We start from the raw sequence: 55076 nt of genomic DNA on the forward strand, positions 1-55076 counted from the left end.
CCGTCAGAACTACACCGAGCTGCAAATCAGCTCCGTGAACGTCTGATTGCGTCGAATCACCAACTTTTAGCCCCCAAGGAGTAGATCCATGGCACAGAAAAAAGGCGGCGGTTCCACGCGGAACGGCCGTGACTCCCAACCAAAAATGCTGGGTGTGAAGGCTTTCGGCGGTCAAGTGATCTCCGCTGGCTCGATCATCGTTCGTCAACGCGGCACCCGTTTCCACGCTGGTGCTAACGTCGGCACCGGTCGCGACCACACCCTGTTCGCACTGGTCGACGGTACCGTGTCTTTCGCGACCAAGGGCGCCCTGAATCGCAAGACCGTGATCGTCACCCCCGTCTGATCGATCTGATCAGGTAACCTGTTTCGGCAGGTTGCTGCGACAAAGCCCCGGCCTGCCGGGGCTTTTGTGTTTCGGCGTGGCGCATGTTGCGCTCGCCCATGTTTTCTTTCAGCCAGAGGCAGGATAATCCCTGTTTCTCTGGTCACGCTAGGACACCCTCCCATGAAATTCGTCGATGAAGCCACCATTGATGTGGCCGCCGGCAACGGTGGCAGCGGATGCATCAGCTTCCGTCGCGAGAAGTTCATCCCCTTTGGTGGCCCCAATGGGGGCGACGGCGGGCGCGGGGGGCACGTCTTCGTTGTGGCCGATCGCAACATCAACACCCTGATCGATTATCGCTATGCACGCCGCCATGAGGCGCGCAACGGCGAGCAGGGGCGCGGCTCGGACCAATTCGGCGCAGCCGGTGAAGACATCGTGCTGCGCATGCCGGTGGGCACCATCATTCGCAACGCCGAAACGGGCGAGGTGATGATGGAGTTGCTGGAGCACGGCGAGCAACGCATGCTGGCCAAGGGCGGCGACGGCGGCTTCGGCAACCTGCACTACAAAACCGCCACCAACCGCGCGCCTCGCAAGAAGACGCCAGGCTGGCCCGGCGAAGCCTTCAAGCTCAAGCTTGAGCTGCGCGTGCTGGCCGATGTGGGCCTGCTGGGCATGCCCAATGCCGGCAAGTCGACTCTGATTGCCGCCATCTCCAACGCGCGTCCCAAGATTGCCGATTACCCTTTCACCACCTTGCACCCGAACCTGGGTGTTGTGCGGGTCGGCCCTGAAAAGAGCTTCGTCGTGGCCGACATCCCCGGCCTGATCGAAGGCGCTTCCGAGGGCGCGGGTCTGGGTCACCTGTTTCTGCGCCATTTGCAGCGTACACGTGTGCTGTTGCATGTGGTCGATCTGGCGCCGTTTGACGAAGGCGTGGACCCGGTCGCGCAGGCCAAGGCCATCGTCAATGAACTCAAGATCTACGACCAGGCCTTGTATGAGAAGCCCCGTTGGCTGGTGCTCAACAAGCTCGACATGATCCCCGCTGACCAGCGCGTGGCCAAGGTGGTCAACTTCGTCAAGCGCTATGGCTGGAAGGGGCCCGTTTTCCAGATCTCGGCCTTGACCCGTGAAGGTTGTGAGCACCTGGTGCAGGCCATCTATCAGCACGTGGCCTCCATGCAGGAGCACCACACCGAAACCGATGTGCGTTTCGATGCCGAGGGGGAACTGGTGGCGCAAGCCGAGCCGGTGGCTCAGATTGACTTGTCTGCTGAAGTGGCGCCAGCTGTGAGCTCTGCGAAGACGGCAGCCCAAAAGGCCCCTGCCAAGAAAGCTGCGGCAAAGAAAGTCGCGGCCAAGAAGGCGGTAGCCAAGAAAGCGGTTGAGAAGACGGCTGGGAAAACGGCAGTGGAGGCACCCGCTCAGAGCGCTTCCAAAGCCCCCGCCAAAAAGGCTGCTGCCAAGAAAGCCGCAGCCAAGAAGGTGGCGGCTAAAAAAGCGGCTGCCCCCAAGCGCAGCAAGGACGAGCCCTTCGTGCCTGATGCCGACGATCCCCGTTTCCGTTGAACCCCACTCAGGCTGATCTGTCCATGAACGATGTGTTGAAGAACGCCCGCCGCATTGTCGTCAAGGTGGGCTCCAGCCTGGTGACCAACGAAGGGCGCGGCGTTGATGCCGAGGCCATTGGCAACTGGTGTCGCCAGATGGCGGCTCTGGCGCACGATGGCCGAGAGGTCATCATGGTGTCCAGCGGCGCCATTGCCGAAGGCATGAAGCGTCTGGGTTGGGCCAAGCGGCCCAAAGAGTTGCATGAGCTGCAAGCCGCCGCCGCCGTGGGCCAGATGGGCCTGGCTCAGATGTACGAAACCAAGCTGCGCGAGCATGGCATGGGCAGCGCTCAGGTCTTGCTCACGCACGCCGACCTGGCCGACCGCGAGCGTTACCTCAATGCCCGCTCGACGTTGTTGACCTTGCTGTCACACAAGGTGGTGCCGGTCATCAATGAAAACGACACCGTGGTCACCGACGAAATCAAGTTTGGTGACAACGACACCCTGGGGGCCTTGGTTGCCAACCTGGTCGAAGCCGATGCCCTCGTCATCCTGACCGACCAGAAGGGTTTGTACAGCGCCGATCCGCGCAAAGATCCCTCGGCGCGCTTCATCGACGTTTGCACGGCGGGCGACCCTGCCCTGGAGCAGATGGCGGGTGGTGCGGGTTCCCGGGTGGGCACGGGCGGCATGATCACCAAAGTGGTTGCCGCCAAGCGTGCCGCTGGCAGTGGGGCGTCCACCGTCATCGCCTGGGGTCGCGAGCCCGATGTGCTGGTGCGCCTGACTCAGGGGGAAGCCATTGGCTCCTTGTTTGTCGCGGCCACCGCCAAGCTCACCGCGCGCAAGCAATGGATGGCCGATCATCTGCAACTGCGTGGTGCCGTGGTCATTGACGACGGCGCCGTCATCAAGTTGCGCGATGAAGGCAAAAGCCTGTTGCCCATCGGCATGATCGATGTGGTGGGCGACTTCCATCGGGGCGATGTGATCGCCGTGCGCAATGCACAAGGGCAGGACGTGGCCCGAGGTCTGGCGAATTACGCCAGCAGCGAAGCACGCCTGATTGTGCGCAAAGCCAGTGCCGACATCGAAGCAGCCTTGGGCTTCAGCAACGAGCCCGAGATGATTCACCGAGACAACCTTGTCCTGGCCTGATGGGCCTCAGTTGGCCTGGCGTGGATTGCGCCGGGTTGCACTTGACGGGGTCAAGGGCTGGTCATCTTGGCAATACAAGCTGCCCAAGGTCTGTACGACCTCGGCCCTGAGCGCCTGTAGCCGCGTGATTTGCGCGTCGATCTGAGCCACTTTTTCGTTCAGTCGCGCTTCGATGTCTGCGCGTCGCAGTGTGCCCTCGTCCAACTGAGGCAGCAGTGCGGCCACATCGTGCAGAGCAAACCCCAGGGATTGGGCGCTCTTGATGAAGCGCACGCGCATGACGGCCTGCTCGTTGTAATGCCGGTAGCGCGACGCCGTGCGACCCGCTGGCTCGATCAACCCAAGCCTTTCGTAATAACGCAAGGTGTCGGGCGTGACGCCTGTGGCTGCAGCCAGTTCCCCAATTTTCATGATGCTTGACTCTGGAGTTAACTCCAGACTTTAGTCTGCTGGCCTGCTTATTTCAAGGAGCTCAGGCCATGTCTTTATATTCCAATCGATCCGGTCGCGTTTTGTTGACGGGGGGCACCGGCCAAGTGGGCAAGGGGGTCCTGCTCGAGTTGGTGCGTCAGCGCCGCCCGGTGACGGTCATGTTGCGGCGGCCAGAAGTGCAACTGTCTTCTTTGTTGACTTGGTTGTCAGGGCAGGGTGAAACCCAGCCCGATGTGCAGGCGGTCGCGGGTGACCTGTTGGAGCCTCATCTTGGCTGGGGCGAAGGTGAACCCGATCGGCTTCCAGCGTGGCGCGACGACATCGTGGCGGTGGTGCACTGCGCTGCCGTGTGGGGGTGGGGCCTGGACCCGGATCTGGCAGAGCAAGCCAACGTCCAGGCTCCGTTGAACCTGTGGCGCCAGTCAGCCCAATGGCCGCGCATGCGCCGATTTGTGATGGTCGTGGGCTACATGAGTCAACATCGGCCTCACATGGCGGAGTTGGGCTTGGATCTGGATCTCAGGCCTGCGGCGCAGCACGTGGATTGGGATCGAGTGCGGCAGCGCAGCGGCGTCTATGAGGCGAGCAAATTGCGTGCGTACTGGCTGATGCGTGAAGAGTCCCTGAGGCTGAACCGCCCTTTGACGGTCATTCACCCGGCCACGGTGGTGGGCGACGAGGCGCTGCCCGAGGTGCCCGCCACATCGGCCATCGCCCAATTGCTGACGCAGTTGGCGGCAGGTCAGATGCCCCTGGTGCCGGGCTCGCGCGATCACCGTGTGCCCATGGTCAGTGTGGGTTATGTGGCGAGGTATGTCGCGACCTTGCTCGAAGCCCCAGAGGAAATGGGATGCAGTGAACACCTGCTGCTCGACCCGGCAACCCCCGATCTGTTGAGTGTGACGCGCATGTTGGCCGCCGAACTGCAAGTGCGGGGTCCATGGGGGCGGGTGCCTTTGAATTGGGTGAAGTCCATGGCCACTTGGCCAGCATTGGCTCGCCTCTTGGGCTTGGAGCCCGAGTCCCTTGCTTTCATTGTGAAGGGGGCATTTGACGTCAGTCGTGAGACCGAGTGGGCGCAAGGGCGAGGGCTGTCTCATCCCGACTGGATGCAGTCTCTGCGCCATACAGCAGCGGCCTGGCGCCGTCTTGGCTCACAGGCGTGAGGTCAATCCCTGTGGGAAAAACGACGCAACTTGTTACGGCATCGACGGCTTCTTGAAATATGCTGCAGCGTCGCCGAACGTGCGGTGTCGGCTCAGTGTCTGTGCGGTTCTAGGAGGCCCGATGGCTAATCAAAAGCAGTCTTCCGTCAAGGGAGCAAATCGTCTGATCCAGGCGCTGGCTGTTGCCGGTGTGTTGTCTTTGCCGGTGCTGGCGCAAGCCAAGGCCGTGGTGTGTGTGTGGGACGTGGTCGGCAAGACCGGCGACGTGTACGCGGCTTCGACCGACTACGCGCTGGCCATGCAGAAGCACGGCATTGATTTCGACATCAAGACCTATGTCGACGAGCGCGTCGCGGTCGAAGACTTCCGTGCCGGGCAATGTGATGGCGTGGTCGCTACAGCATTCCGTACCCGTCAGTTCAACGCCGTAGCCGGCTCGATCGACAGCATCGGCTCCACCACCATTGTCAAAGACGGCAAGATCGACATCAAGGCCAGCTACGACGTGGTCAAGAAGGTCATCGAAGTGTTTGCCACCCCTCAGGCTGGCAAGCTGATGGTTGACGGCAACTATGAAGTCGGTGGCATTTTCCCGCTGGGCGCGGCTTACCCCATCGTGCGCGATCGCAAGATCAACTCGGTGGAAGGTCTGTCGGGCAAGAAGATTGCCGCTTTTGACTACGACAAGGCCCAGGGCGTGATGATCCAGCGCATCGGTGCGCAGCCCGTGTCGGTCGATGTGACCAACATCGGTCCCAAGTTCAACAACGGCTTTGTGGACATGGTGACCCTGCCGGCCGTGGCCTACAAGCCCTTCGAACTCTACAAGGGCATTGGCACCACAGGCGCCATCGGCCGCTTCCCCATCATGATCCCGACCGTGCAGGTCATCCTGAACCGCAGCAAGTTCCCAGAGGGCGCGGGCGAGAAGTCGCGTCAGTACTGGTTGAGCCAGTTTGATCGCGCCATGCGCATCATCCAGACCGCCGAGAAGGGCATCCCTGCATCGGCCTGGGACGATCTGCCTGCCGAGGCGATCCCGAAGTATGTGCTGATGCTGCGCGAGGCCCGCGCCGACATCGCCAAGCAAGGTCTGTACAACAAGACCGGCCTGAACATCATCAAGAAGGCCCGTTGTAACATCAACCCGGCTGATGCCGAGTGCTCGACCCGGGTCGAGGTGGAATGAAAAATGGAGCCTACGGGCTCCATTTTTTTAAGGCATCGACCACGGAAGGGGTGGTGGCCTCGCGTGGAATCTTCCCGGCTTATTCGCCAGCGACCACCGAGCCCTGTGTCTCGGGAGTCAGTTCGCCCTCACGACGGGGTTGGCGCATGTTGCCGCGCAAATACCGGTTGGCTTGTCCCTGTGGCTTGGGCAAATAGCGTGACAACTCGGTCAAGGCCAGGTAGTACACCTCACGCTTGAACTCGATCACGCTTTCCAGCGGCACCCAGTACTCATGCCAGCGCCAGGCATCGAATTCGGGGTGGCTGGTGGCCCGCAGGTTCATGTCGCAATCGCGCCCCATCATCTGTAACAGGAACCAGATCTGCTTCTGGCCCTTGTAATGTCCGCGGGCGTCCTTGCGAATGAAGTGCTGGGGCACTTCGTAGCGCAGCCAGTCGCGGGTGCGGGCCACAATGCGGACGTGATCCGGCAGCAGGCCCACTTCTTCGTGCAACTCGCGAAACATCGCCTGCTCGGGCGACTCTCCGTGTTTGATGCCGCCTTGCGGAAACTGCCAGGAGTGGGTGCGAATGCGCTTGCCCCAGAAGACCTGATTCCGATGATTGAGCAGGATGATGCCGACGTTCGGCCGAAAGCCTTCTCGGTCGAGCATAATCAACTCCAAATTTTCAACTGAAATCATTATTGCACCGCCGGCCGTGCCCGCCTAGTGCGTCGGGATCAGGCTCAACCCTAGCGGTGCATTTTTCACATCCATGAAAGCATCCCAGTTTTTCATCTCCACACTGAAAGAAGCCCCCGCTGACGCCGAGATCGTCAGCCACAAGCTGATGATGCGCGCCGGCCTCATCAAAAAGCTGGGCGCGGGCCTGTACAACTACATGCCCATGGGCTTGCGCACCATTCGCAAGGTGGAAAACATCATCCGCGACGAGCTGAACAAGGCCGGTTGCGTGGAGTTGACCATGCCCGTGGTGCAGCCCGCCGAACTGTGGGTGGAAACCGGCCGCTTCGAGAAAATGGGCGAGGAAATGCTGCGATTCAAGGATCGCCATGGCCGCGACTTCGTCATCCAGCCCACGGCTGAAGAAGTCATCACCGACATCGCGCGCCAGGAGTTGCGCAGCTATCGTCAGCTGCCCAAGAATTTCTATCAGATCCAGACCAAGTTCCGCGACGAGCGCCGCCCTCGCTTTGGCGTGATGCGTGGCCGCGAGTTCACCATGAAGGACGCCTACTCCTTCGATCGTGATGTGGACAGCGCCGGCAAGACCTACGACGCCATGTATGCGGCCTACACCCGCATCTTCGAACGTCTGGGCCTGCAGTTCCGCGCCGTGGCCGCCGACACCGGCGCCATTGGGGGTGACCGTTCGCACGAGTTCCAGGTGATCGCCGACACAGGTGAAGACGCCATCGTGTACTGCCCGACCAGCGACTACGCTGCCAACATCGAACTGGCCGAAGCCCTGAGTCTGATTGCGCAGCGTGGTGCGGCCACCGTGGCGCTGGAAAAGGTCGCCACCCCAGGCAAGAGCACCTGCCCCGACGTGGCCGAGTTGCTGGGTCTGCCGCTGGCGCAAACCGTCAAGTCCTTGGTGCTGGCGACCGACGAAACCAATGAGCAGGGCGAAATCGTCAAGACCACCATCTGGCTGCTGCTGGTGCGTGGCGACCACGACCTCAACGAAGTCAAGGCAGGCAAGTTGGAGTTGGCCGATGGCACGGGCCTGAAGGCTGGCTTCCGTTTCGCCACCGAAAGCGAAATCGTGGCGCACTTCGGCACCAAGCCAGGCTATCTGGGCCCGGTGGGCGTGAAGAACGTGAAGGTCATTGCCGACCGCACTGTGGCCAACATGAGCGACTTCGTTTGTGGCGCCAACGAAGCGGGCTTCCACATCAAGGGCGTGAACTGGGGCCGCGACCTGCCTGAGCCCGATCTGGTGGCCGACATCCGCAACGTGGTGGAAGGCGACCCCTCGCCAGACGGCAAGGGCGTGTTGGCCATTCAGCGCGGCATCGAAGTGGGACACGTGTTCTACTTGGGCACCAAGTACTCCAAGTCCATGAACGCCACCTTCCTGGATGTGGACGGCAAGCCCAAGCATTTCGAGATGGGCTGCTACGGCATCGGTGTGACCCGCATTCTGGGTGCGGCCATTGAGCAGAAGCACGACGACCGCGGCATCATCTGGCCTGACAGCATCGCTCCGTTCACCGTGGTGATCTGCCCGGTCGGCTATGACCGTTCCGAGGCTGTCAAGGCTGCAGCCGATCAGTTGCACGCCGACCTGCTGGCCAAGGGTGTGGACGTGATCCTGGATGACCGCGGCGAGCGTCCTGGTGCCATGTTTGCCGATTGGGAGCTGATTGGCGTGCCGCACCGCGTGGTGCTGGGCGACAAGGGGCTGAAGGAAGGCGTGGCCGAGTACCAGGCCCGTACCGATGCCGAGGCGACCAAGGTGCCCGTGGCAGAAGTCATGAACCACCTGGCAAAAGCCCTGCAACTCGCTTGACCGACTTTTTGCCGATCAGGTAAGGTTGACTGGATGATTGCCTCTCGTGTGTCCGTGTTTCGCCTGGCATCGAAATGCCTGCTGGCCCTGTCTTGCTTGACCGGGGCAGGCGTGGCGTGGGCGGGTGCGCAGGTGGAAGAGCCTTTGGCTGATTCGGTTCGCTCGGCCCTGTCGGCTGCGGTGGGCCGGGGCGAGCCGCCCAAGCTGGTGTTTGCGGATGAAACGCAGCGGCTGGAATGCGAGCGCTGGAGCCGAGCCAACGAAGGGCGCTTGCTCAAGCGCAAGCCCGACGAGCTGGTCCGCTTCGAGTTTCTCAACACCGTTTGCTATGAAGCCAAGCGAGCCGGGCTAGAGCCCTCTTTGGTGCTGGGCCTGATTCAGGTCGAAAGCGGCTTTCGCAAGTACGCCATCTCGTCCGTGGGTGCTCGCGGCTACATGCAGATCATGCCGTTCTGGTCCCGCACCATTGGCAATGGCGATCCATCCAGCTTGTTTCACATGCAGACCAACATCCGTTTTGGCTGCGTGATCCTGCGCCACTACCTGGATCGTGAAAAGGGCAACCTTTTCATGGCGCTGGGGCGCTACAACGGCAGTCGCGGTCGGGCGGAGTACCCGAACATGGTCACGGCGGCGTGGCGGCGCTGGAAAGCGCCTGAGCCGGGTTATCAGGTGGCGCAGTACGACGGCAGCGGCCGTCGCTGAACGCGGCCTGACAACAAACACGGCCTCCGCCCGGGCTTACAGCCCTTGCCAGCTTTGTGGCTGGGCCGTATCCACCCCCACCATCATCAGCACCCGTTCGACGGTGTCTTGTACCAGTTCGTCAATGGTTTGCGGGCGGTGGTAGAAAGCAGGTAGCGGCGGGAAGATGACGCCACCCATTTCGGTCACGGCGGTCATGTTGCGCAAGTGGGCCAGATTGAATGGCGTTTCGCGCACCATCAACACCAGGCGGCGTCGCTCTTTCAGGGTGACGTCGGCTGCGCGGGTCAGCAGGTTGTCTCCCATGCCATGGGCCACCGCCGCCAGTGTTTTCATGGAGCACGGCGTGATGACCATGGCGTCGGTCTGAAAGCTGCCACTGGCAATGCAGGCGCCCACATCGTTGGGTGAGTGGGCCTGATCGGCCAGGGCTTCAAGGCCGCTGCGGTCCAGGCCCAGTTCGTGGTGCACATTGAGCACCCCAGCCGGGGTGACCACCAGATGGGTCTGAACCCCCAGCTCGCGGGCACGTTCGAGCAGGCGGACGCCATACACGGCACCGCTGGCACCGGTGATGCCCACAATGAGCCTGCGAGGGCGGCGCTCGGTCATGTCAGAGGGGCTCAGGCGCCCAGGGTGCTTTGCAGTTCGCCCGACTGGTACATCTCCATCATGATGTCGGAGCCGCCAATGAACTCGCCGTTGATGTACAGCTGAGGAATGGTGGGCCAGTTGGCGTATTCCTTGATGCCCTGGCGAATGGCTTCGTTTTCCAGCACGTTGACGGTGACCAGGTCGGTCACGCCACAGGTCTTGAGGATCTGGACGGCGCGGCCCGAGAAGCCACATTGTGGGAACTGTGCGGTGCCCTTCATGAACAACACCACGCGGTTGCTTTTGACGAGGTCGTCGATCTGTTTCTGTACGTCGCTCATAGCGTCACTGACTTGGAAGACTTGAAATAGGAATAGCCCGTTTATATCAGGCTCAGGCTATTCCGGCCTTGCCTGGGGCTAATCTTGTGCACCGAAGTGGGTCAGAACGAGTAGCCGACCGACACTTTCAGCAAGGGACGCAGGCGCAGGTCGCGGATCAATTCGTCGAACCCTTGCTCGCCCATCAGGGTGCGCGAGATGCGGTTGACGTTGTTCTGGTTGACTGAGATCAGGCCCAGGTCGGCGTTGAAGCGCCAAGGGCTGCTGATGGTCGAGGTGTTGATGCGGGTGCTGTAGCCCGCGCCAATGTAAGGGGCCGATTGACTGCCCAGGGTGGACAGCCCGATGCCTTGTCCACTGCCGAGCATGCTCATGCTGTCGACCCGTTGCAGGCTGACGTTCAACCCTTCGCCGCCGCCATCCCACCATGAACGCACGGCATCTCCGCGGATCATGCCGGCTGTGGCGCGGAAACCGCCTTCAATGTAGTAGTCGGTCAGCAGGTGCAGGCTACGGATGTTCAAGCCGTTGGGAACCGGCTGGAACAGCACATAGGTGTCTTTCAGGGGGTTGGTGGGGCGGTCCATCATCACGCCGACCCGGCCTTCCCAGCTGGGCCAGAAGGTCTGCCCGGCGAGGTTCAGCCCCAGGCCGCTGGCACGCAGGCTCAGCCGGGTGAAACTGTATTCGCTGCCCCCGACGCTGCGCAGCACATGGGTGGCGCGCGGCACGATCTGGGCGTGTGCCACCCCGGCCACCAGGCACGCCGCAACCACGGCGGCCACTGCGACGAGCGGGCGACGGGGGGCGAGGCGCGAAGGTGACAGGGTTGAATGCATGACGAACTCCTGATCGATGCTTCGATCGTACGCGTCGGCCGCAGATTTGTGGAGGCGACTTGTGAGCAGTCGTGACAGGTTCGCCCCCGAAATGGGGCCCTTCTTCAGGGGGGAATCAAGCCGAGCGGGGGAGGGTTTGCCCGCCTGTGCATCGCGTGTTGCCGCCCAGGTCGAGACGGGTCTCGATGTGGGCGTAGCCGGCTTGAGCCAGCAGAGCCCCGACCGCCTCCGCCTGGTCATAGCCGTGTTCGAGCAGCAGCCAACCGCTTGGGCGGAGGTGGCTGCGTGCAGCCGCCACGATGTGACGGATGTCGTCCAGGCCGTCCGGGCCGGAGGTCAGCGCACTGATGGGTTCGTGGGTGAGGGCTTGCAGGTGCGGGTCGTGCTCTGCAATGTAGGGCGGGTTGCTGACGATCAGATCAAACGTTTCACCCTGCACAGCTTGTAGCCATGAACCCAGTCGAAAGCGAACGGGCAGGCCCAGCTTTCGGGCGTTGTGTTCGGCCGTTTGCAGTGCGCCGGCACTGGCATCAACGGCGGTGACGCGAGCTTGCGGGCAGCGATGCTGCAGGGCCAGGGCAATGGCGCCACTGCCGGTGCCGAGGTCCAGGACGTCTTGAGCTGGGTTCGTCGCCAGGCGCTCGAGCGCCCATTCCACCAGGATTTCGGTGTCAGGGCGGGGGATCAGGACCTGCGGGTTGACCTGCAGGCTCAGCCCGAAGAATTCCTTGTCACCCAGCAGATAGGCCAGCGGTTCGCCCTGTGCCCTGCGGGTGACCCAGCTTTGAAAGCGCGCCAGGGTGTCGGGCGCGAGCGGGTCGCGGTCATGCGCCAGCAGCCAGGTGCGGTTTTGCCCCAGCAGTTCGCACAGCATCAGCTGGGCGTCCAGTCGGTCCACGCCGGCCTGGCGGGCTGCCAGCAGGGCGTGTTCGATCGTCAGGGCCGCGTCAGACACCGGTCGCGGCCTCCAGCTCGGCCAGTTGTTCCGCGGCCTGCGCCGCAAGCAGGGCGCGCACGACTTCGCTCAGGTCTCCCTCCATGATGGTGGTGAGCTTGTAGAGCGTGAGATTGATGCGGTGGTCGGTCAGACGACCCTGTGGGAAGTTGTAGGTTCGGATGCGGTCGGAGCGGTCGCCAGAACCCACGAGGCTCTTGCGGTGCGCCGCTTCCTTGGCCTGGCGTTCGAGTCGCTCTTTGTCGCGAATGCGTGCGCCCAGCACGGCCAGGGCTTTGGCCTTGTTGCGGTGCTGGCTGCGGTCGTCCTGGCATTCGGCCACGATGCCCGTGGGAATGTGGGTGATGCGAACGGCCGAGTCGGTCTTGTTGATGTGCTGGCCGCCGGCTCCGCTGGCGCGGTAGGTGTCGATGCGCAGGTCGGCCGGGTTGATCTGCACCTCTTCGGCTTCGTCAGGCTCGGGCAGCACCGCGACCGTGCAGGCGCTGGTGTGGATGCGACCTTGGGTTTCGGTGACCGGCACACGTTGTACTCGGTGGCCGCCAGATTCGAACTTCAGCTGGCCATAGACCCCTGCACCCTCAAATCGCAGCACCACTTCCTTGTAGCCGCCCAGGTCGGATTCGCTGGCCGACATGATTTCGCTGCGCCAGCCTTGGGTTTCGGCGTAGCGGGTGTACATGCGGGCCAGGTCGGCTGCAAACAGGGCCGACTCGTCGCCACCGGTGCCGGCGCGAATTTCGATGAAGGCGTTGCGGGCGTCGTCCGGGTCTTTGGGCAGCAAGGCCGTCTGCAACTCGGCTTCGAGTTGGGTGAGATCGGCTTCCGCCTGGGCGATTTCCTCGTCTGCCATGGCTTTGAGGTCGGCGTCGCTGCCGGCATCCTGGGCCATTTCACGGGCGCCGTCGAGGTCGGCCTGGCGTTGGGTGTAGCGGCGGGCCAGGTCGCACACGCCCGACACTTCGGCATGCTCGCGCGACAGATCGCGATAGCGGCGATTGTCGGCGGCCACGGCGGGGTCTGCCAAAGCCGCATCCAGCTCTTGCAGGCGGTGGGCCAGACGTTCGAGCGAGGAGGTCAGCGATGGGGCCAGGCCGCGGCTCACGCGGCGTCCCCTTGGGGGGCAGGCCGGTTGTCAGGGTGGCGCTGTGAGGGCGTGGCGTTCAAGGCGGTGAGGTCGCCGCGCAGGAACAGTCGAGCCAAGGAAGCAGCCACTTGCGGACGCTGATGGGCGTCGGCGCTGTGCAATTCAGCCATGGCGCCGTGCAGCATTTTTTGGGTCAAGCCGCGCGACAGGGCTTCCAGCACGGCTTCAAGGTCGTCGCCCTTGGCCAGCATCTTGCGGGCGCGCGCCAACTCGGCTGCACGCCAGGCATCGGCCTGCGAATGCAGGGCCTGAATGAGGGGCACGGTGGTGCGCTGGTCGAGCCAGTGCACAAAGCCCTGCACCCCTGTTTCGATGATGGCTTCGGCCTGGGCGACGGCCGCCTGCCGCTTTTCGCCAGCGGTTTGCACCAGGGCCGACAGGTCATCGACGGTGTAGAGGTAGACGTCGTCGAGGGAGCCGATTTCGGGCTCGATGTCGCGCGGCACAGCCAGGTCAACCATGAACATGGGGCGGCGCTTGCGGGCCTTGAGGGCGCGTTCGACCGCGCCCAGGCCAATGATGGGCAAGGAACTCGCGGTACAGGACACGACGATGTCGAATTCGTGCAGGCGCTGGGGCAAATCAGCCAGACGCATGGCTTGCGCGCCCAGGTGGTTGGCCAGCTTTTCGCCGCGTTCCAGCGTGCGGTTGGCCACAGCCATTGCGCGTGGGGTGCGGGCAGCGAAGTGGGTGGCGGTGAGCTCGATCATCTCGCCCGCGCCGACGAACAGCACCTTGGTCTTTGACAGATCTTCAAACAGTTGGCCAGCCAGACGCACCGCAGCGGCCGCCATGCTGATGGAGTGCGCGCCGATTTCAGTCGAGGTGCGCACCTCCTTGGCCACCGCGAACGAGCGCTGGAACAGCTGATGCAGGGTGGTGCCCAGGGTGCCGGCGCTGTCGGCTTCCCGAACGGCCTGCTTCATCTGACCCAGGATTTGAGGCTCGCCCAGCACCATGGAATCCAGACCGCTGGCGACTCGGAAGGCGTGGCGAGCAGCTTGGCCACCTTCGAGCACGTAGGTGTGCCGCATCAATTCGTCGGCCGACACGCCACCAATGCCCGACAGCCATTCCACCGCCGAGCGCTGCAAGGCGTGGCCATGCCCACCCAGGCTACCCGCCGCACAGTACAACTCTGTGCGGTTGCAGGTGGACAGCAGGGCCACTTCGGCTTGCATCGAGGTCGCCATCCGGGCGTGCAGCCCTTTGAGGGCGGGCACCAGTTGCTCCACCGCAAAGGCGAAGCGGCCGCGTAGGTCAACGGCGGCGGTGTGGTGGTTCAAGCCCAGGGTCAGCACGGTCATGGGACGGGATTATAAAATCCAGGGTTTGTGCCCGTGTGGGGCACGTGTGCGATTGCAGCGGTTTCTGTAGGCCCTTGGCCCGTGTCGCCGCCATTTTTTGATGTGTCTCAAGGGTTGTGCCGCAGGGACTGAGGGCTTCGGATGGATGTTTGGGGTGGCCTGGTCCACATTGTGAATTTTTTCGGGCCGGCGCTGGGCATGGCTTTGATCGTGCCCACGCTGTCGCGGTTGTTCTGGTGGAAGCCGCTGAAATCAGCGGGCTGGTTGCGGCAGGTGAAGTGGGCCGCTGCGGCCAATGCCGTGGTGTTGATCCTGGGGCTGGTGCTGCTGGGGCGTGATGGAGCCATGTGGACTTACATGGCGCTGGTGCTGGCATCCGCCGGTGTGGTGTGGTGGACCGGGTTGAGGTGACATGGCTTACAGCGTCAAGGAAATGTTCTACACCCTGCAAGGCGAGGGCACACATGCCGGTCGCCCTGCGGTGTTCTGTCGTTTTGCCGGCTGCAACCTCTGGACCGGACGTGAGGCCGATCGGGCCCAGGCCGTGTGTCGTTTTTGCGATACCGATTTTGTGGGCACCGATGGCCTGGGGGGCGGCAAGTTCGCTACAGCCGAAGCCCTGGCGCAAGCGGTGGCTGGGTTCTGGCCTGGGCGCGCCGGGCGGCCTTTTGTGGTGCTGACCGGTGGCGAGCCTTTGCTGCAGGTCGACTCGGCCTTGATCGAGGCCCTGCATGCGCAGGGTTTCGAGGTGGCAGTGGAAACCAACGGCACCCTCGCCGCGCCCGAGGGGCTCGACTGGATCTGCGTCAGCCCGAAGGCTGGCTCGCAACTGGTCCAGACCTCGGGGCATGAGTTGAAGGTGGTCATGCCCCAGGCGGGTTTCGATGAGGCTACTTTGCTGTCGTTCGAGGCGATGTCTTTCGAGCAAATGCGGATTCAGCCCTTGGACAGTGCCTCGCCTGAGGCCCGAACGCAGGCTGCTCAGTGGGCCGTTCAATGGTGCCTGGACCACCCACGCTGGATGCTCAGCGTGCAGACCCACAAATCCCTGGGCATTCGCTAACACCGTGCTGCGAGAACGATTGCATGTTTGAACTGAGCCAGACCTTTTCCTTTGACGCTGCCCACACGCTCAAGCGCTTCGTGTCCCCAGAGGAAGCGGCCAGCAGTCGCCGCATTCACGGGCACACCTACACCGCTGAGGTGATGGTGCGTGGTGAACGCCACCCCGACACCGGCATGGTGGTGGACCTGGCCATCTTGCGCGAAGCCATTGCCGCCGTGCGCAGCCAGCTGGACCATCATTTCCTCGATGAAGTGCCTGGCCTGGGCGCACCCACGCTGGAAAACCTCTGTGTTTTCATTCACAGTCGCATCAGCCAGACCATTCCGCAAGTCAGCGGGGTGGCTGTGTCCCGTGCAGCGGGTGACCGTTGCGTGTACCGCCCCTGATTGGCCGATGCCCTCGGCCCAAGCATGACATGAGTTTGTCTGAACGCAGCCGCCAGGCCGTCTGGCATCCCTGCACCCAGATGAAGGTCCACGAGACCTTTCCGCCTCGTGCCATCGTTGCCGCCAAGGGGCCCTGGCTCGTTGATCACCGGGGGGATCGCATTCTGGATGCGGTCAGCTCCTGGTGGGTGAACCTGTTCGGACACAGCCCGCAACCCATCGTCCAGGCCATCACCGATCAGCTTCACACGCTGGATCACATCATGCTGGCGGGCTTGACCCATCCTCCGGTGGTGGAGTTGTCGGAGCGCTTGGGGCAGCTAACCGGCTTGGGGCATGCCTTTTATGGCAGCGATGGCGCCAGTGCCACCGAGATTGCGTTGAAGATGAGCGCTCACAGTTGGCGCAACCGGGGCCAGTCCGAGAAAAACGAATTCATTGGCTTGCAAGGCGGCTACCACGGGGAAACGGTGGGTGCGCTGTCAGTGACAGACATTCCCCTGTTTCGGCAGGCCTATGCCCCCTTGTTGCGCCTGAGTGCGACCTTGCCATCGCCAGCCATGCACCCCTTGCAAGACAGCATCGATGCATTGGCGCAGTACTTGGCCGAGCACCACGCGCGCACAGCGGCCATCATTCTGGAGCCGCTGGTGCAAGGCGCGGCCGGCATGGCCATGTATGACCCCGCTTACCTGGTGGCGGTGCGCCGCCTGTGTGACCAGTACCAGGTGCACTGGATTGCCGATGAAATCGCGGTGGGCTTTGGTCGCACCGGGTCGATGTTCGCGCACCAACAAGCGGTGGACCCCGTTAGCGGTGAGGTGGCCCGCCCGGATTTCATCTGCTTGAGCAAGGGCATCACAGGAGGGTTGCTGCCCTTGTCGGTGGTGCTGACCACAGATGCCGTCTACGAGTCCTTCTGGGACGATCGCACCGCTCACGGATTCCTGCACTCGCATTCCTACACCGGTAACCCGTTGGCTTGCCGGGCCGCTGTTGCGGTGCTGGATCTGTTTGCCCAGCGCGATGTGCTGGGCGACAACCGCGTGGCCGCGCAACGCCTGACCGAATTGGCGCAGCCGCTGACCCGGCACAGCGCGGTCAGCGCGCACCGCCAGCTGGGCATGATCTGGGCGTGGGACATTGACACGCAAGACCCCACGTTTTCCGCGCGCTACCACCGGGCCGCCATGGAAGAGGGTGTTTTGCTAAGGCCAATCGGACACACCTTGTACTTCATGCCACCTTACGTACTGAACGAGGCCGAGCAAGCCCATCTGGTCGAGGCCAGTCTGAAGGCCTTGAACCGTGTGCTGGCCGAGCCGTCCGGGGCAGATCTCAGCGATGGAGTACCCATGGCATGACCCTTTCTCTGTTTGTGACCGGCACCGATACCGGCGTAGGCAAGACCCAAGCCAGCACCGCTTTGCTGCGTGCCTATGCCCGTCAGCATGCCCGTTGTGTGGGCATGAAGCCGGTTGCGGCCGGTTGCGATTGGGTCGATGGCCAATGGCTGAACGAAGACGTGGCAGCCATGCGCGCGGCTTCGACCTTGAAGGTGCCGCCGGTCTTCGATAACCCCTATGCCTTGCCTGACCCGGTGTCACCGCATCTGGCGGCGCGGCTGGCGGGTGAGCAGATCGATCTGGCTCACATCGAGGCCAGCTTCCACGCGCTGCGCCAGCATGCCGACGTGGTCGTGGTGGAGGGGGCCGGTGGTTTCATCGTGCCCTTGCATGAAGCGCCTGGGGAATGGGCCACCAGTGCCGATCTGGCCTTGCGCTTGCAGATTCCGTTGGTGATGGTGGTGGGTGTGCGCCTGGGGTGCTTGAACCATGCTTTGCTGACCCAGGAAGCCATTCTGTCTCGAGGCCTGACGCTGGCTGGCTGGATCGCGAATGTGGTGGATCCTGACATGCCTCAGCAAGCCGCCAACATCAGCACCCTGCAGGCGCGTCTGCATGCGCCCATGTTGGCCCACTGGGCGTGGGATCCCGCTGCGACGGCTGATCAGCGAGCTGATTGCCTGACCTTACCAATCTGACAGGCGTGGGCCTTTGCCGGCCGCCACCATCTGGTCGAAGGCATGGCGAATGACTGCCTTCGAGCGCTTGCGCGAGCGCTCGCTGGCGGCGGCGTAGTCGTTGAACAAGGTGCCAATCAGGCAAGCCAGGAAGGCTTCGACGGCTCGCTGCGGCGGCTTGATGCCGATGGCTTCGAGTGCACGCTTGACTCGCTGCAAGCCGTTCATCTGGAATTTGTCCATCCAGGGGCGCAGCGACGGTTCTTCGTCGCTGACCACGTAAACGGCCACCATCATGCGTGAAAGGCCCCGGTTGCTGGGCAGTTCGGACAGGGCTGTGCGCAAGGCGGCCAGTGAGCCTGCGCGTTTGTCCTCTGGGCCATCCAGCAAGGCCAGCACCGTTTCGGCGCCCCGCATGACGACCTCCTTGAGCAATTTGACCCGCGTAGGAAAGTAGTAAGTCAAATGGCTGTGGCGCACCCCGGCGATCTCGCAGACCTTGGCCTGCGTCATCGCGTGCAGGCCGTGCAGTTGAATCAGTTGCAGTGCCGCATCGAGAATGCGCTCTCGAACCGGCACCACCACGTCGGCGTCATCGAGGGGAGACATGTCGGGCGAGTCCATTTGGTAAAACTACCAAAATTGTCTCCCGGCATCAATCAGTTGCGAATGACACCCCCCTCGGTCCAGTGGGCGCCAGGTGCCCCCGCGAGTAAGTGGTCGTCCTTGTCGTGCGCCTGGGGGGCTTGTGCTTGCAGGCGCATGGGCAGCACGCCTGACCAGCAGGGCCAATTGGCATCGCCTTCCTTGTCTTTCGGGCCCCAGTTGCGAATCTTCGCAGCCGCTTCGGCCAGGGGGAGGGCCAGTACCGTGGTGGCTTGCAATTCGTTGGCATCGGCTGGGCGAGCCACTTGCGAGCGACCGGGCACGATCCAGTCCACCAGGGCATCGAGCACAGCGGGTTTGGCCTCGTCGGCCACCATTTCAAACTGCCCATGAATGACCACGGAGCGGTAGTTCATCGAATGGGAAAACGCCGACTTGGCCAGCACGAGCCCATCCAGCAGCGTCAGGGTGACACAGCAGGGCACACCTTGCCCCAGGTCTTTCATCATGCGGCTGCCATTCGAGCCATGGATGTAGAGCCGATCGCCGATGCGCCAGCATGCAGTGGGAATGCACAGCACGTTGCCCTGGCTGTGCCAAGCCACGTGGCACACATAGCTGGCGTCGACGATGGCGTGGATGGTGGCGGCATCGTAGTGGCCGCGTTCAGCCGCACGTTTGAGCGTGGACCGGGGTGAAGGCGGGAGGGGCATGGACATCTTCGGACTCCTGATTGTTTTGCATGAACTGAGCCTTTACGATAGGCAAACCGTGGCTCTTCATAAAGAACCAGGAATGACAAAAAAATGGGAGCCACAACATGGTCGATCTTCGTTTTCTGTGTGACCAGGCACGCCTGGGCGAGCGAGCAGGGTTGTCACAGCGGCGTGGGATCTACCTGGCCCTGCGAGAGGCCATTGCAGATGGACGCTTGCCGGCAGGGTCTGTCTTGCCGGCTACCCGATCCCTGGCGTGCGAACTGAGCGTGGCGCGCAACTCCCTCATCTACGCCTATGAGCAACTGGCGGCGGAGGGCTACGTGCAAGCCACTCGGCAAGGCACCGTGGTGCGTGCGTGGGCGCGGGCTTCGTTGGCGCAGGCATCAGCAGGCGGTTCCAAAGCGGGCCAGGAGACCCCTAGCCACGGGCAGACGTCGCGGCGGGCTGGCGCATGGCAACGTTTTCGCTCGCCCGACGACGATCTCAAGCCGTTCATGCCCGGGGTGCCCGCCATGGACGCCCTGCCACTGCAAGCCTGGCGCAAGGCCATGGATCGAGCCGCACGTTGTCTGCGCGGCTCTGACTTGGGGTATCGAGATGCCCGCGGCGAACCCGAGCTGCGTCAGGCCATTGCGACCTATGTGCAGGCCTCACGCGGTGTGCGTTGCCATGCCGACCAGGTGGTGGTGACGCAAGGCACGCAAGACAGCTTGAACCTGTGCGCCCAACTGTTGGCCGATGTGGGCGACCTGGCCTGGATCGAGCACCCCGGCTATGGCGGGGCACGTGTGGCCTTGAGTTTGGCGGGGCTGCAATTGCAACCGATCACGGTCGATGCCGAGGGCATGGCTGTGCCGCCTGCGTGGTGGAACGAGCGCCCCCCTCGGTTGATCTATCTGACCCCATCGCACCAGTACCCCTTGGGCTCGGTGCTAACCTGGCCGCGTCGCATGAGTTTGATTGACGGAGCCTGGCGCTGTGGGGCCTGGATACTGGAAGACGACTACGACAGCGAGTTTCGACACGATGGTCCCCCCTTGGCGGCCATGCAAGGTCTGGTTGATGATGCCCCAGTGGTGTACCTGGGCACCTTCAGCAAATCGCTGTTTCCTGCCCTGCGGCTGGGCTACATGGTCTTGCCCCAGGGGTTGATGGATCGCCTGGCGCCTTCGATCAATGCTTTGGTCAGGGGAGGGCGTCCGCAGAGCCAGTTGGCTTTGGCCGAGTTCATCAATGAAGGGGCATTCACTCGGCATCTGAGGCGCATGCGCCGCTTGTACTGGGAGCGGCAACAGGCCCTGCGCGAGGCGTGGCGGGTGCATTGGCCGTGGCCTTCGGCCTTGCTCGGGGGCGAGTGCGGCATGCACCTCACGGTGGCGGGGTGTCCATTGTCAGACCAAGTGCTGGCGGATGAGGCTTTGAAGCAAGGCTTGAGCCCTCGCCCCCTGAGTGCCTACAGCACAGGTGGGGTCGAGGGCTTTGAGGGGCTGGTGCTTGGGTACGCCAACGTGCCGGCCGAGGACATGGCCCGCTACGTTGCGCACCTTGCCCGGGTCACGTCTGGTTTGCTCCGCGCGTCTTCCACAGAGAAAACAGCACACCACTGGCCAGCAGACCAAAGGTCACGCCCAAGCTGAGGGCTGCGGGCATGTGGCCGAACACACCGGTGGCCATGATCTTGCCGCCAATGAACACCAGAACCAGAGCCAGGGCGTACTTCAGGTATTCGAAGCGATGCACCATGGCGGCCAGGGCGAAGTACAGGGCGCGCAAACCCAGGATGGCGAAGATGTTGCTGGTGTAGACCACAAAGGGGTCTTGCGTGATGGCCAGTACCGCCGGCACGCTGTCGACCGCGAAGATCAGGTCCACAGTTTCCACCATGATCAGCGCCATGAAGAGCGGGGTGGCCCACCAGGCTGATTTATCCGATCGAGTGGGGTGTGGCAGGCGGATCCAGAACTTCTCGCCGTACAGGTCGGTGGTGACCGGCACGAACTTCTTGAAGGTGCGGATGACGCGGTTGTTTTCCAGGTCAGGCGTGTGATCGGACACCCAGATCATCTTGATGCCGCTCCACAGCAGGAAGGCGCCGAAGAGGTACAGGATCCAGCTGAATTCAGAGACCAGTGCCGTGCCCAGGCCGATCATGATGGCCCGTAACACCACCACGCCGATGATGCCCCAGAACAGCACACGGTGCTGATACATGCGCGGAATGGCGAAGTACGTGAAGATCAGCGAGATGACGAACACATTGTCGAGCGACAGACTTTTCTCGACAAAGAAAGCGGTGTAGTAGGCCATGCCGGCCTCTGCGCCCAACTGTTGCCAGACCCAAGCCCCGAAGATCAGCGCCACGCCGATGTAGCCCGCAGACAGCCACATGCTTTCGCGAATACTGATTTCGTGCTGGTCTTTGTGCAGCACGCCGAGATCGAACGCCAGCAGGGTGATGACCACGCCGGCGAAGCTGAGCCACAGCCAGATGGGGTGACCCAGAAAGAGGTTATTCAGTATGTCCATGATGTTGCCTTGTTCCGGGTCACGTGGGTTTGATCTCAGCCGTCGAGGTCAAATGCGAGTTGGTGATCGCGCGTGCGGCGAGCGTCGCGGGAGCGCTCGTTGATCGAGCGCAGACTGACTCGTTCGCGTGTGCGCAGTTGCTGGTGCTTCAACTGGCGGCGAATGGTTTGTACCGCCCGGTGAATGGCGCGGTTCACCACGGCCTTCAGATCAGCCCCGCGGTCGGTGATGACGGCGGTGGTGTCTTCCAGTTCGATGACCAGTTGACAGTCCTTGTCCTGTCCGCCTCGGGGGCCGTTGATGTCCTGCAGATGCAGGGTGGCGCCCACGGTCTGGCGCCCGAAGCGGCCGAATGCCTGCTGAATCCGGGACCGGATCAGGTCACGGTCTTCACGGGACAGCAGCAAGCCTTGAGTCTGGATCAACAAACGCATGACATTCCTTTCGTGGAAGTGGATGACGGCTCCAATTTAGGTGCTTGAACATTTCGCGTAAATCAGATTTAATTTTTAAAACGATTCGGATTTTTCGAAGTGAATTACAAGCATCTGCTTTACTTCTGGGCGGTGGCCAAACACGGTGGCGTGGTCAAGGCGGCCGAGCATCTGCATGTCACACCCCAGACCATCAGCGGCCAGATTCAGTTGCTCGAAGAGCACTTTGGCCGCGAGCTGTTTCACAAAAGTGGGCGTGCGCTGGAGTTGACCGATGCGGGTCAACTGGCCTTCAGCTATGCCGAAGACATCTTCACACTCGGGTCAGAGTTGGATCAGGTCGTGCGGCAACCGCGTGGGGCGGCGCGTCCACTGGAGCTGCGCGTCGGCATTGCCGATGCGGTCCCCAAGATGGTGGCCTGTCGCCTGCTCGAACCGGCTTTGCAGGGTGAGCAGGCCTTCAAGGTGGTGTGCCGGGAATGGAAGCTCGATAGCTTGTTGGCCGAGTTGGCGGTGCATCGCATCGACCTGGTCTTGTCTGACACGCCCTTGCCATCCGGACTGAGCGTGCACGCCTTCAGCCACCGGCTGGGCGGTTCGGCTGTGGGGTTTTACGCTGTACCAGCTTTGGCTGACAGGCTCGAGGGCGAATTCCCGGCCTGCCTGAACGGCGCGCCCATGCTGGTGCCGGGGGCGGATTCAGCCATGGGGGGGCGTCTGGCTCAATGGTTGTCGAAGCACAAGCTGCGGCCCCATGTGGTGGGCGAGTTCGATGACGGCGCGCTCCTCAAAGCCCTCGGCCACCAGGGGCACGGTATCTTCATGGCGCCCATGGTGTTGCACGACGAGGTGTGTCGCCAATACGAGGCCACCCTGTTAGGGCAGGCCAGCGATCTGATTGAAGAGTTTTATGTGATCAGTGTCGAGCGGCGCATCACCCATCCGGGCGTCGCCGCCATCACACAGGCTGCGCGCGAAGGTCTGTTCACGGCCTGGCGGCAGTGAGGCGCCACGGTTGGGTCAGCTGCCCTGATAGCCAAATAGGCGTTTGCGGTCCAGGTGCAGCATCACATTGCTGCGCGGCACGGTCGCCACCACCTTGAATTCGGGCTTGGCCGTGTTGCGGAAATGGGGGTCGGGAAAGACCCAGCCATCGGCCGAAATCAGGCTTTGGACCTGGGGTGTATTGGCCGATTCACCGCGGCGTAGAACAATCGCGGTGTCGCCGTTGGCCAGTTTCACGAATGAGCCGGGCGGGAAGATGCCCATCTCTTTGATGATGGCGGCCGTGTAAGGGTTGTTCGCCCCGCCCGCAGACAGATAGAGCTCGCGCGCCGCTGTATTCGAGGCCAGCGCGGGCCGAGAAGCTCGAGGGCTCAGTTTGGCCAGGTACACGTCGGTGTAGTGAATCATGCAGGCCAGTTGATTGCGCGAGCGATCGTCTTGAGGCAAGGCGCCTCCGTCAGGCGTCACATGGTGGTCGGCCACGGTGCTCAACCAATCCTGATCGGTCACCCCCGCCTGCTCCAGAATCTCTCTGCCTCGGGCCGGGTGCGAGGCAATCTCGGCCTTCTGCTGTGGCGTCAGTGGGGTGGTTTGCTGCGACAGCAGGTTCTGCAAGTCCAGCATGGCAATGTTCATCGTCAGGGCCGCCCGAACGAGAACGGTGCGTTCTGTGTCTGACCAGCCAAAGCGCTCGGCGACCAGGCTCGACACAAACGCCGTTTGCAGCGAGTGGGCTACCGCATAGCTGGTGTGGTCGGCATAGATCATCTCGAAGGTGCCGGCCTCGACGTCCTGTTTCATGGCGCCATGAATGTGGCCAGACATGCGACCAATGTCGTCCGCGAAATGGGGGTTGTCGGCATGGCCGCGCAGGAGCGAGCCGACCTGCTTGAGAATGGCGGCCCACAGCGCAAAGGGGTCGGCTTTGGGGCGGGCGGCCTTGGCGGCCCGCTGATGGGCTTCGAACTCTTCCTGATCCACGTAGACGCCACGATCCAGCAGCGTATCGATCTGATGCTGTTCCTTGATCAGAAACCCTTTGCTCAGCAGCAAGGCACCCGGCTCGTTACGGACGTTCCAGGGCAGGGGTTCGTTGAGGCGAATCTGGTTGGCGCACAGGCGCAATAACTTCATGGCTGCTTTCCACTCTTGGTCTTCCTCATTTCGGCCAGAGTCGCTGGCGTTAAATGCACAAAATGCGAAACGTTAGGACCAAGCGTGAAAAACTGCGCAGGAACGCCCCATCCAGGGGCGCTTAGCTACGTGGATCGGATCAAGCGACCTTGACCTCAGCGCGCAGAGAGTGTGGGTACGCCTGGGTGATGTTCACCGCAATCAGCTGCCCGATCAAGCGCTCGGGGTGAGGGCCTGGGGCAAAGTTCACGATCCGGTTGCACTCGGTGCGGCCCATCAGCTCGTTAGGGTCCTTGCGGCTGGGGCCTTCCACCAGAATGGTCTGGGTTGTGCCCACCATGGCCTGGCTGAAGCGCTGCACATTGGACTCGAGGTAAGCCTGCAGGGTTTGCAGGCGCTTGAGTTTGACTTCGTGCGGCGTGCCATCTTCCAGCGAGGCCGCGGGGGTACCGGGGCGCGAGCTGTAGATGAAGCTGAATGAGGCGTCGAATTCCAGGTCGGTGGCCAGCTTCATGAGCTTGTCGAAGTCGTCGTCGGTTTCGCCTGGGAAGCCCACGATGAAGTCGGTTGACAGGCTGATGTCGGGGCGCACCGCACGCAGGCGGCGAATCACGCTCTTGTACTCCAGCGCCGTATAGCCGCGCTTCATCGCCATCAGAATGCGATCAGAGCCGTGCTGCACGGGCAAGTGCACGTGGTTGACCAGCTTGCGGGTCTTGCCGTAGACGTCGATCAGGCGCTGGCTGAACTCGTTGGGGTGGCTGGTGGTGAAGCGGATGCGCTCGATGCCGGGCATCTCGGCCACGTACTCAAGCAGCAAGGCGAAGTCAGCGATCTCGCTGGTGTCGCCCATCTTGCCTCGGTAGCCGTTGACATTCTGGCCCAGCAAGGTGACTTCTTTCACGCCCTGGTCGGCCAGGTCGGCCACTTCGGTCAGCACGTCATCGAAGGGGCGTGACACCTCTTCGCCGCGGGTGTAAGGCACCACGCAATAGCTGCAGTACTTCGAGCAGCCTTCCATGATGGACACGAACGCCGAAGCGCCTTCCTTGCGGGGCGGGGGCAGGTGGTCGAACTTTTCGATTTCAGGGAAGCTGATGTCCACCTGGGGGCGCTTTTGCTGTTGGCGCATTTCCAGCATGGCCGGCAGGCGGTGCAGGGTTTGCGGGCCAAACACGACGTCCACATAAGGCGCGCGCTCGATGATGGCAGCACCTTCCTGGCTGGCCACACAGCCGCCCACGCCAATCATCACACCCTTTTCTTTCAGGTGCTTGACGCGGCCGAGGTCGGAAAACACCTTTTCCTGTGCCTTCTCGCGAATCGAGCAGGTGTTGAAGAGGATCAGGTCGGCTTCTTCTGGGTTGTCGGTGGGCGTGTAGCCCTTGGCTGCGTTCATGACGTCAGACATCTTGTCCGAGTCGTATTCGTTCATCTGGCAGCCGTAGGTCTTGATGTAGACCTTCTTGGAGGAGGCATTCATGGCGCGTGTACTTCGTGAAATCGTCAGGGCTTGGTCCAGGTCTGGCCGGCAGGGTCGAACACCCATTTGGCGGCCTCATCGGGTGTTTTGGGCCACAGCTTGCCCGCTTCGTCTTCACGCAGCAGCCAGATGTCGATCAGCAGGCCGTAGGTGTCGATGGTGTAGATCACGGGGCTCTTGCGCCCGGCAATGGCACCCGACATGACCAGCAGGTTGTCTCCGCCCCGAATGCGGGCGCCTGGTGCCAAGCGAACCGGCTGCCCGTTCAAGATGGCGTCAGGGGGTGTGGTGATCTGCAATTCGCCACGCAATGCGGTGGCAGGGAACTGCCGTTGCAGTTGGAGTTGGGCTTGTGCCAGCACAGGCACGGCCAGGGCCAGAGCGGCCAGGGCCTTGAGACAGCGGTGCATGGTGTAGATCCAGAGGCTGTGAAGGAAGGCCCGGATTTTAAAGGACTTGTGGGTAAGATGCACCTTGATGGAGGCCAAAAATAGCCTGCAAAGATAAGGGAGTGCGTCACGTGGGATTGATCGATTTCATCAAGAAACAGTTTGTCGATGTCATTGAGTGGGTGGAGTCCACCGATGGCGTGCTGGCATGGCGGTATCCGTTTGACGACCGTGAAATCCAGAATGGCGCCACCTTGGTCGTGCGTGAGTCGCAAATGGCCTTGTTTGTGAACGAGGGCAAGGTCGCTGATGTGTTTGGGCCGGGTACGCACAAACTGACGACACAGACGTTGCCCTTGCTGACCAACCTGAAAAATTGGGACAAGCTGTTTGACTCGCCCTTCAAGAGCGATGTCTACTTTTTCAGCACAAGGCAACAGCTGGATCTGCGCTGGGGAACCTCGCAGCCCATCACCTTGCGCGACAAGGACTTTGGTGCCGTGCGTTTGCGCGCCTTTGGCAACTATGCCGTGCGCCTGGTCGATCCGCGCAAGTTCCACCTGGAAGTCTCCGGCACTCGGTCAAGCTACACCGTGGCCGACCTGGATGGGCAGCTGCGTGGCGTGCTGTTGCAGCATCTCAGCGATGCCGTGGCTCAAAGCGGCATTCCTTTCCTCGACCTCGCGGCCAATCAGGTGGCCTTTGCCAAGGCCTTGTCTGAGGCTGTGGCACCGTATTTCGAAGCCTTGGGCGTGGCGCTGGAGGGCATGACCGTTCAGAACGTGTCCTTGCCGGAAGAGCTGCAGAAGGTGCTGGACCAGAAAATCGGCATGGGCATGGTGGGTCAGAACATGGGCCAATTCGTGCAGTACCAGGCCGCGCAGGCCTTGCCAACGATTGCGGCGGCATCAGGACAGGGCAGTGGTGTGGCTGGTGATGCCGCTGGGCTGGGTGCAGGCTTGGCTTTGGGGCAAGTCATGGCCCAATCGATTCAACAGGGGCTGCAGGGGGCACAGGCTGCAACCGGTGGTACAGGCGTGCGGCCCGATGAGGTCATGGCCACCATCGAGAAGTTGGCTGATCTGAAGGCCAAGGGCATCCTGACCGACGAGGAGTTTTCAGCCAAAAAGGCCGAACTGCTCAAGAAATTGGTCTGAATCCCTGACGGATCATGAGCGATCAGATGCGGCAGCGTGCCTGGCGGGCACTCTGCACACGATGTGGCGCGCCGGTTGAGTTTCAATCGGCCGCGTCGCCCATGGCTGTGTGCTCTTACTGTCGCAGCACCCTGGTGCGCGATGGTGAGACCTTGTCGCGCATCGGCGAAAGCGCGGAACTGTTTGATGACCACAGCCCTTTGAGTTTGGGGGTGAGGGGCAAGCTACAGGGAGAGTCGTTCACGCTGGTAGGGCGCATTCAGTTGGCGTATCTGGATGTCGATGGCGAAACCGGGCGATGGACTGAATGGCACGCCCTGTTTGACAACGGCCGCAGCGGAACCCTGAGTGAAGACAATGGCGCCTACGTGTTCACCTTTCCTTTGAGTGGGGTGGATGAGGCGAGCTTGCCGGATCTGTTGCGCCTGGGGGTGGGCAGCCCGATTTATGTGGCAGGGCGTGATTGGGTCTTGTCCTCGCGTGTCCAGGCGAAAGCCCACGCGGCGATGGGCGAATTGCCCGACTTGCCTAATTTCAAAAGTGCTCAGCCGGTCGTCGAACTGCGCAACCCGCAAGGCGAGATTCTGAGCATCGAGCCCCAACGCAAGCCCATGCGCTTTGACCTGGGCAGGTCGGTATCGCTCAATGACTTGCAACTCAGTGGTTTAGCGGGCGATGGGCGTTCGAAAGAGGCCTCAATGGCGGCGCGCAGTGTCGAGTGTCCACAATGTGGTACCGATCTGGCACCATCGCTGGACACGACGCAGACGATTGTGTGTGGCAGTTGTCACTCGGTGATCGACCTGCGATCTGGCGTAGGAGGCAAGCTCAAGAGCTACAAGCAAAACAATGGCCTGGAGCCCCTGATCCCATTGGGGGCAGTGGCCACGTTCAAGGTGCTCGGAGAGGTGGGTAACTGGCAGGTTGTCGGGTATCAGGAGCGCTGTGATCAGCCCGCAGATCCTGAGGAAGAGACAACCTTCTGGCGAGAATACCTGCTGTACAACCAGAAGCGAGGCTTTGTCTTTCTGGTTGATGCCGAAGATGGCTGGAGTGTGGTGCGACCTGTCACTGGTGTGCCCGCCTCCCGTCGAGGGGACATTGAGTGGCAGGGGGTTCGGTACCGCAAGCGCTATACCTACACAGCCAAGACCACGTATGTGCTGGGGGAGTTCTACTGGCCGGTTCGCAAGGAGCAGCGTACTCTCAACATGGACTACGCCGGCGAGGGGGCTCAGGCTCATCGGCGTTTGAACTGCGAGCAGACCGGGCAAGAGATGGTGTGGTCAGCGGGGGAAACGATCACGGCCGCCGAGGTGATGGCGGCGTTTCGCATTGCACCGAAGCAGGCCCGATCGTTTCAACGCGATGCCTCGCTGTCATCTGATTCGACCCAACGCTGGCAGGTCATCATGTGGCTTGTGGTTGCCGCGGTCATTGTCATGGGCGTGGTCAATGGCTGTACCGATGAGTGCCAGGACACAAAAGAGCGGTACGGCGAGTACAGCAACGAATACCGTCAATGTCGCGAGTATTCGCGCTCGCATGGCAGTGGCCATGGTGGTTCCTATGGGGGCTACAGCAGTGGCGGGTCCCACAAGTAATCGAATGGAGATATGACTATGGAATGGCTCAAACCGGTTGTCTTTCTGGCCACAATGGCCTATGCCATCGCAGGCGTGATCCTGTTCTGGATCAGCTTCATCATTGTCGACAAGCTCACCCCATACGATCTGTGGGGGGAAATCGTTGAGAAGAAGAACCTCGCGCTGGCTGTGGTGGTGGGCGCGATGTGCCTGGCCATTGGCATGATTGTGGCTGCCGCGGTTCATGGCTGATCCAGCGCTTCCTGATGGCGACGGTGCCCGAGTCAGCCTGGCTGAGTTGGCTCTGCTGGGCTCGGTGTTCGTCGTTGCCGCGTGTGGTCTGGTCTACGAGTTGGCGGCTGGGGCCCTGGCCAGCTATCTGCTGGGGGACTCCATCTTGCAGTTCTCCACGGTCATCGGTACCTACCTCTTTGCCATGGGCATTGGGTCATGGTTGTCGCGTTATGTGGTGCGACAACTGATCGCAGTCTTTCTGCGGGTGGAGTTGCTGGTGGGCGTAGTGGGCGGGCTGATGCCGATGGCCCTCTTTCTGGCCAACAGCACCTTGCCGATTGGCGCTGTTGCCCCGTTTCGGGCCTTGCTGTATGGCTGCGTGCTGCTGATCGGGATCCTGGTTGGCCTGGAAATCCCCCTGGTGATGCGAATTCTCAAGCGGCACTTTGCGCAACGCTATGCACTGAAAGATCTGGTGTCCGAAGTGCTCACCTTTGATTACCTGGGGGCCTTGGCCGTTTCACTGGCCTTTCCACTTTTGCTGGTGCCCCATTTGGGTGTCGTACGCACGGGGGTGCTGTTCGGATTGATGAATGCGGCTGTGGCGGTCTGGTGCCTGTGGCTGTTCAGAACCGAGGTCCGTGCATGGCGCAGTCATGTCGCAGCCAGTGTGTTGGTGATCGTGTTGTTGCTGGGGGCCATGGTGGGGGCCGCGCCGTTGACCAGTTGGGCCGAAGATCGCTTCTACGGCGAGGGGGTGGTGCTGAGGCAAGACACGCCCTACCAGCGCATTGTGGTCACGCAGGGCAGCGGGGGAACCCGGCTGTACCTCAATGGCAATCTGCAGTTCGCTTCGCGTGACGAGTACCGCTATCACGAGGCCTTGGTGCACCCTGCCATGGCGGCCCACGGGGCCCCACGTCGGGTGCTGGTTCTGGGGGGCGGTGATGGCATGGCCGTTCGCGAAATCTTGCGTTACCCATCCGTGCAGTCGGTGACCCTGGTCGAGCTGGATCCGGCCATGACGCAGCTGTTTCGCCGCGACGAACGGCTGGTGTCCTTGAATCAGCGTGCCTTGTTGTCGAACCGAGTCAAGGTCATCAACGCCGACGCCTTCACCTGGCTGTCTGAACACGATGAAGTGTTTGATGTGATCGTGGTCGACTTTCCCGATCCGACCAACCACTCGATCGGCAAGTTGTACACGACCACGTTCTATGCGTTGCTGGACCAGCACCTGGCAGCCAGTGGCTACGCGGTCATACAAACCACTTCGCCCCTGATCGCGCGCAAGAGCTTCTGGACCGTGGTGTCCACCTTGGAGGCAGTCGGTTTGCAGACCACGCCCTACCATGCGCACGTTCCCAGTTTTGGAGAATGGGGCTTTGTGATGGCGCACCATCGTCCTTGGCGTGTCCCTGTGCAACTGCCTGATGGCTTGCGGTTCCTGTCTCTGGATGGGATCGAGCCCTTGTTGAACTTTCCTCCGGACATGGCGCGTGTAAACGCCGAGCCCAATCGGCTCAGCAGTCAGGTTCTGGTGCAGACCTTCGAGGCCGAATGGGGCCGCGTGCATCAGTGAAGTCAGCCAGATTGGCCATGACAGCTGCTACGCCCCTGTCGAGGCGTGACTGCCTGCTGCGATTGGGGGCGATGCCTTGGCTGGCCGGGCTAGGCACCGGATTGGTGGGGTGTGAAAAGTCCGGCATCAGTGACATGCCGGAAAATCTGGGGGGCGGCTGGGTTGGTGCGCGGCATGACGCGGCGCATGCGTGGCGCGACGGCAAGCTTCCCGAGCATGCCACAGGGGTAGCGCGATCAACTCATACCTTGGTGATTGGGGCTGGGGTGGCTGGCTTGTCGGCCGCTCGGCATTTGATTGATGCCGGTCTGGATGATGTGATCGTGCTGGATCTGGAGGCGCAGCCGGGTGGGAATGCACGGGGTCATGACATCGGGGGCATGCCCTGTCCCCTGGGGGCGCACTATCTGCCTTTGCCGGGGCCCGAGGCCTCCGAGGTAGCCCGGTGGTTGGAGGCCATTGGCCTGATTCGCCATGAGCACGGTCGCTGGGTAGGCGATGAGCGATACCTTTGCCACAGCGCGCAAGAGCGCTTGTTCGTGCCGGATGGCGGGTTGTCTGCTTTGGCTCCTCGCGGCTTCTGGGCCAGCGGGCAGTGGCAGGATGGGGTGGTGCCCCAAGTGGGCTTGCAGGCCTCTGACGAGGCAGAGTACCGACGGTTCAGCGAGCGCATCACTCGCATGCAGGTCGACCTGGGCTTTGCCATGCCCACTTGGCGGCGCGCCTGGAGCGCGGGCCTGGAGGCGCTGGATCGCATCAGCTTTGCGCAATGGCTGAACCAGGAAGGTTTCAGCAGCGCGCCACTGCTATGGCTGCTCGACTATGCCTGTCGCGATGACTTCGGTGCCGGCCTGGCTCGCGTCTCAGCTTGGGCGGGCATCCATTACTTCGCCAGCCGCCACGGTTTCGAATGGCCAGCCCAGGCCGAGTCACATGACCCGGTGCTGACTTGGCCACAAGGCAATGGCTGGCTGACTCAGAAGCTCGCGCAAGGCCTGGGCGATCGCTGGCAGCCAGAGCAGCTGGCCGTGTCGGTCGAGGAGGGGCGCCACGCAGTCACGGTCCGGGTGTGGGATGGACGCTTGCGCCAGATGCGTCAGTGGTCAGCCAAACAGGTGGTTCTGGCGGTGCCCTTGTTTGTGGCGCGGCGCCTGCTTCGACTTGGCCATGCGGCCTTGGATGCGCTGGTGCCTCACATGCAATATGCGCCGTGGCTGGTCAGCAATGTCTTGCTGAAAGAGGGCTTGCGTGATCGCTCTGGTGTGGCGCGGGCGTGGGACAACGTGGCTTTCACTCATGCTGGAAGCGAGCCTGTATCGGTTCCATCGCTGGGCTATGTCGATGCCCGCCACCAAAGCCTGTCTCAAGTGTCAGGGCCCATGCTGTGGACCCATTATTGGGCCTTGGGGGGGCATAGTGCCAAACAAGGGCAGGCGCTTCGCGAACTGCTGCTTCGGCGTCCCTGGGCTGATTGGGCGCGTTGGGTGTTGATGGATCTGGCGCGAGTGCATCCAGACCTGCCTGGTTTGGTCGAGCGTGTCGATTTGATGCGCTACGGGCATGCCATGAGCATCCCGGTCCCGGGTGTCAGAAGTCACCCTGGGCTTGCGGCCTTACAAAGCCACCAGGGGCGACTGCTGTTTGCGCATGCCGATTTGTCTGGCTACTCGGTGTTTGAAGAAGCCTTCACCCACGGAGCGCGAGCCGCGGCTCAAGTGTTGGCGTCGGCGGGAATTCGGCGTTCAATCAATTGAACATGAGCGCGCTTGGGGGCAAAGCCCTCAATCAGTTGATCCAGTACCTGCTGGGCCTTGCGCTGGTTGTCTTGCAGCAAGTGGCACACGTAAATGTCAATCGTGACGGTGCCGTGTTCCGGCCAGGTGTGTACCGCCAGATGAGATTCCGCCAGCAAGATGACCCCGGTCACGCCGGCCCCCTGGTGTGAAGCATGTGGCTGGAACTGATGGAAACACTGTCCGACCGATGTCAGCCCGGCCTGAGCGATGCTGGCTGCGCAGGTTTGCCGCAAAGCCTCGGCATCGATCATCCAGGGGTGGTCGGCTCTGCACCCGGTCAAATCGGCAGTCAGGTGTGTGCCCAGCAACATGTCAGCGCACGACCTCGGCATTGAGTTCATTCAAGCGCTCGGGCGTGCCCACATCAGTCCACGCGCCCGCGTAGATGGTGCCAGCCAGTCGTCGTTGGTCAATGGCGCGTTCCAGATAAGGGCGCAGCGCAGCCTTGTCACCCACCTTCACTCCCTCGACCATGCTGGCGCGATACAGGCCAATGGTTGAATAGGTGTAGGTGGGGGCATCGGCGGTGGCGTTGTCTTTGCGGATGACGCGATCCCCGCCGCTCAAGGCAAAGTCGCCGTTGGGCACGTGGGGTGGGTTGTTCACCAGCCAGATGCGAGCCCAGTCGTTGCTCTGTGCGAAAGACTGGGCAGCAGCGGCAGAGAAGGTGAAGTCAGGGACGAACACATCACCGGCCACCACCCAGAAGGCGTCACCCAGCAGGGGCAGGGCTTTGGCCATGCCGCCAGCGGTTTCCAGCGCCCCGCCGTGGTCGCGCCCTTCCATCGAGTAGTCAATGCGCAAGCCCCAGCGGCTGCCGTCTCCCAGACGCTCGGGGAACTGGTCTTCCAAGTGGGCAGTGTTGATCACCACATGGCTCACGCCGTCGCGGGCCAGGGCTTCCAGATGCCATTCGATCAGAGGTTTGCCCCGCACTTCCAGCAGCGGCTTGGGCGTGTGATCGGTCAGCGGGCGCATGCGTTCGCCGCGACCGGCAGCGAGAATCAGGGCGGGCAGTTGAGACATGAAAAAAGGGGGCCATGAAGACCCCCTATTGTCTGTGATCTGCGCTGTCAGAAGCCGCCGTGCCCGTTCAGCCGGAAGGCGGCGACCGTTGACACCAGGCTCTCGGCTTGCTGCTTCAGGCTCTCTGCCGCAGCAGCACTTTGCTCCACCAGCGCAGCGTTTTGCTGGGTCGCTGCATCCATTCGGCTGACGGCCTGGCCTACCTGGGCCACGCCTGCGCTCTGTTCCATGCTGGCCTGGCTGATTTCGCCCACGATGCTGTTGACCTGGCTGATGGCGCGTACCACTTCGTCCATGGTGGCGCCTGCCTGATCGACCTGGCGTGTGCCTTCTTCGACCCGTTCCACGCTGGCCACGATCAGCTCTTTGATCTCACGAGCCGCTTCTGCCGAGCGTTGAGCCAGGGAGCGCACTTCGCCTGCCACCACAGCGAAGCCTCGTCCCTGTTCGCCTGCTCGTGCGGCTTCCACCGCGGCATTGAGCGCCAGAATGTTGGTCTGGAACGCGATGCCATCAATGACCCCGATGATGTCGGCAATGCGTTTGGAGCTTTCGTTGATGCCCTTCATGGTGTCGACCACCTGGGCCACCACTTCGCCACCTCGGGTAGCCACTTCCGACGCGCCTTGTGCCAGCTGATTCGCCTGGCGGGCGTTGTCGGCGTTCTGGCTCACGGTCACGGCCAGTTGATCTGCCGAGCTGGCAGTTTGCTGCAGGTTGCTGGCGGTCTGCTCGGTGCGTTGGCTCAGGTCGGCATTGCCCGCAGCCACTTCAGACGAAGCTGTCTGAATGCTGTCGGCCGCATGGCGGACTTGCGCAATCACCTTGGTCAGGTTGCCGCGCATGGTCTCCATGTGGTTGAGCAACTGCGCAATTTCGTCGTCCCCTTCGGTGGTAACAGACTGGGTCAGGTCACCTGAGGCAATTTTCTTGGTGGTTTCGTCTGCCAGGTTGAAGCCGCTCTTCATGCGGTTGAGCACATAGACGGCGGCAATGCTGGCGGGTACACCCATGCCAATGGCCAGCAGCGCGAAGACCCACATGGCTCGTGCGTGACGCGCATCGGCCTCCTTAGCGGCGGCATCTGCGGCTTGTTCCTGGTAGTCATGCAAGGCATTGATGGCCTGGATCATGGCCTCGCCTTCTGTGCGGCCGGCTTTCAGGTAGTCGGCCATGAGCTTGGGGCTGAAGGTGCCGCTTTTCACCGAGTCGAGTGCAACATTGGCTTGGCTGACCCAGGCTTGGCGTGACTGGTCGAGTTGCGAAGCGAGTTCGCTTTCCCGCGCGTCCATTTTGGCGCTCTTGATTTCATTCCACAGCGCGTTGGTTTCAGCTCGGCGCTTGGCGAAGGCGTCGAAGTGCGCATCAATCCCATGATCGTGAGCCGAATGCAGCGGCCCTTGTGGGTCGTGCTGGAAAATCAACAACACTTCTGCGCGGTTTCGGATGGCGTTTTGTGCCATTCGCCCCAGCTTGTTGGCCTTGGCCATGCGATCGTCGTGCACCTGGTGAAGGCTGTCGGCATTGCTGCTGAGGCCCCACCATGCGAACCCGGCCAGGGCGGTAAAGGCAATCCAGAACGACAAAATGATCGCGCCGAAGTAATGAACCAGCTTGATATTCTTGAGCATGACCTACTCGTGAGGGAAGTCTGTGGGTAGATTCCTCGAGCGTAGGCCTGGGCTCATCGCTGCAGTGCAAAAAATAGCGGCTCGATTGCCCTCCAAATGATGCTGGTTGACAGGTGCCGGTGCATTTGCTCTGACATGGCGATGTCATTCGGAAAAACAAAAAGCCACCGCGAGGGTGGCTTTTGCATCTAAGTCGTTGACACGCTTAGAGAATTTTTGGTGGCGCTTCAGGGATTCGAACCCCGGACCTGCGGATTATGATTCCGTCGCTCTAACCGGCTGAGCTAAAGCGCCAACGAGACTGAAAGTATATACCGAAAATTTTTTGTTTGGCAAGTGCTTGTCAAAAAATTGACGCAGCCCTTGAAAAGGTCGTGCGGCGCCCCTATCTGCGCCAACGCATCAATTCCCTTCATTGGTAAGCACTTAGAACGGATCATGGAAAAGCAAACCCATTCCTTCCAGGCAGAGGTCAAGCAGCTGCTGCACCTCGTGACTCACTCGCTGTACTCCAACAAGGAAATCTTCCTGCGCGAGTTGATCTCCAATGCGTCGGATGCGTGCGACAAGCTCCGCTTCGAGGCCTTGGACAACAGCGCGTTGTACGAAGACGCGCCCAATCTGGATGTTCGGATCTTGGTGGATAAGACCCAACGCACCCTCACCATCCGCGACAACGGCATCGGCATGAGTGCGCAAGAGGCCATCGACCACTTGGGCACCATCGCCAAGTCGGGCACCAAGGACTTCATGGGCCGCCTGTCTGGCGATCAGCAAAAGGACGCCCAGCTCATTGGGCAATTCGGCGTGGGCTTTTACAGTGGCTACATCGTCGCCGATCGCATCACAGTCGAGTCGCGTCGTGCCGGCCTCAAGGCTGAAGAAGGCGTGCGCTGGAGCAGTGAAGGCACAGGCGATTTTGAAGTCGAGGCCATCACCAAGCCTGCGCGCGGCACCGACATCATCCTGCACCTGCGTGAAGGCGAAGACGAATACCTCACCGCCTGGAAGCTGCGCAGCATCATCGGCAAGTACTCCGACCACATCTCGCTGCCCATCCTGATGCAGAAGGAAGAGTGGGACAAGGACAAGGGCGAGTACGTCATCCGCGACGAGTGGGAAACCGTCAACAAAGCCGCTGCGCTGTGGACACGTTCCAAGAGCGACATCACACCTGAGCAATACAACGAGTTCTACAAGCAGATCAGCCACGATACGCAAGACCCGCTGGCCTACACCCACAACCGAGTCGAAGGCCGCAGTGAGTACACGCAACTGCTCTACGTGCCTGCCAAGGCGCCATATGACCTGTGGAACCGCGACAAGCGCGGCGGTCTGAAGCTCTATGTCAAGCGCGTCTTCATCATGGACGACGCTGAGGCCTTGCTGCCCAGCTATCTGCGCTTTGTGAAGGGCGTGGTCGACAGTGCCGATTTGCCGCTCAACGTGTCGCGCGAAATCTTGCAGGAAAGCCGCGACGTCAAGGCCATTCGGGAGGGCTGTACCAAGCGTGTTCTGTCCATGCTGGAAGACCTGGCCAACAACGAAGACCAGGCCAAGCGCGATCAGTACGCTGCGTTCTGGGATGAGTTTGGGGCTGTGCTCAAGGAAGGCATGGGCGAAGACTTTGCCAACCGCGAGCGCCTGGCCAAGCTGTTCCGCTTTGCCTCCACGCATGCCGACAAAGGCGTGTCGCTGGCCGATTACGTCAGCCGCATGAAAGAGGGGCAAGACGCGATCTACGTCATCACCGCCGATTCATTGGCCGCGGCCAAGAACAGCCCGCAACTGGAAATCTTCAAGAAGAAGGGCATCGAGGTCTTGTTGCTGACCGATCGTGTGGACGAGTGGCTGCTGTCCCACCTGTACGAGTTCGAGGGGCACTCGCTGCAAAGCGTGGCCAAGGGCGCGGTCGACCTCGGCAAGCTGCAAGACGAAGCCGAGAAGAAGGAGGCCGAACAAGCCGCCGAATCGTTCAAGCCTGTGCTCGATCGCCTCAAGTCGGTGCTGGAAGCGCGCGCCAAGGAAGTCCGGGTGACCACCCGTCTGGTCGATTCACCGGCCTGTCTGGTGGTGGATGAACACGACGTCAGTGCTCATTTGGCGCGCTTGCTGAAGCAGGCCGGCCAAGAGGCCCCTAACGCCAAGCCCATTCTGGAAGTCAACCCAGCGCATCCCTTGGTCAAGAAGCTCGATACGACCGAGCGCTTCGATGACCTGGCGCACATCCTGTTTGATCAGGCTGTGTTGGCTGAAGGCGGGAACCTCGAAGATCCGGCCGCCTACGTGCGTCGTGTCAATTCGATTCTGGTGACGGCCTGACAGGCGAGGCGGGGCGGGGCGCTTGCGCCTCGTCCAGCGGCACCGGAGCCGAGTTGGCCGCGGTGACATGGTCGTATCGGCTGTCGAACGCGAAGAACGAATCTTGCGTGAAGCCCGACTCGCTCCATTTGCCTTGGCGCTCGGCTCGGCGTTGCTTCAATTTGTTGGCCAGTTGGTGGCCAGCACTGTTCAGGGCTTCCTGGGTGGAGGGTCTGACCCGCGGCATTTCGGTCGCCGAGCCGCTGGCCTGTCCCAAGGCCCAGGTGGCCATTTTGTCGGTGCTCGGCCATTGGCCCGGGTGGCAGCGCACGTAGCGAATACGGCATGCCTCCAGCACCCCTTCCTTCAGTCGCAAATTGCGCTGTGACGACGAGGTCTTGCCGCCGTGTTCCACATCAATGGCCGAGATGACTGTGCCGTTGGGCGTGCAGATCACAAATGACACGTGCAACGGGTGCAGTCTTTCGTACCAGGCGCGTGCATCGCGCTCGTCTGCGGAGTGGCAGAACCGCAGCAGGCTCACTTTGGCCATGATCACGTGTTGGGGGAGGGCCTGGGTCAGTTCGCGATACAGGGCCCGTTCGTGCACCGTGAAGAGTGGGCGCGCGTTCAGATTCCATTGCTCGGGCCACGAGCGGCGAACGGCCTGATCCCGCTTGCCACGCCAATGCCAGCCCAGCAAGCTGCCACCAGCCAGGGCCAAAACCACCAAGCCCCACACAATCGGGTTCACTGCCATTCCACTTCCTCCGCAGATGAGGAAATGTTAACGGACAAAGGGCTTGCTCCCCAGCCTGGTGCGCCGAAGGGGGTGATCCAGGGTCAGCCAGCCGACAGCATCAAGCGCAACCAGTCGCTGATGTGCATCACGCGGTGCTTGACCCGGTAAATCACCTCGGCTGCCAGCGATTGCAGGGAACTGTCGAGGTGGGTGCCCACCGTGTCTGGTGGCAACTTCAGCCAGGCTTCGGCGTCCATGCCGTCCTTTTCCACGGTGGCGCCGCACTTCGCGGCAATGCGAAGCATGGGGGCGTTTTCCGACAGGGCGTGAATCATCAGGTGGCTGGCATGCCGATTGCGTGCGTGGGTGATGGCATGTTGAAACAAACGCAATCCCATTCCCTTGCCTCGAGCCTCGGGCAGCACGGATACGCCAAATTCCATGGCGTGGCCGCGTTGCGAGGCCACGCCCGGCATGGCGGCCAAGTGGGCCAGGGCGATCAGTTGCAGTTTGCGATTGAAGATGCCAAACACCTCGTCGCGCTTGAAGTCGATCGAGGCCACATACTTGCTCAGTTGTTCCTTCTGAATGTGGCTGCCAAAGCGCAAGTAGCGGTCGTGCTCTTCCAGTTGAAGCAGGTGGTCCAGAATCCGGTGGCGATGACGAGCGTGCAGATCGCGAATGGGCACCCAGCCCGACGCGTGTGCGTTAGGGCTGGTGTCATTGCCTTCCGGGGCGTTTGCGTTGGCCTGCAGGCCAAATTTATCCAGATTCTTTCGGTCGTCAACGGCAGTCATGGAACTGACCCCCCTTTCCAGGATGGTGCACCGAGTTCATGTCATGGTGCAGTAGCCTAGGGTAAATACTAGTATGCAGGGAACTTCGGCGCTCGGCAAGGGTGCTTGAGGGGCTTCGCCTTGACCTAGGCCAAATCTGCTGAATCTATTGTGCTCGCTTGCCTGAAGGCTAGAAAGTCGGATACACTGCTGGATTCCCGTTCTGATTGCCGGGGAAACGTGTGTGCGTCTGTCGTTTTCGGCAGGGGTGCGCTGGTCTGGCAGCTCTGTGCTGTCTGGCTGAAGTTGCTCGCGAGGTCACCAAGTTGTTTCAAGAAGTGGCGCCAAGAGCAGCGGTCAATCTGTTTTTTAACTAGGAAATCTCATGAAGACCTTCAGCGCCAAGCCGGCCGAAGTGAAGCACGAGTGGTATGTGATCGACGCCACCGACAAGGTGCTCGGACGAGTAGCCAGCGAAGTTGCTCTCCGTTTGCGTGGTAAGCACAAGGCCATTTACACGCCTCACGTGGACACCGGCGATTTCATCGTCATCGTCAACGCTGACAAGATCCGCGTCACTGGCACCAAGGCCACCGACAAGGTGTACTACCGTCACTCTGGCTTCCCTGGCGGCATCTACGCCACGAAGTTCAAGGACATGCAAGCCAAGCACCCTGGCCGCGCCATCGAGAAGGCCGTCAAGGGCATGCTGCCCAAGGGTCCTCTGGGCTACGCCATGATCAAGAAGCTGAAGGTCTACGCTGGTAGCGAGCATCCGCACGCCGCTCAGCAGCCCAAGGCCCTGGAAATCTAAGGAGCGGCCACATGATTGGTAACTGGAACTACGGCACTGGCCGTCGCAAGTCCTCTGTGGCTCGTGTCTTCATCAAGAAGGGCACTGGCCAGATCATCGTCAACGGTAAGCCTGTCGAACAATATTTCGGCCGTCAAACCTCGATCATGATCGTCAAGCAGCCTCTGGCACTGACCAACAATGTCGAAGCATTCGACATCAAGGTCAACGTGCACGGTGGTGGCGAATCCGGTCAAGCCGGCGCTGTGCGCCACGGCGTGACCCGCGCTCTGATCGATTTCGACGCTGCATTGAAGCCTGAACTGAGCCGCGCTGGCTTCGTGACTCGCGATGCACGTGAAGTCGAACGTAAGAAGGTCGGTCTGCACGGCGCTCGTCGTCGTAAGCAGTTCAGCAAGCGCTGATCGACGCTTACCCCAGTCTTCTCACGAAGCAAGAACCCGCCTTGGCGCAAGCCCTGGCGGGTTTTTTCATGTCAGAAGGCTTGCTGGTAGCGAAGGCCCATCACCCATTGGCTTGAGGCGTTTTCGTCATGGTCAGGGTGGGCGCGTACGGCCACGGCAGCGGTCACGGTTCCGCCCAGGCGTGGCAGGGCCAACGCGTAGCGGGCCTCAGTGGTCCACTCTTGTGTGAGGGGGCGCAGCGCCACGGTGCGATTTTCGAACTGGGGGCGACCGGCATCGTCAACGGCGCTGATGACGTTGTAAGTCAATCGACCGGATTGGGCTGCCAGGGGGCGGCTGACGGTGAAGCTCCAGCGGTCTCCAGTGCTGAGCCAGTCACTGCGTGTCAGCCCCAGGCCAAACGCAGACGAGCGGATGTCGGTGGCTGCCACCAGCATGCCCGATGCCTGCGGCGCGCTGGTGCGGGTGAGGCTCCATGATCCTCCCAGGGCCCATTTCGGCGCCAGTAGGTAGGCGGCGCTCACGGTCACCCCTTGGGTGTGGGTGGATTGATTCAGTCCCATGGCGGCGTTCGAATAGCCGCCCAGCAATCCGTGCTCGGCCAGCGTGGCACTCGACACATTGATGGCGTGTTGTTGGCCGGTGTGTGTCAACTCGAGCAGGGCTACATCGCCTGAGGCGCCCTGAGTGGGTTTGGACTGCAGCGTGGCCACCCGAGCGGTCCATCCGGCGCTCAGGGGCATGCCCAGTGCGGCGAATCGATGTTGTGGTGCGAAATTGGCAAGGGGGTTGCCCAGCAAGCTGTCCAGTCCGGTCAGTTGCTGGCCCCACGGGCTGCTGGCGAGTCCCAGTGCCAGGGAAGACAGGCCCCCGTCGCCCACGCTCAAGGCGCGGCCATCGCGGGTGCGGTAGCTCACCAGGCTCTGGGACGATTCGATACCGTGGTTCCAGGGATCGCCGGAGGCGTTGGCGTTGCGGTTCGCAGCCAGCGCGTACGAGTTGGCATTGCGGACATTCAAGCGCATCAGGGTGCTGCCATCCTTCAGCAAGGACTCAGCTGTGTCCAGCAGGCGATCGACCCGCCCGAGCACGCTGTCAGTGGTCATGACGCTGTGAACGGCCATGGCCGCACCCTCATTGCTGGTGTAGTTGCGACCGTAGTCGTCAAACACCTCCGTGACCACTTCCTTGAAGGCCGACGGGGTCGCCACTGCGGGCTGGCCACTGCGCATCCCGGCCGTTTGCAGACTGATCCGGGTGGTGTTGCCGTTGACGGTTCGATACGTGAAGCTGCCAATCGGCGCCAGGGCGCGGTTCACGTTGAGCATGCCGCGCCCATAGATCGCATCCATGCCTGGGGCCCCGAGGTCGTCGGTGGTGTTGAGCAAGATGGCTGCGACCTGATTGGCGCGGAGATAGGGCCAGTAGCCGGTCAGCAAGGCTGCAGCGCCGGAAACGGCGGGTGCCGCCATCGAGGTCCCGGTCAGGTAGCCCACAGTGTTGCCATAAGACGAGATGATGCCCACCCCTGGTGCCACCAGGTAGAAGGGGGCCAGATCGCCGGCGCGGTTTGAGCGCGCATCCAGCTTGCGGCTGCTGTCTACGGCGCCGACGGTGATGATGGTGCCGTTGGCCCAACCTTCTTTGGCGTAGCGGCTAGGCCAGTTGGGAGACGCTGCGCTGTCGTTGCCTGCTGCAATGACCACGACCGCGTTGTTCGTGGCGGCGACGCGCCGCAGGCCGGTGTCTCCAGTTGGGCTGGTGGCGCCCAGGCTCAAGTTGATGACTCGGGCGCCGCGGGCCATGGCGTAGTCCAGGCCGGCAGTGACAGCCGAGGCTGGGGCCAGGTTGCCACTGAAAACCTTGATTGGCAGAAGTGTTGCGCCAGGAGCGACACCGTACATCCCCACACCGTTGCCGGGTGCGCCCACGATGCCAGCCACGTGGGTGCCGTGGCCCTCACTGTCTGTGACGTCGCTGCTGCCGTTGGTGGCGTTGTAGCCGGTCATGACCCGGGGGTTGTTCAGAAACTCGGGGTTGCTTCGGTTCAAGCCGGTATCCAGCAAACCCACGATCACCCCTTCGCCCAGGATGCCTTGATTGTGGATGTTGCGCATGTTGAGCTGGACCACCGAGGTCGACCAGTTGTACTCGGCCATCGATGGGGAGAACAGGGGCACCGCCCAGCTGGCGTTGCACGTGGCAATCGCAACGGTGGTGATCAGGATTTGGCGGCGGATCAGCATGGGGCCCACAGGAATCAGACAGTCGTGTGTGTATTTCGACCGTTCCGGTTCGGGCGTGAGGGCTGGTGTGTGCATCCCGTCACGCTTCACAGGGGCGTTACAAATCAGGAAAAAGTACCGAAAGCGCCGTTCAGGGTTTGCGCAAGCCCTGGTCTTTTCTAGAATGGCGGTTTTCCCTGATTCGATTCGTCGGGGAGCGTAGAAAGGATTTCAGATGATCAAAGTCGGCATTGTGGGTGGCACGGGCTACACCGGGGTGGAGTTGTTGCGACTGCTGTCGCAGCACCCTCAGGTCAAGTTGCAGGCCATCACCTCGCGCAAGGAAGCCGGCTTGCCGGTGGCCGACATGTACACCAGTCTGCGAGGTCATGTCGACCTGGCCTTCGTGACTCCTGACGATGCCCGCCTGACTGAATGTGACGTGGTGTTTTTTGCTACCCCTCATGGCGTGGCCATGGCGCAGGCGCGTGAGCTGCTCGCCGCGGGTGTCAAGGTCATCGATCTGGCCGCAGACTTCCGCCTGAAAGACGTCGCCGAGTTCGAGAAGTGGTATGGCATGCCCCATAGCTGCCCTGACTTGCTGGCCGAGGCGGTGTATGGCTTGCCTGAGTTGAACCGCGAAGCCATCCGCAAGGCCCGTCTGATTGGTAACCCAGGGTGCTATCCCACCTCGGTTCAACTGGGTTTCGCGCCTTTGCTGCGCAATCGCCTGATTGAGCCCACCCATCTGATCGCCAATTGTGCCTCGGGTGTGTCGGGAGCCGGACGCAAGGCCGAGGTGCACACCCTGCTGGCTGAAGCGGCTGACAACTTCAAGGCCTATGGGGTCAAAGGCCATCGCCACGGCCCGGAGATCAACCAGCAACTGCGTGCGGTGGCCGGCGACAGCTCGGTCAACTGCCTGTTCGTGCCGCATCTGCTGCCCATCATCCGCGGTATTCATTCCACTTTGTATGCGCGTTTGAATGCCGAAGGGCAGGCCACCGATCTGCAGGCGCTGTTCGAGTCCTGTTATCAGGGGGAGCGTTTTGTGGATGTGCTGCCAGCAGGCAGTGCGCCCGAAACCCGCAGTGTGCGTGCCAGCAATCAGGTTCGCATTGCCGTGCACAAGCCGCAACCCGATACGGTGATGGTGCTGGTGGTGGAAGACAACCTGACCAAGGGCGCCGCTGGCCAGGCGGTCCAGTGCATGAACCTCATGTGCGGGCTCGACGAGCACCTGGGCCTGACGCTGGTGCCTGTCCTGCCTTGATTTTTCTGTCTTGATGCATCGCCCGGTCTTTGACCAGTGTCTTTGACAGGGCTTTGCGATGGTGGCAAAGTGATGCCATAGTTGACCAATTCCCTAAGGATTTGGTTCTGCCGATTTTTTCCCGGAGTTACCCATGACTGTTGCTGCTCAAGCCGCACCCGATACCTCGAACGAGTTTCCCGCCCCGATCATCTTCACCGACAGCGCGGCGGGCAAGGTGGCAGAACTGGTGGCCGAAGAGGGCAACCCTGATCTGAAATTGCGCGTGTTCGTTCAAGGTGGCGGCTGCTCTGGTTTCCAGTACGGCTTCACCTTCGACGAAATCGTCAACGAAGACGACACCAAGATGGAGAAGAATGGCGTGACCCTGCTGATCGACGCCATGAGCCTGCAGTACCTGGTGGGGGCCGAGATTGACTACAAGGATGACCTGGAAGGGTCGCAGTTTGTCATTCGCAACCCGAATGCCTCGACCACCTGCGGTTGCGGTTCGAGCTTCTCAGTCTGATCCCGACCGGGCCGCTTGCGGCGGGTCAGCGCGCTGGGTAAAGCGCGCCCAACACACGGGGGCCGCGAGCCCCCGTTACTTCTGGCACATTGCCCGGCTGACGATTCACGTGAGCCCATGCCAGCCACGCAAACGCTGCGGCTTCCACTTGGGTGGCGGCCATGCCCCAGGCGTCTGACGGTGCCACGCGCATGCCGGGCAGCTGTTCGCTCAGGCGGCGCATCAAGTCGGCATTCAGGGCACCGCCTCCGCACACGATGACGTCTTGCGCTTCGGCGGCGTGGGTGGCGATGGCAAGGCTGATGGCACGCGCGCTGAGCTCACACAAGGTGGCTTGAACGTCTCGGGCCAATTGCGGGTCCGCTTGCGGGCCATCGGTCTGTCCGTGCGAGGCCAGCCACTGAGTCAGCCAGCGACGGTTGAACAGATCGCGTCCTGTGCTCTTGGGTGGGGGAAGGGCGAAAAAGGGCTCTTGCAAGGCGTCGTGTAGCCAATCTTCATGGACTTCACCGCCAGCACCCCATTCGCCGTTCGCGTCAAAGGCTTGGCCGGTGTGCAGTTCACACCAGGCGTCCAGTAACGCGTTGCCGGGGCCGCAGTCAAAGCCCAGCGGGGGTCGGTTGGGCCGCAAGATGCTGATGTTTGACATGCCGCCAATGTTCACCACCACCACGGTGCGGTCACTTTGGCCAAACACCGATTGGTGAAAGGCCGGCACCAGCGGGGCGCCTTGACCGCCAGCGGCCACATCTCGGCTACGGAAATCTGCCACGACATCGATGCCGGTCAGTTCGGCCAGCAGTGCGGGCTGATTGAGTTGCAGTGTGTAGCCCAGTTCTGGGCGGTGCCGAACGGTCTGGCCATGAGCCCCGATGGCTTGCACCTCCGTGGCCAGCACGTCCTGTTCTTCACACAGTTGCTGCACGATCTGTGCATAGACCACGGCCAGGGCCTGTGAGGCCAGCGCAGCTTCATGCAGTTCATTGCCGCCTGGCGTGTTGAGGTTGAGCAGCGCCTCGCGCAGGGTGGCCGGGAAGGGGGTGTGGGCGTGGCCCAAGGTTTCCCACGTGTCGGCGCTCATTCGAACCAGCACACCATCGACCCCGTCCAGCGATGTGCCAGACATCAGGCCAATGAACAGGGCGGGAGCGTTACTCAAAGCGTGGGCCGGAAGCCGCGCCGGCCAGTCGCTGTTCGCCAGCGGTGTTGAGGCCTGGCGTCAGGGTGCCAACGCGTTGGCGGAACTGGGTCAGTGCGAGCGGCGACAGTTGCAGGCTCTCGGAGGCGCGAGCGATCACCATCGGGTCGACTTGCTTGCCGGCGATTTTGAACTCGAAATGCAGGTGCGGTCCGGTGGCCCAGCCAGTCGCGCCGACCGCGCCGATCAGTTGGCCTTGTTCCACGCGCTGACCGCGGCGGACATCGATGCGGCTCAAATGAGCGTAAACGGTCATGCGATCACCGGCGTGCTGCAGGTGTACGACGTTGCCGTAGCCGTTTTGTTGTCCTGCAAAGGCCACCACGGCGTCGCCCACGCTACGCACGGGCGTGCCGGTTGGGGCGCCGTAATCGACCCCCAGGTGGGCGCGCCAGCTTTGCAGCACAGGGTGAAAGCGCATCGCAAAGCCGGATGTGACGCGAGAGAACGCCAGTGGCGAAGCCAGGAATGCGCGTGTCTTGCTGCGGCCGTTGCTGTCGAAATACGCTCCCTTGCGACCAGGCTCCTGGAACCAGATGGCGTCGTGGGTGGTGTCTTTGTTGATGAAGCGCGCGGCCAGCACGCGCCCTGCCGAAGCGCCCCAAGTGATGGGTTGTCCGTCGGCGGTGTGGGCTTCATAGATCACGCTGAAAGCGTCACCCTTGCGCAGTTCACGGCGGAAATCGATGTCGCTGCCAAAGATCTCGGCGATCTGGTTGGTGACGGCGTCTGGGACCTTGGCGTCATCGGCGGCCTGGTAGAGCGACGATTGGATCGTGCCAGAGGCCAGTTGCGGGGTGACGTCGAGCTTGACTTGTTCCTGGTGGGCTTTCCAGGAAACCGATCCCTGCTGCTCCACCCGCTCGATGGTCAGACGCGTGAAATGCGTGTCCCACTGGTCATTCGATGCTGCAGGCCCACGAACAATGAGTTGGGTCAGGCGGCCGTCTGTGACCGAGGCCTGGGCCAGCTTGCCCGCGCGGCCTTGCAGCAGCGAGGCGGCGGTAGGGTCGGTGCGCAAGAATTGAGCGGCCGCGGCATCATCTACGCCCAGACGTTTGAGCAAGCTGTCGACCGTGTCCGACGGGCGGGTGACTTCGCTGCGATACAGAACGAACGATTGCTCGTCGAGGCGGGCGAGTTGCTGAGGCAACTCAGGCAAAGGCAGGGCTTGAGAAAATTCGGTGATGGTGGGCGTGGCGGCCTCAGGCAGAGCCGACAAGGGGGCCACACCAAAGGCAGTCACTGCGGTGCCAGCCATCAGCAGCATGACAGCCGCGCTGATACGGCGAGGATGACGGTGCACAGCCGCTTGAATGCGGCTGGCCATTTCTGTCATCCGAGTCAGGGCGTCTGCCTGCTTCGCTTGGTTCAACTTGTTGGACGTCAAAACTGGAATTCCCACTGCTTGGGGGCTGTCCCCTAGAATCTGCCCCCAACCATCAGGCTGTCGAGCTGGTCAACTGCGCCGAGTATAGCGTTGGCCAAAGGCCCGGCAATCTCATCATTTTCACTGATCGGTCGATCATGTCGCATTCTGAAAAACCTCAACAAACCCAGCCAGATTTTCCGATCACCGATCGCGTGCGTGAAGCGGTTGCGGTGACGCAGCGTGGCTGCGAGGAATTGCTGCCCGAGGGCGAGTGGGTTCGCAAGCTGGCTCGCTCCGAGGCGACCGGCACGCCCTTGCGTATCAAGCTGGGGCTCGATCCCACCGCGCCAGACATTCACCTGGGTCATACCGTGGTGCTCAACAAGCTACGGCAGCTTCAGGATTTGGGGCACACCGTCATTTTTCTGATCGGTGACTTCACATCCCTGATTGGTGATCCGTCCGGGCGCAATACCACGCGTCCACCTCTGACTGCCGAGCAGGTCAAAGAGAATGCAGAAACGTACTATCGGCAAGCCAGTCTGGTTCTTGACCCCGAGCGGACGGAAATTCGCTACAACAGTGAATGGTGTGACGCACTGGGCGCGCGCGGCATGATTCAACTGGCATCCCGCTACACGGTGGCCCGCATGATGGAGCGCGATGACTTCACCAAGCGCTTCAAGGCGGGTACCCCCATCAGCGTGCACGAGTTCCTGTATCCCTTGATGCAAGGCTATGACTCGGTCGCGCTGAAGTCGGATCTGGAGTTGGGTGGGACGGACCAGAAATTCAATTTGCTGATGGGGCGTCACCTGCAGGCGGAGTACGGCCAGGAGCCTCAGTGCATTTTGACCATGCCTTTGCTGGAGGGCCTGGACGGCGTGGACAAGATGTCGAAGTCGAAGAACAACTACATCGGCATCAGCGAACCAGGCAACACCATGTTTGGCAAGCTCATGAGCATCAGCGATGACCTGATGTGGAAGTACTTCACCTTGTTGAGCTTCCGCCCTCTGGACGAGATCGCGGTGTTGAAGGCCGAGTGTGCTGCCGGCCGCAACCCGCGTGACGCGAAGGTCATGTTGGCGCAGGAAATCGTGACTCGCTTCCACAGTGCTGCGGCGGCCGACGCCGCCCTGGCCGACTTCACCAACCGCGCCCGAGGGGGGGTGCCCGACGACATTCCCGAAGTCGATCTGTCGTTGGCCGACGGTGCGCCTTTGGGGATCGGTGCGCTGTTGAAGCAGGCGGGCTTGGTGGCCTCGACCAGTGAGGCCAATCGCCTCATCGATCAGGGGGGCATTCGCGTCAATTCCGATGCCGTCAGTGACAAGGGTTTGAAGCTCGCGGCAGGTGAATACGTCGTACAGGTAGGCAAGCGCAAGTTTGCGAAGGTGCGCTTGAAATAAGCCCGTTCGGGTTAGTCCTGTTCTGGTTAGCTCGCGCTTTTTGCGAACTGGGAATTTTTAACGCAAATCAAGTTGGGTGAAAGGGGTGAGTTGGCGAGTGGGGTGAATTGTTTGCATTGATCGTGTCTCGTTATTCTTTGACCGTGCAGGCGAAAGTCGTCTGAGGCGAGTTGAAGGAACAGGCGGATGCCTTCGGCTCAGCACAAAAAGAAGTCAAGCCAAAGGGCCGCAAACAAGTGGAGAGATAGAGACATGAAATTTGCAATCAAGAGCATCGTTTCCGCCGCGGCATTTGTCGCGGCAGGCGCCGCCAGCGCTGCCGCTGTCACCGTTCCAGTTGGGGGCTCGCTGAACGGCCTGACCCTGGTGGAAGGGGCGGGTACCTTGTCGTTCAGTGCCGATCTGATGGCGGCTCTGGACACCGGCAAGGTCACGGTTTCGTCCTGGAACGGTGGTGTTGCCACTGCGACCAAGGACGTCGACGGCTTCTACACCGAGGTGTCGGCTACCGCCAAGGTTGCCAGCGCCGTGATCGACAGTGCCACCAACAAGTACATCTCGGTGGCCGTGACCGGTGGTGCCACTCAAAACTCGCCTGTGCTCAAGGGCGTGTCGAGCGGTGGCTTCCTGACGGTGGGTGACCTGAACGTCGACCTGGTCAACAAGAAGGTCTATGCCACCGTCATCGGCGGCAACGGTGTTGGCACCCTGTCGAACTACTACCTGTGGGACATCGTCAACCCTGTGGTGCAAGACACCTTTGTGGTCGGGACCAACCAGACCCTGAGCACCATCTCGGGGCTGCAGATCACCACAGGTGGCTTCAACACCTTCGTGCAGTCTCTGGGCTTGTTGTCCTTGGGTAAGGGCGCTCTGCAGACTGTGACCGACTTCGGCACCATCACCACCAAGGTCACGGTGGCTGTGCCTGAGCCATCCACCTATGCCCTGATGGCGCTGGGTGTAGCGGCTGTCGGCGTGGCTGCTCGCCGCCGTCGTCAAGGTTGATGCGTGGGGCTGGCCAGGGGCTTCCTTGGTCGGCTCATCGCGTCAAGCTGTGGCGGGTTTACTTGCGTTGTGCTGCTTTTTGTCGCATTTAGGGGTTAGCCCGCCACCTCCTTGCGGGGGTTTTCTTGCCCGGGAGAGGGCGGTTCTCGGCCTCAGGGGTGAGAAGACGAACACCACTTGTTGTTGGCTCGGATCGGGGCTCGTTATCCTTTAATCGTACAGACGGAGGAGGTCTGGGACGCGTTGAAGGAAGAGGCGGATGCCTTCAGCCGGAGAAGAGAAGTTTTGCCAAAGGGCCGCAACCAAGTGGAGATAAACATGAAATTTGCAATCAAGGGCATCGTGGCTGCCGTGGCATTTGTGGCCGCTGGCGCTGCCTCTGCTGCTGCGACCACTGTCAACGTGGGCGGCATCTTGGACAACCTGCGTCTCGATGGCGGCTCGGGTACCCTCTCGTTCAGCGCTGACCTGATGGCCGCTCTGGACACCGGCAAGGTGGCCGTGTCTTCGTGGAACGGTGGCACTGCGACTGCAACCAAGGACGTGGACGGTTTCTACACCGAAGTGTCGGCTACTGCCAACATCAGCAACGTCGTGGTTGATTCCGCTACCCACAAGTACAACTCGATCGCCGTGACCGGTGGCGCCACCCAGACTTCGCCCGTCCTGAAGGGTGTGTCGAGCGGCGGTTCGCTGTCCGTGGGCGATCTGAATGTTGACTATGTCAACAAGCGGGTTTACGCCACTGTGGTCGGCGCCAACGGCGTTGGTACCCTGACCAACTACTACCTGTGGGACATCGTCAACCCCGTGGTGCAAGACACCTTCGTCGCTGGCCAGAACCAAATTCTGACCACGGTTTCGGGTCTGCAAATCACCGCTGGTGGTTTCAACACCTTCGTGCAGTCGCTGGGCCTGTTGTCTCTGGGCAAGGGTGCTCTGCAAACCGTGACCGACTTCGGCACCATCACCACCAAGATCTCGGTGACGGCCGTTCCTGAGCCTTCCACTTACGCTCTGATGGCTATGGGCGTGGCCGCCGTTGGCGTGGCCGCTCGTCGCCGCCGCGCTGCCTGATTCAGGCGCGCTGAAGGGAGGGGCGATCGCCTCTTCCTTTTGTGACAAAGTCGCTCTCACCTTCGGTGATGAGCGACTTTTTTCATGGGGGTCGACTTTTGCGGGGGCTGAGGCTCGGTTCAGGTCTCAGACCAGCATCGCAGTCGCAGGCGCCAGGGTGCTTCTGGGGATGCCTTGAAGCTGCGTGCGTAACTTGGCCAGGTGATCGTCTGGCAGTTCGGACTCGAGGATGCCTGGGTCTTCGACATCGATTCCCAGGGCCGGATAGCGGGTCATGAGTCGACTGAGGTCGCGGTCGGTGTTCAGTCGGATCAGTTCGGAGAAAAACTCCGACGACAAACCGACGGGGTGGCCGCGGCGTTGATGGAACTGAGGGAACACCATCGGGTAGTGACTGACGCCTTGCGCCAGAAGCCGAAGGGTGTCTGACTGGATATCGCCCATGTCGGCGGGCCATAGAAGCCAGCCGGGCGCGTGGGGGCTGGCCAGGACGCCGGCCGCTACGGAGCGGGCCATCAGGTCGTTGCGAGCCTCCAGTCCATTGACGTCGGTCAATTCAACCACGTCGTTGCCTGGCAGAAGGGTGCGAGCGAATTCGGCTGCGGGGGTGGGGGCGACCAGAACCATGGGCAGGCCACTTTCGAGACCCACGCGCAGCGTGTGTGCCAGCGCAGTCATGACCTCCGGCTCCGCCGCGCTGCGGGGGATCGGATCAGCCAGAACAATGAGCGTGGGCAGCGAGTTCATGGATTTTTTCCCGTCTTGATACAAAGTGTCACGTCGATTGCTGCACTGCACCAGAGTGCGTATACCTAAGGAGTTACCCGCTCAGGGTTTCGGCTTGTCTGCGACATTTCTGAATCAGGGAAAACGCGTTTAAAACCGGTTTTGACGGGTGTCATGCCACACCACCGTGGTTGTGACCGATACTGCCAACATGGACAAGAAAACGCCCCACGACCTTGCGCAGATGCGCAAAAGCTATGAGCGCGCCGCGCTGGACGAGTCCCATGTGCTGGCCGACCCCATGGCGCAGTTTCACCACTGGTTTGACGAGGCCGTTCACGCCAAAGTGGAAGAGCCCAATGCGATGACCTTGTCGACGGTGTCGGCACAAGGGCGCCCTTCGAGTCGCATCCTTTTGCTCAAGGGGGCTGATGAGCAGGGATTGGTCTGGTTCACCAACTACAACAGCCGCAAGGGGCAAGACCTGGCGGCCAATCCCTACGCGGCCATCCAGTTTTTCTGGCACGAACTTGAGCGCGTGGTGCGCATCGAAGGGCGTGTTGAGCGCGTGTCCGAGCAAGAGTCAGACGACTATTACCGTCAGCGCCCGCTGGGCTCTCGTATTGGCGCATGGGCGTCGCCGCAAAGCCAGATCCTGGCCTCGCGTGAGGAGCTGGAGGCCGCTTGGCACGCGCATCAGGCGCGCCTGGGCGACGATCCTCCGAGGCCTGAGCACTGGGGTGGGTATCGGCTGCTGCCCGATCACTGGGAATTCTGGCAAGGCCGGCCCTCGCGACTGCACGATCGCTTGGTGTTTGACCGACAGGCCGACGGTAGCTGGGCCCTGCATCGCCTGGCCCCCTGATCCCTGCTGGATCAGCGCTTGAGCAGGCGACTGAAGGTGTGCTGAAAATGGGCCACCTTCGGCGCCACCACCATGGCGCAGTAGCCTTGGTGGGGGTGCTGCTCAAAATAGCGCTGGTGATAGTCTTCCGCCGGGTGGTAGTTCTCCACCGGGCGTACTTCGGTCACGATGGGCCGGCTGTAGGCCTGCTGGGCTGTCAGCGCCTGAATCATCTCTAGTGCCTGTGTGTGCTGCGGGTCGCTGTGGGTGTAGATGCCCGAGCGGTATTGCGTGCCGCTGTCAGCGCCTTGGCGGTTCAGCGAGGTGGGATCGTGAATGCTGAAGAACACCTCCAACAGTTGCCGGTAGCTGACCTGATTTGGGTCGAAGCGCACCCGCACGACTTCCGCGTGTCCAGTGTGCCCGCCGCAGACGGCTTCGTACGTCGGGTGAGGGGCGTGACCGTTGCTATAACCGGACTCGGCGTGAATCACGCCGTGGATCTGGTTGAATACAGCTTCGACACACCAGAAACAGCCCGCACCAAAGGTGGCTTCTTCCACTTCAGGGAGGGTTTCGTAGCTTGGCGATGTCATGGTGATCCTGTTTCAAGCGAGCGATAAGCATGAGCAAAGAATCGTTTAACTGGTCTGATCCCTTGCGTCTGGATGGGCAGCTGTCGGCAGAGGAGCGCGCCATCCGCGATGCTGCGCACGAGTACTGTCAGAACAAGCTTCAGCCCCGTATCTTGACAGCGTATCGCCACGAGCGCTTTGACCGCGACATCATGACGGAAATGGGGCAGTTGGGGCTGCTGGGGGCCACGATCCAGGGGCACGGATGCCCTGGTCTCAGTCATGTGGCGTATGGCCTGGTCGCCCGTGAGGTGGAGCGCGTCGATTCGGGTTATCGCAGTGCGATGAGCGTGCAGAGTTCCTTGGTCATGTACCCGATTGATGCTTATGGCTCGCCTGAGCAGAAGGCGCGCTATCTGCCCAAGTTGGCCTCAGGGGAGTGGGTTGGGTGCTTTGGTTTGACCGAGCCTGATTTCGGGTCCGATCCGGGTGGCATGGCTACGCGCGCCACAGCGGTCGAAGGGGGGTACCTGCTGCAAGGCAGCAAGATGTGGATCACCAATGCCCCGATTGCCGACGTGATGGTGGTGTGGGCCAAGCTCGACGGGGAGATTCGGGGCTTCATCCTCGAGCGCGGCATGTCGGGGTTGAGCACCCCTCAGATCGAAGGCAAGTTGAGTTTGCGCGCATCGGTTACCGGCGAAATCGTGATGGATCAGGTGTTTGTGCCCCAGTCGCAGCTCTTGCCAGGAGTCAAGGGCTTGAAGGGGCCTTTCGGGTGTTTGAACAAGGCGCGTTATGGCATTGCCTGGGGCGCCATGGGCGCAGCTGAGGCCTGTTGGTTTGCTGCACGTCAGTACACCCTCGATCGCCAGCAGTTTGGTCGGCCCTTGGCTCAGACTCAGTTGGTTCAGCGCAAGTTGGCTGACATGCAAACGGAAATTGCTCTGGGGCTGCAGGCGGCTTTGCAGGTGGGGCGTTTGCTGGATGCGGGGCAGGCGGCGCCTGAAATGATCAGCCTCATCAAGCGCAACAACTGTGGCAAGGCCTTGGATGTGGCTCGCCAGGCGCGTGACATGCATGGGGGCAACGGCATCCATGACGAATACCACGTGATGCGCCACATGGCCAATCTGGAAACGGTCAATACCTACGAGGGGACGCACGATGTGCACGCCCTGATCCTGGGGCGGGCGCAGACTGGCTTGCAAGCGTTTTTCTAAGAGGTTGATCAGATGGATCTGGGTAGCTGGAAGCCGATCGTGTCGGCTTTGATCTTGCCTCCGGTTCCTGGCCTGGTGTTGATTCTGCTGGGGGCCAGGCTGATTTTGCCCAGGCGGGGCTGGGGATACCTGACCCTGCTGCTGGGTGTCCTGGTGATCTGGTTGAGCAGTTGCAACGTCACCGCGCGCTGGTTGTTGAATGGCGTGCTCAAGCCGCCGGTGGCGTTGGATGGCGCAGAGATGTTGCGCTTGAAACAGTCGACGCGTGGCGACCTGGCTGCCGGTAAACGAGCTGCTCGTGCTCCCGCTCCGACCAAGGCCATTGTGGTGCTGGGGGGGGGGCGTGAGCCACTGGCGCGGGAGTATGGGGTTTCCGATCTCTCGCCGCATTCGGCCGAGCGTTTGCGTTACGGCATCTGGTTGAGCCGACAGACCGGGATGCCTCTGGCCTTCAGTGGCGGCGTGGGGTGGGCTCAGCAGCGCGATGGCGGCGCCATTTCTGAGGCGGAGGTGGCCTCACGGGTGGCCCAGCAACATTACGGATGGTCGATTCGCTGGACAGAAACCCAATCTGCCGACACGCGACAGAACGCCCAATACACCGTCAATCAGTTAGCAGCCGAAGGGGTGACGGAGTTGGTGGTGGTGACGGAGGCCTATCACATGCCCCGCGCGCTGCGGGCGTTTCAGCGCTCAGCCCAGCACTGGGCCGCTCAGCAACCGAATGGCCCCGCGATCAAGATCACCCCAGCCCCAATGGCGTTCTGGTCGGCTGGCGATCGGTCCGGCCTCGACTGGTTGCCGTCTACCGAGGGCATGGCCAACGTCCGTCAGGCCTTGCATGAGGTGCTGGGGCTGGCGGCTGGTTTGTGAATCGGGGCGAGGTCGTCGTCAGCAGACAAGACTGTGCGCGCACGCCCGGCGGCCTTGGCTTGATAGAGAGCGCGATCGGCGCGATCCAGCACCTGATCCATGGTTTCATCGGCATGGTAGACCGCAATGCCGGCAGAGAAGGTGGCACGCAAGTCAGGCGCTTGAAGCGACATGGTTTGCAGCATCAGTGAGCGGCGCAGCCGTTCCAGGCCCACTTTGGCTCGCTCCGAGGGGTTCGTGTCAGGCATGATCAACAGGAACTCCTCGCCACCCCAGCGGGCCACCACATCGGTTTCTCTCAAGATCAGTCGAATGTGGCGCGCAAAATTGCGCAGCACCTCGTCGCCCAGATGCGGGCCGTAGGTTTCGTTGATGAATTTGAAATGATCCAGGTCGACCAGCGCAATGCAGAAGCTGTGTCCCGACCGGCGGCAGCGTTCCATTTCGGCTTCCAGCAAGATCTGCATGTGCCGGCGGTTGTACAGGCCCGTGAGGGCATCGTGCTCGATGATGTTCTGCACATCGGCTACAGCCTGCGTCAGTTCCTGCTTTTGGGCGCGCACCCGACCTCGCATCAGGCTGTAGTGGTACGACACCCAGCACAACACCCCCATGACGAAGCCTTGCAGAATCACGCGCAGCGTTTGTTCGCCGGCTGAAAACTGGTCCAGACCGATGCTGGTTGAGATGAACAGCATCAGCG

General features: G+C 61.6%; 55 protein-coding genes, 1 tRNA gene and 1 pseudogene (1 of these 57 running past the window's edge). 30 read left to right on the forward strand and 27 right to left on the reverse strand.

The features are described 5' to 3' along the window. Window positions 1-88 precede the first annotated feature (88 nt). The 3 genes and pseudogenes from rpmA (at window position 89) to proB (ending at window position 3045) form a co-directional block, all read left to right on the forward strand. On the forward strand, window positions 89-346 hold the full coding sequence (rpmA, locus tag VFW72_RS05775; RefSeq protein ID WP_329673328.1) for a 50S ribosomal protein L27: 258 nt from the start codon (window positions 89-91) through the stop codon (window positions 344-346). A gap of 162 nt (window positions 347-508) precedes the next feature. Then, window positions 509-1549, forward strand: a pseudogene (gene cgtA, locus VFW72_RS05780) (Obg family GTPase CgtA); the annotation flags it as partial. Between the two features lie 377 nt (window positions 1550-1926). Then, window positions 1927-3045 (forward strand): glutamate 5-kinase, encoded by a 1119-nt coding sequence (gene proB / locus VFW72_RS05785; protein ID WP_329673330.1) that lies wholly within the window; start codon window positions 1927-1929, stop codon window positions 3043-3045. A 6-nt stretch (window positions 3046-3051) separates the two neighbouring features. On the opposite strand, the gene VFW72_RS05790 is transcribed toward proB, so the two are convergent. After that, window positions 3052-3456 (reverse strand): heavy metal-responsive transcriptional regulator, encoded by a 405-nt coding sequence (locus tag VFW72_RS05790; RefSeq protein WP_329673331.1) that lies wholly within the window; start codon window positions 3454-3456, stop codon window positions 3052-3054. Between the two features lie 68 nt (window positions 3457-3524). Between VFW72_RS05790 and VFW72_RS05795 the strand changes: the two genes are divergently transcribed. Beyond that, window positions 3525-4643, forward strand: a complete 1119-nt coding sequence (locus tag VFW72_RS05795; RefSeq protein WP_329673332.1) for an SDR family oxidoreductase — start codon at window positions 3525-3527, stop codon at window positions 4641-4643. Between the two features lie 121 nt (window positions 4644-4764). Further along, the gene (locus VFW72_RS05800; protein WP_329673333.1) at window positions 4765-5832 is read left to right on the forward strand and encodes a putative solute-binding protein; all 1068 of its coding nucleotides are present in this window, start codon (window positions 4765-4767) and stop codon (window positions 5830-5832) included. 79 nt (window positions 5833-5911) lie between these two features. On the opposite strand, the gene VFW72_RS05805 is transcribed toward VFW72_RS05800, so the two are convergent. Continuing rightward, complete coding sequence (locus VFW72_RS05805) at window positions 5912-6487, reverse strand: RNA pyrophosphohydrolase (protein ID WP_329673334.1); 576 nt, start codon at window positions 6485-6487, stop codon at window positions 5912-5914. A gap of 103 nt (window positions 6488-6590) precedes the next feature. Between VFW72_RS05805 and VFW72_RS05810 the strand changes: the two genes are divergently transcribed. Both VFW72_RS05810 and VFW72_RS05815 read left to right on the forward strand, forming a co-directional pair. Continuing rightward, complete coding sequence (locus VFW72_RS05810; protein WP_329673335.1) at window positions 6591-8351, forward strand: proline--tRNA ligase; 1761 nt, start codon at window positions 6591-6593, stop codon at window positions 8349-8351. A 33-nt stretch (window positions 8352-8384) separates the two neighbouring features. Next, complete coding sequence (locus tag VFW72_RS05815) at window positions 8385-9056, forward strand: lytic transglycosylase domain-containing protein (protein ID WP_329673336.1); 672 nt, start codon at window positions 8385-8387, stop codon at window positions 9054-9056. A 36-nt stretch (window positions 9057-9092) separates the two neighbouring features. Here VFW72_RS05815 and VFW72_RS05820 read toward each other — a convergent pair whose 3' ends face one another. The 6 genes from VFW72_RS05820 to hemA form a co-directional block, all read right to left on the reverse strand. Then, window positions 9093-9668 carry a UbiX family flavin prenyltransferase gene (locus VFW72_RS05820; RefSeq protein ID WP_329673337.1) on the reverse strand — a complete coding sequence of 192 codons (576 nt, stop codon included), beginning with the start codon at window positions 9666-9668 and terminating at the stop codon, window positions 9093-9095. An 11-nt stretch (window positions 9669-9679) separates the two neighbouring features. Further along, on the reverse strand, window positions 9680-9991 hold the full coding sequence (grxD, locus tag VFW72_RS05825; protein WP_329673338.1) for a Grx4 family monothiol glutaredoxin: 312 nt from the start codon (window positions 9989-9991) through the stop codon (window positions 9680-9682). 101 nt (window positions 9992-10092) lie between these two features. Then, window positions 10093-10830: a hypothetical protein gene (locus VFW72_RS05830; protein ID WP_329673339.1), complete on the reverse strand. Its 738-nt coding sequence runs from the start codon at window positions 10828-10830 to the stop codon at window positions 10093-10095. Between the two features lie 115 nt (window positions 10831-10945). Then, window positions 10946-11785 carry a peptide chain release factor N(5)-glutamine methyltransferase gene (prmC, locus tag VFW72_RS05835; protein ID WP_329673340.1) on the reverse strand — a complete coding sequence of 280 codons (840 nt, stop codon included), beginning with the start codon at window positions 11783-11785 and terminating at the stop codon, window positions 10946-10948. Continuing rightward, complete coding sequence (gene prfA, locus VFW72_RS05840; RefSeq protein ID WP_329673400.1) at window positions 11778-12878, reverse strand: peptide chain release factor 1; 1101 nt, start codon at window positions 12876-12878, stop codon at window positions 11778-11780. Before prfA ends, prmC begins: the two co-directional genes overlap by 8 nt. Window positions 12879-12886: 8 nt before the next feature. Continuing rightward, complete coding sequence (hemA, locus tag VFW72_RS05845) at window positions 12887-14239, reverse strand: glutamyl-tRNA reductase (protein WP_329673341.1); 1353 nt, start codon at window positions 14237-14239, stop codon at window positions 12887-12889. 198 nt (window positions 14240-14437) lie between these two features. Here hemA and VFW72_RS05850 point away from each other — a divergent pair, with 198 nt between their 5' ends. The 5 genes from VFW72_RS05850 to bioD are packed head-to-tail and all read left to right on the forward strand — an operon-like array spanning window position 14438 to window position 17735. Continuing rightward, complete coding sequence (locus tag VFW72_RS05850; RefSeq protein ID WP_329673342.1) at window positions 14438-14650, forward strand: hypothetical protein; 213 nt, start codon at window positions 14438-14440, stop codon at window positions 14648-14650. A gap of 1 nt (window position 14651) precedes the next feature. Further along, complete coding sequence (queE, locus tag VFW72_RS05855; RefSeq protein ID WP_329673343.1) at window positions 14652-15302, forward strand: 7-carboxy-7-deazaguanine synthase; 651 nt, start codon at window positions 14652-14654, stop codon at window positions 15300-15302. 23 nt (window positions 15303-15325) lie between these two features. Next, complete coding sequence (locus tag VFW72_RS05860) at window positions 15326-15691, forward strand: 6-carboxytetrahydropterin synthase (RefSeq protein WP_329673344.1); 366 nt, start codon at window positions 15326-15328, stop codon at window positions 15689-15691. Window positions 15692-15720: 29 nt separating this feature from the next. Beyond that, complete coding sequence (gene bioA / locus VFW72_RS05865; RefSeq protein ID WP_329673345.1) at window positions 15721-17055, forward strand: adenosylmethionine--8-amino-7-oxononanoate transaminase; 1335 nt, start codon at window positions 15721-15723, stop codon at window positions 17053-17055. Further along, complete coding sequence (gene bioD, locus VFW72_RS05870) at window positions 17052-17735, forward strand: dethiobiotin synthase (RefSeq protein ID WP_329673346.1); 684 nt, start codon at window positions 17052-17054, stop codon at window positions 17733-17735. Before bioA ends, bioD begins: the two co-directional genes overlap by 4 nt. On the opposite strand, the gene VFW72_RS05875 is transcribed toward bioD, so the two are convergent. Continuing rightward, on the reverse strand, window positions 17724-18323 hold the full coding sequence (locus VFW72_RS05875) for a TetR/AcrR family transcriptional regulator (protein WP_329673347.1): 600 nt from the start codon (window positions 18321-18323) through the stop codon (window positions 17724-17726). The genes bioD and VFW72_RS05875 overlap by 12 nt on opposite strands. Before the next feature lie 50 nt (window positions 18324-18373). Beyond that, complete coding sequence (locus VFW72_RS05880; RefSeq protein ID WP_329673348.1) at window positions 18374-19039, reverse strand: pyridoxamine 5'-phosphate oxidase family protein; 666 nt, start codon at window positions 19037-19039, stop codon at window positions 18374-18376. A 101-nt stretch (window positions 19040-19140) separates the two neighbouring features. Here VFW72_RS05880 and VFW72_RS05885 point away from each other — a divergent pair, with 101 nt between their 5' ends. After that, window positions 19141-20676, forward strand: coding sequence for a PLP-dependent aminotransferase family protein (locus tag VFW72_RS05885; RefSeq protein ID WP_329673349.1), 1536 nt, complete (start codon window positions 19141-19143; stop codon window positions 20674-20676). Here the strand turns inward: VFW72_RS05885 and VFW72_RS05890 are convergent. After that, complete coding sequence (locus VFW72_RS05890; RefSeq protein ID WP_329673350.1) at window positions 20594-21565, reverse strand: TerC family protein; 972 nt, start codon at window positions 21563-21565, stop codon at window positions 20594-20596. The genes VFW72_RS05885 and VFW72_RS05890 overlap by 83 nt on opposite strands. Before the next feature lie 35 nt (window positions 21566-21600). Further along, a complete protein-coding gene (locus tag VFW72_RS05895) occupies window positions 21601-21999 on the reverse strand; it encodes a hypothetical protein (protein WP_329673351.1) in 399 nt (132 codons plus the stop codon). Between the two features lie 99 nt (window positions 22000-22098). On the opposite strand from VFW72_RS05895, the gene nhaR reads away from it, so the two are divergent. After that, a complete protein-coding gene (gene nhaR / locus VFW72_RS05900) occupies window positions 22099-23004 on the forward strand; it encodes a transcriptional activator NhaR (RefSeq protein WP_329673352.1) in 906 nt (301 codons plus the stop codon). A 15-nt stretch (window positions 23005-23019) separates the two neighbouring features. Here nhaR and VFW72_RS05905 read toward each other — a convergent pair whose 3' ends face one another. The 3 genes from VFW72_RS05905 to VFW72_RS05915 all read right to left on the reverse strand — a co-directional run bounded on the left by VFW72_RS05905 (window position 23020) and on the right by VFW72_RS05915 (window position 26031). Continuing rightward, window positions 23020-24138, reverse strand: coding sequence for a hypothetical protein (locus tag VFW72_RS05905; RefSeq protein ID WP_329673353.1), 1119 nt, complete (start codon window positions 24136-24138; stop codon window positions 23020-23022). A gap of 139 nt (window positions 24139-24277) precedes the next feature. Then, window positions 24278-25621, reverse strand: a complete 1344-nt coding sequence (gene miaB, locus VFW72_RS05910; RefSeq protein WP_329673354.1) for a tRNA (N6-isopentenyl adenosine(37)-C2)-methylthiotransferase MiaB — start codon at window positions 25619-25621, stop codon at window positions 24278-24280. A gap of 23 nt (window positions 25622-25644) precedes the next feature. Next, window positions 25645-26031: a hypothetical protein gene (locus VFW72_RS05915; RefSeq protein WP_329673355.1), complete on the reverse strand. Its 387-nt coding sequence runs from the start codon at window positions 26029-26031 to the stop codon at window positions 25645-25647. A gap of 110 nt (window positions 26032-26141) precedes the next feature. Between VFW72_RS05915 and VFW72_RS05920 the strand changes: the two genes are divergently transcribed. From VFW72_RS05920 to VFW72_RS05940, 5 genes are read left to right on the forward strand one after another with little or no spacing between them, the layout of a single operon-like run. Next, window positions 26142-27167: an SPFH domain-containing protein gene (locus tag VFW72_RS05920; protein WP_329673356.1), complete on the forward strand. Its 1026-nt coding sequence runs from the start codon at window positions 26142-26144 to the stop codon at window positions 27165-27167. Between the two features lie 14 nt (window positions 27168-27181). Next, a complete protein-coding gene (locus tag VFW72_RS05925) occupies window positions 27182-28771 on the forward strand; it encodes a DUF4178 domain-containing protein (RefSeq protein ID WP_329673357.1) in 1590 nt (529 codons plus the stop codon). A 12-nt stretch (window positions 28772-28783) separates the two neighbouring features. After that, on the forward strand, window positions 28784-29005 hold the full coding sequence (locus VFW72_RS05930) for a DUF350 domain-containing protein (protein ID WP_329673358.1): 222 nt from the start codon (window positions 28784-28786) through the stop codon (window positions 29003-29005). Further along, the gene (locus tag VFW72_RS05935; RefSeq protein WP_329673359.1) at window positions 28998-30569 is read left to right on the forward strand and encodes a polyamine aminopropyltransferase; all 1572 of its coding nucleotides are present in this window, start codon (window positions 28998-29000) and stop codon (window positions 30567-30569) included. Before VFW72_RS05930 ends, VFW72_RS05935 begins: the two co-directional genes overlap by 8 nt. A gap of 17 nt (window positions 30570-30586) precedes the next feature. Continuing rightward, on the forward strand, window positions 30587-32323 hold the full coding sequence (locus VFW72_RS05940; RefSeq protein ID WP_329673360.1) for an FAD-dependent oxidoreductase: 1737 nt from the start codon (window positions 30587-30589) through the stop codon (window positions 32321-32323). Here the strand turns inward: VFW72_RS05940 and speD are convergent. From speD to VFW72_RS05960, 4 genes are all read right to left on the reverse strand, one after another. Next, window positions 32281-32697: an adenosylmethionine decarboxylase gene (speD, locus tag VFW72_RS05945; RefSeq protein WP_329673361.1), complete on the reverse strand. Its 417-nt coding sequence runs from the start codon at window positions 32695-32697 to the stop codon at window positions 32281-32283. The two genes, VFW72_RS05940 and speD, sit on opposite strands and share 43 nt — an antisense overlap. Beyond that, window positions 32678-33391 carry an N-acetylmuramate alpha-1-phosphate uridylyltransferase MurU gene (gene murU / locus VFW72_RS05950; protein ID WP_329673362.1) on the reverse strand — a complete coding sequence of 238 codons (714 nt, stop codon included), beginning with the start codon at window positions 33389-33391 and terminating at the stop codon, window positions 32678-32680. The genes speD and murU overlap by 20 nt, the downstream gene beginning before the upstream one ends. 47 nt (window positions 33392-33438) lie before the next feature. Then, the gene (locus VFW72_RS05955) at window positions 33439-35022 is read right to left on the reverse strand and encodes a methyl-accepting chemotaxis protein (RefSeq protein ID WP_329673363.1); all 1584 of its coding nucleotides are present in this window, start codon (window positions 35020-35022) and stop codon (window positions 33439-33441) included. Between the two features lie 217 nt (window positions 35023-35239). Continuing rightward, window positions 35240-35316, reverse strand: a tRNA-Met gene (locus VFW72_RS05960). A gap of 144 nt (window positions 35317-35460) precedes the next feature. On the opposite strand from VFW72_RS05960, the gene htpG reads away from it, so the two are divergent. Next, a complete protein-coding gene (gene htpG / locus VFW72_RS05965; protein WP_329673364.1) occupies window positions 35461-37344 on the forward strand; it encodes a molecular chaperone HtpG in 1884 nt (627 codons plus the stop codon). Here the strand turns inward: htpG and VFW72_RS05970 are convergent. Together VFW72_RS05970 and VFW72_RS05975 are read right to left on the reverse strand one after the other, a co-directional pair. After that, the gene (locus VFW72_RS05970) at window positions 37319-38083 is read right to left on the reverse strand and encodes a DUF2726 domain-containing protein (RefSeq protein ID WP_329673365.1); all 765 of its coding nucleotides are present in this window, start codon (window positions 38081-38083) and stop codon (window positions 37319-37321) included. The two genes, htpG and VFW72_RS05970, sit on opposite strands and share 26 nt — an antisense overlap. An 83-nt stretch (window positions 38084-38166) precedes the next feature. After that, window positions 38167-38862, reverse strand: a complete 696-nt coding sequence (locus VFW72_RS05975) for a GNAT family N-acetyltransferase (RefSeq protein WP_329673366.1) — start codon at window positions 38860-38862, stop codon at window positions 38167-38169. 364 nt (window positions 38863-39226) lie between these two features. Between VFW72_RS05975 and rplM the strand changes: the two genes are divergently transcribed. Together rplM and rpsI are read left to right on the forward strand one after the other, a co-directional pair. Beyond that, window positions 39227-39655: a 50S ribosomal protein L13 gene (gene rplM, locus VFW72_RS05980; RefSeq protein WP_329673367.1), complete on the forward strand. Its 429-nt coding sequence runs from the start codon at window positions 39227-39229 to the stop codon at window positions 39653-39655. An 11-nt stretch (window positions 39656-39666) separates the two neighbouring features. Beyond that, a complete protein-coding gene (gene rpsI / locus VFW72_RS05985; protein ID WP_329673368.1) occupies window positions 39667-40059 on the forward strand; it encodes a 30S ribosomal protein S9 in 393 nt (130 codons plus the stop codon). 71 nt (window positions 40060-40130) lie between these two features. Here rpsI and VFW72_RS05990 read toward each other — a convergent pair whose 3' ends face one another. Continuing rightward, a complete protein-coding gene (locus VFW72_RS05990) occupies window positions 40131-42380 on the reverse strand; it encodes a S8 family peptidase (RefSeq protein ID WP_329673369.1) in 2250 nt (749 codons plus the stop codon). 139 nt (window positions 42381-42519) lie between these two features. Here VFW72_RS05990 and argC point away from each other — a divergent pair, with 139 nt between their 5' ends. Then, on the forward strand, window positions 42520-43557 hold the full coding sequence (gene argC / locus VFW72_RS05995) for an N-acetyl-gamma-glutamyl-phosphate reductase (RefSeq protein WP_329673370.1): 1038 nt from the start codon (window positions 42520-42522) through the stop codon (window positions 43555-43557). Between the two features lie 133 nt (window positions 43558-43690). Continuing rightward, complete coding sequence (gene erpA, locus VFW72_RS06000) at window positions 43691-44065, forward strand: iron-sulfur cluster insertion protein ErpA (RefSeq protein WP_329673371.1); 375 nt, start codon at window positions 43691-43693, stop codon at window positions 44063-44065. Between the two features lie 25 nt (window positions 44066-44090). On the opposite strand, the gene VFW72_RS06005 is transcribed toward erpA, so the two are convergent. Beyond that, window positions 44091-45224: an anhydro-N-acetylmuramic acid kinase gene (locus tag VFW72_RS06005; protein WP_329673372.1), complete on the reverse strand. Its 1134-nt coding sequence runs from the start codon at window positions 45222-45224 to the stop codon at window positions 44091-44093. Further along, window positions 45217-46593, reverse strand: coding sequence for a M23 family metallopeptidase (locus VFW72_RS06010; protein WP_329673373.1), 1377 nt, complete (start codon window positions 46591-46593; stop codon window positions 45217-45219). Before VFW72_RS06010 ends, VFW72_RS06005 begins: the two co-directional genes overlap by 8 nt. 197 nt (window positions 46594-46790) lie before the next feature. Here VFW72_RS06010 and tyrS point away from each other — a divergent pair, with 197 nt between their 5' ends. The 3 genes from tyrS (at window position 46791) to VFW72_RS06025 (ending at window position 50132) form a co-directional block, all read left to right on the forward strand. Next, complete coding sequence (tyrS, locus tag VFW72_RS06015) at window positions 46791-48047, forward strand: tyrosine--tRNA ligase (protein WP_329673374.1); 1257 nt, start codon at window positions 46791-46793, stop codon at window positions 48045-48047. 252 nt (window positions 48048-48299) lie between these two features. After that, complete coding sequence (locus VFW72_RS06020) at window positions 48300-49055, forward strand: PEP-CTERM sorting domain-containing protein (protein WP_329673375.1); 756 nt, start codon at window positions 48300-48302, stop codon at window positions 49053-49055. Window positions 49056-49373: 318 nt separating this feature from the next. Beyond that, complete coding sequence (locus VFW72_RS06025; RefSeq protein ID WP_329673376.1) at window positions 49374-50132, forward strand: PEP-CTERM sorting domain-containing protein; 759 nt, start codon at window positions 49374-49376, stop codon at window positions 50130-50132. A 126-nt stretch (window positions 50133-50258) separates the two neighbouring features. Here VFW72_RS06025 and VFW72_RS06030 read toward each other — a convergent pair whose 3' ends face one another. Then, window positions 50259-50879, reverse strand: a complete 621-nt coding sequence (locus VFW72_RS06030; RefSeq protein WP_329673377.1) for a nucleotidyltransferase family protein — start codon at window positions 50877-50879, stop codon at window positions 50259-50261. Window positions 50880-51069: 190 nt separating this feature from the next. On the opposite strand from VFW72_RS06030, the gene pdxH reads away from it, so the two are divergent. Continuing rightward, entirely contained in the window at window positions 51070-51723 is a 654-nt protein-coding gene (gene pdxH / locus VFW72_RS06035; protein ID WP_329673378.1) for a pyridoxamine 5'-phosphate oxidase, read from the forward strand. A gap of 11 nt (window positions 51724-51734) precedes the next feature. Here the strand turns inward: pdxH and msrA are convergent, their stop codons facing one another. Continuing rightward, entirely contained in the window at window positions 51735-52298 is a 564-nt protein-coding gene (gene msrA, locus VFW72_RS06040; protein WP_329673379.1) for a peptide-methionine (S)-S-oxide reductase MsrA, read from the reverse strand. A 29-nt stretch (window positions 52299-52327) separates the two neighbouring features. Between msrA and VFW72_RS06045 the strand changes: the two genes are divergently transcribed. Both VFW72_RS06045 and VFW72_RS06050 read left to right on the forward strand, forming a co-directional pair. After that, window positions 52328-53500 carry an acyl-CoA dehydrogenase gene (locus VFW72_RS06045; protein WP_329673380.1) on the forward strand — a complete coding sequence of 391 codons (1173 nt, stop codon included), beginning with the start codon at window positions 52328-52330 and terminating at the stop codon, window positions 53498-53500. Between the two features lie 12 nt (window positions 53501-53512). Next, window positions 53513-54373, forward strand: coding sequence for a YdcF family protein (locus VFW72_RS06050; RefSeq protein ID WP_329673381.1), 861 nt, complete (start codon window positions 53513-53515; stop codon window positions 54371-54373). Here VFW72_RS06050 and VFW72_RS06055 read toward each other — a convergent pair. Further along, window positions 54331-55076, reverse strand: the 3' portion of a protein-coding gene (locus tag VFW72_RS06055; protein WP_329673382.1) for a GGDEF domain-containing protein. 436 nt of this gene lie beyond the right edge of the window; the window shows 746 of its 1182 coding nt (coding positions 437-1182); its start codon lies off the right edge, out of view; its stop codon occupies window positions 54331-54333. The two genes, VFW72_RS06050 and VFW72_RS06055, sit on opposite strands and share 43 nt — an antisense overlap.

Origin of the sequence: Aquabacterium sp. (assembly GCF_036273115.1) — a bacterium.
Lineage (GTDB): Bacteria > Pseudomonadota > Gammaproteobacteria > Burkholderiales > Burkholderiaceae_C > Aquabacterium.

Bases quoted from the DNA above. Each gene is read 5' to 3' on its own strand.
- tyrS (WP_329673374.1), top strand. From the start codon at position 46,791: ATGTCGCATTCTGAAAAACCTCAACAAACCCAGCCAGATTTTCCGATC.
- miaB (WP_329673354.1), bottom strand. From the start codon at position 25,621: ATGAATGCCTCCTCCAAGAAGGTCTACATCAAGACCTACGGCTGCCAG.
- VFW72_RS05815 (WP_329673336.1), top strand. From the start codon at position 8,385: ATGATTGCCTCTCGTGTGTCCGTGTTTCGCCTGGCATCGAAATGCCTG.
- VFW72_RS05970 (WP_329673365.1), bottom strand. From the start codon at position 38,083: ATGGCAGTGAACCCGATTGTGTGGGGCTTGGTGGTTTTGGCCCTGGCT.
- VFW72_RS05940 (WP_329673360.1), top strand. From the start codon at position 30,587: ATGACAGCTGCTACGCCCCTGTCGAGGCGTGACTGCCTGCTGCGATTG.
- VFW72_RS06050 (WP_329673381.1), top strand. From the start codon at position 53,513: ATGGATCTGGGTAGCTGGAAGCCGATCGTGTCGGCTTTGATCTTGCCT.
- pdxH (WP_329673378.1), top strand. From the start codon at position 51,070: ATGGACAAGAAAACGCCCCACGACCTTGCGCAGATGCGCAAAAGCTAT.
- VFW72_RS05805 (WP_329673334.1), bottom strand. From the start codon at position 6,487: ATGCTCGACCGAGAAGGCTTTCGGCCGAACGTCGGCATCATCCTGCTC.
- msrA (WP_329673379.1), bottom strand. From the start codon at position 52,298: ATGACATCGCCAAGCTACGAAACCCTCCCTGAAGTGGAAGAAGCCACC.
- bioD (WP_329673346.1), top strand. From the start codon at position 17,052: ATGACCCTTTCTCTGTTTGTGACCGGCACCGATACCGGCGTAGGCAAG.
- rplM (WP_329673367.1), top strand. From the start codon at position 39,227: ATGAAGACCTTCAGCGCCAAGCCGGCCGAAGTGAAGCACGAGTGGTAT.
- grxD (WP_329673338.1), bottom strand. From the start codon at position 9,991: ATGAGCGACGTACAGAAACAGATCGACGACCTCGTCAAAAGCAACCGC.
- VFW72_RS05790 (WP_329673331.1), bottom strand. From the start codon at position 3,456: ATGAAAATTGGGGAACTGGCTGCAGCCACAGGCGTCACGCCCGACACC.
- VFW72_RS06020 (WP_329673375.1), top strand. From the start codon at position 48,300: ATGAAATTTGCAATCAAGAGCATCGTTTCCGCCGCGGCATTTGTCGCG.
- VFW72_RS05890 (WP_329673350.1), bottom strand. From the start codon at position 21,565: ATGGACATACTGAATAACCTCTTTCTGGGTCACCCCATCTGGCTGTGG.
- argC (WP_329673370.1), top strand. From the start codon at position 42,520: ATGATCAAAGTCGGCATTGTGGGTGGCACGGGCTACACCGGGGTGGAG.
- queE (WP_329673343.1), top strand. From the start codon at position 14,652: ATGGCTTACAGCGTCAAGGAAATGTTCTACACCCTGCAAGGCGAGGGC.
- VFW72_RS06025 (WP_329673376.1), top strand. From the start codon at position 49,374: ATGAAATTTGCAATCAAGGGCATCGTGGCTGCCGTGGCATTTGTGGCC.
- murU (WP_329673362.1), bottom strand. From the start codon at position 33,391: ATGTCTCAACTGCCCGCCCTGATTCTCGCTGCCGGTCGCGGCGAACGC.
- VFW72_RS05925 (WP_329673357.1), top strand. From the start codon at position 27,182: ATGAGCGATCAGATGCGGCAGCGTGCCTGGCGGGCACTCTGCACACGA.
- bioA (WP_329673345.1), top strand. From the start codon at position 15,721: ATGAGTTTGTCTGAACGCAGCCGCCAGGCCGTCTGGCATCCCTGCACC.
- hemA (WP_329673341.1), bottom strand. From the start codon at position 14,239: ATGACCGTGCTGACCCTGGGCTTGAACCACCACACCGCCGCCGTTGAC.
- VFW72_RS05975 (WP_329673366.1), bottom strand. From the start codon at position 38,862: ATGACTGCCGTTGACGACCGAAAGAATCTGGATAAATTTGGCCTGCAG.
- VFW72_RS06010 (WP_329673373.1), bottom strand. From the start codon at position 46,593: ATGGCCAGCCGCATTCAAGCGGCTGTGCACCGTCATCCTCGCCGTATC.
- VFW72_RS05955 (WP_329673363.1), bottom strand. From the start codon at position 35,022: ATGCTCAAGAATATCAAGCTGGTTCATTACTTCGGCGCGATCATTTTG.
- VFW72_RS05875 (WP_329673347.1), bottom strand. From the start codon at position 18,323: ATGTCTCCCCTCGATGACGCCGACGTGGTGGTGCCGGTTCGAGAGCGC.
- VFW72_RS05800 (WP_329673333.1), top strand. From the start codon at position 4,765: ATGGCTAATCAAAAGCAGTCTTCCGTCAAGGGAGCAAATCGTCTGATC.
- VFW72_RS05860 (WP_329673344.1), top strand. From the start codon at position 15,326: ATGTTTGAACTGAGCCAGACCTTTTCCTTTGACGCTGCCCACACGCTC.
- VFW72_RS05820 (WP_329673337.1), bottom strand. From the start codon at position 9,668: ATGACCGAGCGCCGCCCTCGCAGGCTCATTGTGGGCATCACCGGTGCC.
- VFW72_RS05795 (WP_329673332.1), top strand. From the start codon at position 3,525: ATGTCTTTATATTCCAATCGATCCGGTCGCGTTTTGTTGACGGGGGGC.
- VFW72_RS05935 (WP_329673359.1), top strand. From the start codon at position 28,998: ATGGCTGATCCAGCGCTTCCTGATGGCGACGGTGCCCGAGTCAGCCTG.
- VFW72_RS05915 (WP_329673355.1), bottom strand. From the start codon at position 26,031: ATGCACCGCTGTCTCAAGGCCCTGGCCGCTCTGGCCCTGGCCGTGCCT.
- erpA (WP_329673371.1), top strand. From the start codon at position 43,691: ATGACTGTTGCTGCTCAAGCCGCACCCGATACCTCGAACGAGTTTCCC.
- VFW72_RS05990 (WP_329673369.1), bottom strand. From the start codon at position 42,380: ATGCACACACCAGCCCTCACGCCCGAACCGGAACGGTCGAAATACACA.
- VFW72_RS05880 (WP_329673348.1), bottom strand. From the start codon at position 19,039: ATGTCCATGCCCCTCCCGCCTTCACCCCGGTCCACGCTCAAACGTGCG.
- htpG (WP_329673364.1), top strand. From the start codon at position 35,461: ATGGAAAAGCAAACCCATTCCTTCCAGGCAGAGGTCAAGCAGCTGCTG.
- VFW72_RS05850 (WP_329673342.1), top strand. From the start codon at position 14,438: ATGGCTTTGATCGTGCCCACGCTGTCGCGGTTGTTCTGGTGGAAGCCG.
- speD (WP_329673361.1), bottom strand. From the start codon at position 32,697: ATGCCGAGGTCGTGCGCTGACATGTTGCTGGGCACACACCTGACTGCC.
- VFW72_RS05930 (WP_329673358.1), top strand. From the start codon at position 28,784: ATGACTATGGAATGGCTCAAACCGGTTGTCTTTCTGGCCACAATGGCC.
- VFW72_RS05810 (WP_329673335.1), top strand. From the start codon at position 6,591: ATGAAAGCATCCCAGTTTTTCATCTCCACACTGAAAGAAGCCCCCGCT.
- rpsI (WP_329673368.1), top strand. From the start codon at position 39,667: ATGATTGGTAACTGGAACTACGGCACTGGCCGTCGCAAGTCCTCTGTG.
- proB (WP_329673330.1), top strand. From the start codon at position 1,927: ATGAACGATGTGTTGAAGAACGCCCGCCGCATTGTCGTCAAGGTGGGC.
- VFW72_RS05895 (WP_329673351.1), bottom strand. From the start codon at position 21,999: ATGCGTTTGTTGATCCAGACTCAAGGCTTGCTGCTGTCCCGTGAAGAC.
- VFW72_RS05905 (WP_329673353.1), bottom strand. From the start codon at position 24,138: ATGAAGTTATTGCGCCTGTGCGCCAACCAGATTCGCCTCAACGAACCC.
- VFW72_RS05830 (WP_329673339.1), bottom strand. From the start codon at position 10,830: ATGCATTCAACCCTGTCACCTTCGCGCCTCGCCCCCCGTCGCCCGCTC.
- VFW72_RS06030 (WP_329673377.1), bottom strand. From the start codon at position 50,879: ATGAACTCGCTGCCCACGCTCATTGTTCTGGCTGATCCGATCCCCCGC.
- rpmA (WP_329673328.1), top strand. From the start codon at position 89: ATGGCACAGAAAAAAGGCGGCGGTTCCACGCGGAACGGCCGTGACTCC.
- VFW72_RS05885 (WP_329673349.1), top strand. From the start codon at position 19,141: ATGGTCGATCTTCGTTTTCTGTGTGACCAGGCACGCCTGGGCGAGCGA.
- VFW72_RS06045 (WP_329673380.1), top strand. From the start codon at position 52,328: ATGAGCAAAGAATCGTTTAACTGGTCTGATCCCTTGCGTCTGGATGGG.